At 70.9% G+C, this 56,444-nt stretch carries 53 protein-coding genes and 1 pseudogene (1 of these 54 running past the window's edge); 27 read left to right on the forward strand and 27 right to left on the reverse strand.

Going from position 1 to position 56,444, the window contains the following annotated elements:
• A partial coding sequence (locus AB0C20_RS00005; RefSeq protein WP_357566881.1) for a transglycosylase domain-containing protein occupies positions 1-2,641 on the forward strand: 2,641 nt, incomplete at its 5' end.
• 126 nt (positions 2,642-2,767) lie between these two features.
• A complete protein-coding gene (locus tag AB0C20_RS00010; RefSeq protein WP_357178651.1) occupies positions 2,768-4,276 on the forward strand; it encodes a glycosyltransferase 87 family protein in 1,509 nt (502 codons plus the stop codon).
• 108 nt (positions 4,277-4,384) lie between these two features.
• Here AB0C20_RS00010 and AB0C20_RS00015 read toward each other — a convergent pair whose 3' ends face one another.
• Positions 4,385-6,499: a hypothetical protein gene (locus AB0C20_RS00015; RefSeq protein WP_357566882.1), complete on the reverse strand. Its 2,115-nt coding sequence runs from the start codon at positions 6,497-6,499 to the stop codon at positions 4,385-4,387.
• Complete coding sequence (locus AB0C20_RS00020; RefSeq protein ID WP_357178645.1) at positions 6,496-7,287, reverse strand: deoxyribonuclease IV; 792 nt, start codon at positions 7,285-7,287, stop codon at positions 6,496-6,498. The genes AB0C20_RS00015 and AB0C20_RS00020 overlap by 4 nt, the downstream gene beginning before the upstream one ends.
• 629 nt (positions 7,288-7,916) lie before the next feature.
• Here AB0C20_RS00020 and rpsF point away from each other — a divergent pair.
• From rpsF to rplI, 4 genes are all read left to right on the forward strand, one after another.
• Positions 7,917-8,207 carry a 30S ribosomal protein S6 gene (gene rpsF, locus AB0C20_RS00025; protein WP_036391391.1) on the forward strand — a complete coding sequence of 97 codons (291 nt, stop codon included), beginning with the start codon at positions 7,917-7,919 and terminating at the stop codon, positions 8,205-8,207.
• Positions 8,208-8,287: 80 nt separating this feature from the next.
• The gene (locus AB0C20_RS00030) at positions 8,288-8,824 is read left to right on the forward strand and encodes a single-stranded DNA-binding protein (protein WP_181518404.1); all 537 of its coding nucleotides are present in this window, start codon (positions 8,288-8,290) and stop codon (positions 8,822-8,824) included.
• The gene (rpsR, locus tag AB0C20_RS00035) at positions 8,824-9,105 is read left to right on the forward strand and encodes a 30S ribosomal protein S18 (RefSeq protein WP_051723758.1); all 282 of its coding nucleotides are present in this window, start codon (positions 8,824-8,826) and stop codon (positions 9,103-9,105) included. The genes AB0C20_RS00030 and rpsR overlap by 1 nt, the downstream gene beginning before the upstream one ends.
• Before the next feature lie 14 nt (positions 9,106-9,119).
• The gene (gene rplI, locus AB0C20_RS00040; protein ID WP_030487689.1) at positions 9,120-9,566 is read left to right on the forward strand and encodes a 50S ribosomal protein L9; all 447 of its coding nucleotides are present in this window, start codon (positions 9,120-9,122) and stop codon (positions 9,564-9,566) included.
• A 115-nt stretch (positions 9,567-9,681) separates the two neighbouring features.
• Here the strand turns inward: rplI and AB0C20_RS00045 are convergent, their stop codons facing one another.
• Entirely contained in the window at positions 9,682-11,235 is a 1,554-nt protein-coding gene (locus AB0C20_RS00045) for a hypothetical protein (RefSeq protein WP_357566883.1), read from the reverse strand.
• Between the two features lie 395 nt (positions 11,236-11,630).
• On the opposite strand from AB0C20_RS00045, the gene dnaB reads away from it, so the two are divergent.
• Positions 11,631-13,037, forward strand: coding sequence for a replicative DNA helicase (dnaB, locus tag AB0C20_RS00050; protein ID WP_357178637.1), 1,407 nt, complete (start codon positions 11,631-11,633; stop codon positions 13,035-13,037).
• Positions 13,038-13,057: 20 nt separating this feature from the next.
• Here the strand turns inward: dnaB and AB0C20_RS00055 are convergent, their stop codons facing one another.
• The 5 genes from AB0C20_RS00055 to AB0C20_RS00075 form a co-directional block, all read right to left on the reverse strand.
• A complete protein-coding gene (locus AB0C20_RS00055; RefSeq protein WP_357566884.1) occupies positions 13,058-13,735 on the reverse strand; it encodes a maleylpyruvate isomerase N-terminal domain-containing protein in 678 nt (225 codons plus the stop codon).
• Between the two features lie 105 nt (positions 13,736-13,840).
• A complete protein-coding gene (locus AB0C20_RS00060) occupies positions 13,841-14,224 on the reverse strand; it encodes a zf-TFIIB domain-containing protein (RefSeq protein WP_210782052.1) in 384 nt (127 codons plus the stop codon).
• Between the two features lie 22 nt (positions 14,225-14,246).
• On the reverse strand, positions 14,247-14,879 hold the full coding sequence (locus tag AB0C20_RS00065; RefSeq protein ID WP_238687608.1) for a phosphoribosyltransferase: 633 nt from the start codon (positions 14,877-14,879) through the stop codon (positions 14,247-14,249).
• Between the two features lie 41 nt (positions 14,880-14,920).
• Positions 14,921-16,300 (reverse strand): glycosyltransferase family 87 protein, encoded by a 1,380-nt coding sequence (locus AB0C20_RS00070; RefSeq protein WP_357566885.1) that lies wholly within the window; start codon positions 16,298-16,300, stop codon positions 14,921-14,923.
• Between the two features lie 50 nt (positions 16,301-16,350).
• Positions 16,351-18,882 carry a bifunctional diguanylate cyclase/phosphodiesterase gene (locus tag AB0C20_RS00075; RefSeq protein ID WP_357178622.1) on the reverse strand — a complete coding sequence of 844 codons (2,532 nt, stop codon included), beginning with the start codon at positions 18,880-18,882 and terminating at the stop codon, positions 16,351-16,353.
• Positions 18,883-19,590: 708 nt separating this feature from the next.
• On the opposite strand from AB0C20_RS00075, the gene AB0C20_RS00080 reads away from it, so the two are divergent.
• The 5 genes from AB0C20_RS00080 (at position 19,591) to AB0C20_RS00100 (ending at position 25,674) form a co-directional block, all read left to right on the forward strand.
• On the forward strand, positions 19,591-22,695 hold the full coding sequence (locus tag AB0C20_RS00080; protein ID WP_357178619.1) for a BTAD domain-containing putative transcriptional regulator: 3,105 nt from the start codon (positions 19,591-19,593) through the stop codon (positions 22,693-22,695).
• Positions 22,696-22,956: 261 nt separating this feature from the next.
• Complete coding sequence (gene moaC, locus AB0C20_RS00085) at positions 22,957-23,448, forward strand: cyclic pyranopterin monophosphate synthase MoaC (protein ID WP_357178616.1); 492 nt, start codon at positions 22,957-22,959, stop codon at positions 23,446-23,448.
• Positions 23,445-23,915, forward strand: coding sequence for a MogA/MoaB family molybdenum cofactor biosynthesis protein (locus AB0C20_RS00090; RefSeq protein WP_357178612.1), 471 nt, complete (start codon positions 23,445-23,447; stop codon positions 23,913-23,915). Before moaC ends, AB0C20_RS00090 begins: the two co-directional genes overlap by 4 nt.
• 77 nt (positions 23,916-23,992) lie before the next feature.
• The gene (locus AB0C20_RS00095; protein WP_357178607.1) at positions 23,993-25,249 is read left to right on the forward strand and encodes a molybdopterin molybdotransferase MoeA; all 1,257 of its coding nucleotides are present in this window, start codon (positions 23,993-23,995) and stop codon (positions 25,247-25,249) included.
• Positions 25,246-25,674: a molybdenum cofactor biosynthesis protein MoaE gene (locus AB0C20_RS00100; RefSeq protein ID WP_357178604.1), complete on the forward strand. Its 429-nt coding sequence runs from the start codon at positions 25,246-25,248 to the stop codon at positions 25,672-25,674. The genes AB0C20_RS00095 and AB0C20_RS00100 overlap by 4 nt, the downstream gene beginning before the upstream one ends.
• 4 nt (positions 25,675-25,678) lie before the next feature.
• Here AB0C20_RS00100 and AB0C20_RS00105 read toward each other — a convergent pair whose 3' ends face one another.
• The gene (locus tag AB0C20_RS00105) at positions 25,679-27,145 is read right to left on the reverse strand and encodes a glycosyltransferase 87 family protein (protein ID WP_357178601.1); all 1,467 of its coding nucleotides are present in this window, start codon (positions 27,143-27,145) and stop codon (positions 25,679-25,681) included.
• A 214-nt stretch (positions 27,146-27,359) separates the two neighbouring features.
• On the reverse strand, positions 27,360-27,905 hold the full coding sequence (locus tag AB0C20_RS00110) for a DoxX family protein (RefSeq protein WP_357178597.1): 546 nt from the start codon (positions 27,903-27,905) through the stop codon (positions 27,360-27,362).
• 133 nt (positions 27,906-28,038) lie between these two features.
• On the opposite strand from AB0C20_RS00110, the gene AB0C20_RS00115 reads away from it, so the two are divergent.
• Positions 28,039-28,587, forward strand: coding sequence for an N-acetyltransferase (locus AB0C20_RS00115; RefSeq protein ID WP_357178594.1), 549 nt, complete (start codon positions 28,039-28,041; stop codon positions 28,585-28,587).
• 25 nt (positions 28,588-28,612) lie between these two features.
• Here AB0C20_RS00115 and AB0C20_RS00120 read toward each other — a convergent pair whose 3' ends face one another.
• The 3 genes and pseudogenes from AB0C20_RS00120 to AB0C20_RS00130 form a co-directional block, all read right to left on the reverse strand.
• Positions 28,613-29,854 carry an ATP-binding protein gene (locus tag AB0C20_RS00120; protein WP_357178591.1) on the reverse strand — a complete coding sequence of 414 codons (1,242 nt, stop codon included), beginning with the start codon at positions 29,852-29,854 and terminating at the stop codon, positions 28,613-28,615.
• Between the two features lie 156 nt (positions 29,855-30,010).
• Positions 30,011-30,460, reverse strand: coding sequence for a hypothetical protein (locus AB0C20_RS00125; protein WP_357179477.1), 450 nt, complete (start codon positions 30,458-30,460; stop codon positions 30,011-30,013).
• A 422-nt stretch (positions 30,461-30,882) separates the two neighbouring features.
• Positions 30,883-31,350: pseudogene (locus AB0C20_RS00130) on the reverse strand (hypothetical protein); the annotation flags it as partial.
• A gap of 435 nt (positions 31,351-31,785) precedes the next feature.
• On the opposite strand from AB0C20_RS00130, the gene AB0C20_RS00135 reads away from it, so the two are divergent.
• Positions 31,786-32,790: an EamA family transporter gene (locus AB0C20_RS00135; RefSeq protein WP_357178588.1), complete on the forward strand. Its 1,005-nt coding sequence runs from the start codon at positions 31,786-31,788 to the stop codon at positions 32,788-32,790.
• Positions 32,791-32,800: 10 nt separating this feature from the next.
• On the forward strand, positions 32,801-33,445 hold the full coding sequence (locus AB0C20_RS00140) for a prepilin peptidase (protein ID WP_357566886.1): 645 nt from the start codon (positions 32,801-32,803) through the stop codon (positions 33,443-33,445).
• 182 nt (positions 33,446-33,627) lie between these two features.
• Here the strand turns inward: AB0C20_RS00140 and AB0C20_RS00145 are convergent, their stop codons facing one another.
• The 5 genes from AB0C20_RS00145 to AB0C20_RS00165 all read right to left on the reverse strand — a co-directional run bounded on the left by AB0C20_RS00145 (position 33,628) and on the right by AB0C20_RS00165 (position 40,308).
• Positions 33,628-36,807, reverse strand: coding sequence for a UvrD-helicase domain-containing protein (locus AB0C20_RS00145; RefSeq protein ID WP_357178582.1), 3,180 nt, complete (start codon positions 36,805-36,807; stop codon positions 33,628-33,630).
• A 61-nt stretch (positions 36,808-36,868) separates the two neighbouring features.
• The gene (locus tag AB0C20_RS00150; protein WP_357178579.1) at positions 36,869-38,113 is read right to left on the reverse strand and encodes a metallophosphoesterase; all 1,245 of its coding nucleotides are present in this window, start codon (positions 38,111-38,113) and stop codon (positions 36,869-36,871) included.
• 13 nt (positions 38,114-38,126) lie between these two features.
• Positions 38,127-38,381, reverse strand: a complete 255-nt coding sequence (locus AB0C20_RS00155; RefSeq protein ID WP_357178576.1) for a MoaD/ThiS family protein — start codon at positions 38,379-38,381, stop codon at positions 38,127-38,129.
• Positions 38,382-38,383: 2 nt separating this feature from the next.
• On the reverse strand, positions 38,384-39,397 hold the full coding sequence (gene moaA, locus AB0C20_RS00160) for a GTP 3',8-cyclase MoaA (protein ID WP_357566887.1): 1,014 nt from the start codon (positions 39,395-39,397) through the stop codon (positions 38,384-38,386).
• On the reverse strand, positions 39,394-40,308 hold the full coding sequence (locus tag AB0C20_RS00165) for a fructosamine kinase family protein (protein WP_357566888.1): 915 nt from the start codon (positions 40,306-40,308) through the stop codon (positions 39,394-39,396). Before AB0C20_RS00165 ends, moaA begins: the two co-directional genes overlap by 4 nt.
• A 173-nt stretch (positions 40,309-40,481) precedes the next feature.
• On the opposite strand from AB0C20_RS00165, the gene AB0C20_RS00170 reads away from it, so the two are divergent.
• The 4 genes from AB0C20_RS00170 to AB0C20_RS00185 all read left to right on the forward strand — a co-directional run bounded on the left by AB0C20_RS00170 (position 40,482) and on the right by AB0C20_RS00185 (position 43,066).
• Positions 40,482-41,525 carry a DUF4192 domain-containing protein gene (locus AB0C20_RS00170; RefSeq protein ID WP_357178567.1) on the forward strand — a complete coding sequence of 348 codons (1,044 nt, stop codon included), beginning with the start codon at positions 40,482-40,484 and terminating at the stop codon, positions 41,523-41,525.
• Positions 41,526-41,586: 61 nt separating this feature from the next.
• Positions 41,587-41,838 (forward strand): hypothetical protein, encoded by a 252-nt coding sequence (locus AB0C20_RS00175; protein ID WP_357178564.1) that lies wholly within the window; start codon positions 41,587-41,589, stop codon positions 41,836-41,838.
• Positions 41,835-42,233 (forward strand): hypothetical protein, encoded by a 399-nt coding sequence (locus AB0C20_RS00180; RefSeq protein WP_357178561.1) that lies wholly within the window; start codon positions 41,835-41,837, stop codon positions 42,231-42,233. The genes AB0C20_RS00175 and AB0C20_RS00180 overlap by 4 nt, the downstream gene beginning before the upstream one ends.
• Positions 42,234-42,349: 116 nt before the next feature.
• Positions 42,350-43,066, forward strand: a complete 717-nt coding sequence (locus tag AB0C20_RS00185; protein ID WP_357178558.1) for a GAP family protein — start codon at positions 42,350-42,352, stop codon at positions 43,064-43,066.
• A 13-nt stretch (positions 43,067-43,079) separates the two neighbouring features.
• On the opposite strand, the gene fdhD is transcribed toward AB0C20_RS00185, so the two are convergent.
• Entirely contained in the window at positions 43,080-43,946 is an 867-nt protein-coding gene (fdhD, locus tag AB0C20_RS00190) for a formate dehydrogenase accessory sulfurtransferase FdhD (RefSeq protein WP_357178555.1), read from the reverse strand.
• 291 nt (positions 43,947-44,237) lie between these two features.
• Between fdhD and AB0C20_RS00195 the strand changes: the two genes are divergently transcribed.
• From AB0C20_RS00195 to AB0C20_RS00205, 3 genes are all read left to right on the forward strand, one after another.
• Entirely contained in the window at positions 44,238-44,999 is a 762-nt protein-coding gene (locus AB0C20_RS00195; RefSeq protein WP_357566889.1) for an NTP transferase domain-containing protein, read from the forward strand.
• Positions 44,996-45,262, forward strand: coding sequence for a DUF6457 domain-containing protein (locus AB0C20_RS00200; RefSeq protein ID WP_357178549.1), 267 nt, complete (start codon positions 44,996-44,998; stop codon positions 45,260-45,262). The genes AB0C20_RS00195 and AB0C20_RS00200 overlap by 4 nt, the downstream gene beginning before the upstream one ends.
• Before the next feature lie 81 nt (positions 45,263-45,343).
• Positions 45,344-46,450, forward strand: coding sequence for a hypothetical protein (locus AB0C20_RS00205; RefSeq protein ID WP_357178546.1), 1,107 nt, complete (start codon positions 45,344-45,346; stop codon positions 46,448-46,450).
• Positions 46,451-46,456: 6 nt separating this feature from the next.
• On the opposite strand, the gene AB0C20_RS00210 is transcribed toward AB0C20_RS00205, so the two are convergent.
• Together AB0C20_RS00210 and AB0C20_RS00215 are read right to left on the reverse strand one after the other, a co-directional pair.
• Positions 46,457-47,413: a zinc-binding dehydrogenase gene (locus tag AB0C20_RS00210; RefSeq protein ID WP_357566890.1), complete on the reverse strand. Its 957-nt coding sequence runs from the start codon at positions 47,411-47,413 to the stop codon at positions 46,457-46,459.
• Between the two features lie 72 nt (positions 47,414-47,485).
• Positions 47,486-47,950: an Lrp/AsnC family transcriptional regulator gene (locus AB0C20_RS00215; protein ID WP_030331732.1), complete on the reverse strand. Its 465-nt coding sequence runs from the start codon at positions 47,948-47,950 to the stop codon at positions 47,486-47,488.
• A 59-nt stretch (positions 47,951-48,009) separates the two neighbouring features.
• Between AB0C20_RS00215 and ddaH the strand changes: the two genes are divergently transcribed.
• Positions 48,010-48,843, forward strand: a complete 834-nt coding sequence (gene ddaH, locus AB0C20_RS00220; RefSeq protein WP_357566891.1) for a dimethylargininase — start codon at positions 48,010-48,012, stop codon at positions 48,841-48,843.
• Positions 48,844-48,910: 67 nt separating this feature from the next.
• Here the strand turns inward: ddaH and AB0C20_RS00225 are convergent, their stop codons facing one another.
• A complete protein-coding gene (locus tag AB0C20_RS00225; RefSeq protein WP_357178536.1) occupies positions 48,911-50,098 on the reverse strand; it encodes an ABC transporter substrate-binding protein in 1,188 nt (395 codons plus the stop codon).
• Between the two features lie 81 nt (positions 50,099-50,179).
• The gene (locus AB0C20_RS00230) at positions 50,180-50,977 is read right to left on the reverse strand and encodes an alpha/beta fold hydrolase (RefSeq protein ID WP_357566892.1); all 798 of its coding nucleotides are present in this window, start codon (positions 50,975-50,977) and stop codon (positions 50,180-50,182) included.
• Positions 50,978-51,061: 84 nt separating this feature from the next.
• Here AB0C20_RS00230 and AB0C20_RS00235 point away from each other — a divergent pair, with 84 nt between their 5' ends.
• Positions 51,062-51,664, forward strand: coding sequence for a bacterial proteasome activator family protein (locus tag AB0C20_RS00235; protein WP_091396749.1), 603 nt, complete (start codon positions 51,062-51,064; stop codon positions 51,662-51,664).
• A gap of 2 nt (positions 51,665-51,666) precedes the next feature.
• Here AB0C20_RS00235 and AB0C20_RS00240 read toward each other — a convergent pair whose 3' ends face one another.
• The 3 genes from AB0C20_RS00240 to AB0C20_RS00250 form a co-directional block, all read right to left on the reverse strand.
• Positions 51,667-52,479, reverse strand: a complete 813-nt coding sequence (locus tag AB0C20_RS00240) for an HAD family hydrolase (protein WP_238687580.1) — start codon at positions 52,477-52,479, stop codon at positions 51,667-51,669.
• The gene (locus tag AB0C20_RS00245; protein WP_357178528.1) at positions 52,479-53,300 is read right to left on the reverse strand and encodes an HAD hydrolase family protein; all 822 of its coding nucleotides are present in this window, start codon (positions 53,298-53,300) and stop codon (positions 52,479-52,481) included. Before AB0C20_RS00245 ends, AB0C20_RS00240 begins: the two co-directional genes overlap by 1 nt.
• Positions 53,301-53,567: 267 nt before the next feature.
• Positions 53,568-54,305, reverse strand: a complete 738-nt coding sequence (locus AB0C20_RS00250) for a hypothetical protein (RefSeq protein ID WP_357178525.1) — start codon at positions 54,303-54,305, stop codon at positions 53,568-53,570.
• 131 nt (positions 54,306-54,436) lie between these two features.
• Between AB0C20_RS00250 and AB0C20_RS00255 the strand changes: the two genes are divergently transcribed.
• The 3 genes from AB0C20_RS00255 to AB0C20_RS00265 all read left to right on the forward strand — a co-directional run bounded on the left by AB0C20_RS00255 (position 54,437) and on the right by AB0C20_RS00265 (position 56,217).
• Entirely contained in the window at positions 54,437-54,868 is a 432-nt protein-coding gene (locus AB0C20_RS00255) for an OsmC family protein (RefSeq protein WP_091396762.1), read from the forward strand.
• 149 nt (positions 54,869-55,017) lie between these two features.
• Positions 55,018-55,365 (forward strand): metallopeptidase family protein, encoded by a 348-nt coding sequence (locus AB0C20_RS00260; RefSeq protein WP_030487733.1) that lies wholly within the window; start codon positions 55,018-55,020, stop codon positions 55,363-55,365.
• 129 nt (positions 55,366-55,494) lie between these two features.
• Positions 55,495-56,217 carry an AIM24 family protein gene (locus AB0C20_RS00265; protein WP_357178519.1) on the forward strand — a complete coding sequence of 241 codons (723 nt, stop codon included), beginning with the start codon at positions 55,495-55,497 and terminating at the stop codon, positions 56,215-56,217.
• An 85-nt stretch (positions 56,218-56,302) separates the two neighbouring features.
• Here the strand turns inward: AB0C20_RS00265 and pheA are convergent, their stop codons facing one another.
• Positions 56,303-56,444 carry the end of a prephenate dehydratase gene (gene pheA, locus AB0C20_RS00270; RefSeq protein WP_357178516.1) on the reverse strand. 812 nt of this gene lie beyond the right edge of the window, so 142 of the gene's 954 nt are visible here — the last part of the coding sequence; its start codon lies off the right edge, out of view; it ends in the stop codon at positions 56,303-56,305.

A 56,444-nucleotide genomic window follows, 5' to 3' on the forward strand; every position in this document is an offset into this window, starting at 1 on the left:
CCTGGCCGCCGGGATCGGCGTACTGCGTTTCCCGGACGCGCTGTCCCGGATGCACGCGGCCACCAAACCGCAGGTGCTCGGGGTGCTCCTGTTGCCTGTCGGTGCCGCCGCCGTCGGTGCGGCCTCGGTCGGCAGCGCCTCAGCAGGCCGGGCCAGCGTCGGCTCCGCGTCGGTCGGTGGTCGTGCGGCGGTCGCCCGAGCGAGCGTCTCACCGGTCTCCGGTGGACCGGGCGGCCCCGGGGGTCCCGGTGGGCCGGGCGGTCCGGGTGGTCCCGGTCGGGGCGGCCGTGGTCCGGGTGACTCGGGCGCGGCGCGGGCGAAGAAGCGCAAGCGAATGAACCTGCTGATCGCCGGGTTCGCCGTCTTCATCATGCTCGCCGGAATCGGCGTGGTCGGGTTCACCTACTACTCGACGAGCGTCGTGCTCCCGGACGAGATCACTCCGCCGCAGGCGACCACCCTGTACGCCTTCGACAACAAGACGATCATCGCCAAGGTGGGCGATCAGAACCGAACCCTGGTCACCATCGACGACATTCCGGAGTACGTGCAGAACGCGGTGGCCGCGGCCGAGGACCGGAACTTCTACCGCCACTCCGGTGTGGACTACAAGGGCATTGCCCGCGCCGGCTGGAACAACCTCTCCGGCGGCGACAAGCAGGGCGCCTCCACCATCACCCAGCAGTACGCGCGCAACGCCTACGACAACCTGAAGGACGACACGTACGCCCGGAAGGTGAAGGAGGCGATCTTCGCCTCGAAGCTCAACGACGAGTACACGAAGCCGCAGATCATGCAGCACTACCTCAACGTGATCTACTTCGGCCGGGGTGCCTACGGCATCGAGGCCGCGGCGCAGACCTACTTCGGCAAGTCGGTGGGCAAGCTCAATCCGGCCGAGGGTGCCGTCCTCGCCGCTCTGATCAAGCAACCAGAGCCCAGCTCCACTCACCAGGGGTACGACCCGGCGATCAACCCGACCGCGGCCCAGGATCGCTGGACCTACGTGATCGAGGGCATGGTCAAGGAGGGCTGGCTCGGCGTGCCCGGCAAGGAGCCGCGGCCGGCCGCGTACCCGACGAAGACCCTCAAGGCCCCGAAGAAGGGCGGCATCGGCGTCGACTTCGGCGTCAACACCCCGTACGGCAATGTCATCAACTACGTCCGGCAAGAGATGCGGGACAGGGGCATCTGCGTCGAGAAGGACGCAGAGGTGACAGATACCAAGCCGCTGTGTTCCCAGGCGTTGATGGCCGGCGGTTACCGGATCCGCACCACCGTCGACACCAAGATGCAGGCGGCGGCGGTCGCGACGGCCCAGCGCAAGTCCAAGGGCTCCGAGTTGGCCGGTCAGCCGTCCAACCTCATGGCCGCGGTGGTGTCGATCGACCCCACAAACGGTCGGGTCGTCGCCTACTACGGCGGTGACAACGGCACCGGCACCGACTACGCCGGCAAGAACACCGACTCCAGCGGGGCGATCAGCGGCGGCCACTCGCCCGGATCAAGCTTCAAGATCTACACCCTGGCGGCCGCGCTCAAGGAGAAGAAGTCGCTCGAGTCTCGGTGGAAGGGCAAGGCATTCAAGCCGGAAGGCACGTTCAAGGTCAGCAACGCGGGCGACGACAACCCCGACTGCGGCAACTCATGCACGCTGCGGGTGTCCACGCTCAAGTCCCTGAACGTGCCGTTCTACTACGTCACCGAGGCGATCGGCGCGGACAAGGTCATCGACATGGCCAAGCAGGCCGGCGTCACCACCATGTGGCGCACCGACACCAACCCGGCGAAGTCCTACGACCTGACCAAGACCGACCCGAAGGACATCACGCCGGAGCCGTTCTTCAACGTGGTCGGCTATGGCCAGTACCCGATCACCGTGCTGGACCACGCCAACGGCGTCGCCACGTTCGCCAACGGGGGCGTCTACAACAAGGCGCACTTCCTCTACTCGGTGGAGAAGCAGAACCCGACCACCGGTAAGTGGGACAAGATCTACAGCGAGAAGCTCGACTCGAAGCGGAGAATCGACAAGGGCGTTGTGGACGACGTGACGTCGGTGCTGAAGGACTACCCGGCCGCTGTCAACCACCGGCTCGACGACGGTCGCAAGGCGGCCTCCAAGACCGGTACCTGGGAACTCAAGGACGACAGCAGGGACAACGGCGACGCCTGGATGATCGGTTACACGCCACAGTTGGCCACCGCGGTGTGGGTGGGCAACGTGAAGGACCGGAAGCCACTCATCCTCAAGGACAAGCGGAAGGTCAGCGGTGGCAACCTCCCGGGCGACATCTGGGAGCGGTTCATGGACGAGGCGCTGAAGGGCAAGCCCAAGGTCGACTTCCCGCCGGCCCAGAACATCGGCGATCCGGATTCCGGAAACGGTGAAGCCCCGCCGCCCCCGCCGCCGCCACCCAGCCCGGGGGGTCAGCCCGGCCAGGGCACCCCCTGTAACCCGCTGATCGACATCCTCTGCAATCCCGGGGGCAACAACCCTGGTGGTGGTAACCCTGGCGGTAACCCCGGGGGCAATCCCGGCGGTAACCCGGGAGGTAACCCAGGAGGCAATCCCGGCGGTGGCGGCACCGGTGGTGGCGGTGGAGGGCTGTTGCCCGGCCTGCCACCCAACCGGGACTGACAGGCACCAGCACACGACGCCGCCGCCGGCCGGACGACCTGTCCCGGCCGGCGGCGGCGTTTTCGTACCCGGAACTCGGCGCCGGGACAGGACGGGTACCCCTGTCGTACGGCAGGATGCCTCTTCATGAGCACCCAGTCGACGCCCGGCATCGACGACGCCGGAACCACCGATCACCCGTCCCGCTCCGACGGGTTCGTCCGCGGCATCTCCAGCGTCATCGGCGGGCCGCTGGGCGACCACGCGACAGCGGTGGACCGGCCGGCCGGTCGGGAGCGTCGCTTCTGGACCGCCGTGCGGATCGTCCTGGCGATGGTGTGCCTCACGCTCGCCCTGCACTGGGTGCAGAAATCGCCCTGCCAGGACGGCGCCTGGCAGAACAACGTCCAGTACACCCGGTTCTGCTACACCGACGTCCTCGCCCTCTACTACGCCGAAGGGCTCAATGAGGGCAAGGTGCCCTACCGCGACCACCCGGTCGAGTACCCGGTCCTGACCGGCTACTTCATGGGGGCGCTGGGCCTGCCGGTGCACGCCATCGGTGACGGCGATCCGAGCATCAACCAGGGCCAGTGGTTCTACAACCTCAACGCGCTGGTGCTGGGCGCGCTCGCTGTGGCCACGGTGGCGGTGATCCTGGCGCTGCGCCGCCGGCGACCCTGGGACGCGGCGATGTTCGCACTCGCCCCGGCGTTGGTGCTCACCGCCACAGTCAACTGGGATCTGCTCGCCATCGGGCTGGCCGCCTTCGGCCTGCTGGCCTGGGCCCGAAAACGACCGGCGGTGGCCGGAGTGCTGCTCGGATTGGCCGGCGCGGCGAAGCTCTGGCCGCTCTTCCTGCTCGGGCCGATCCTCATCCTGGCGTTACGGGCCGACCGGGTTCGTGCCGCGCTCACCGCCATCGGGACGGCCATCGCGGCAGTCGTGCTGGTCAACCTGCCGGCCGCCCGCGCGTACCCGGAGAACTGGGACCGGTTCTTCGAACTGAACACCACCCGACCGATCGACTGGGGCACGCTCTGGTACATCGGGCGCTACCTGGACGGCAAGGTCGGCAACGACCCCGCCAATCTCGGCCCGTTCGAGTGGCTCAACGCCAACATCCCGACCCTCAACACCGTCTCGTACGCGCTGTTCGGGCTGGCCTGCCTCGGCGTCGCCGTGCTGGCGCTGCGGGCGCCGCGCCGACCGCGGCTGGGTCAGCTCGCCTTCCTGGTGGTCGCCGCGTTCCTCATCTTCAGCAAGGTCTGGTCGCAGCAGTTCGTGCTCTGGCTGCTCCCGCTCGTGGTGCTGGCCCGACCGAAGTGGGGCGCATTCCTGGCCTGGCAGATCGCCGAGGTCTGCTACTTCGTCGCCTTCTACGGGGAACTGCTCGGCGCGGCAACCAGCCGTCCGGTCTTCCCGGAAGGGGTGTTCGTGCTGGCCTCGACACTGCGACTGGTGACCGTGGTGGTGCTCTGCGTCTTCGTCGTCAAGGAGATCCTGCACCCCGAGCAGGACGCGGTGCGGGCCACCTACCCGGACGACCCGGACGGTGGCGTTCTCGACGGCGCCCCGGACGCACCCTGGATAGACCGCTGGCGCCGCCCCACGACGGCCAGCGAACAAGCACCCGTGCCGGTGCCCACGACCTGACCCTAAGGCCGACCGCGGCCCGGACCAGGTCGGGGTTTTCGGGGGAGCCCACCCGGCGCAGGGATCAAGCCTGACCGCCCGGAGCCGGGTGGGCCCCGCCCTAAAGCTTCACAGGCGATAGACGACAGCGTCGCCGACGTCCTGCCGGCTGATGCCCAGCGAGTCGACCGGCGCGTCGATGTTGATTTCCCATGGTGTGCCGGCCACCTGGCCGCGCAGCAGCACCACAGTGCGGACGCCGAGCGTGCGCAGGTAGTCGACGCTCGTCTGGTCCGGGAACGACTGGCTCACCCGACGGACGTCGTCGAGCTGGCGCGGCGTGAAGCCGCTACCGCCGTTGACCACGTCGGGGAACCCGCTGGTCGACCAGAGCATCACGTGCTGGTCCAGGCTCTGATTGCTGGGCAGCACCAGCAGCGGGCCCTCCGCCGAACGCATTGCCGCCGGTTGGGTCGGCACCACCGGGTGTGGGGTGGTGTTCAGGCCCTCGACGGTGACCAGCAGCAACGGCAGCAGGGTGGCCATCCGCAGCCACGGGCCCGGCCACGACGGGATCCGTTGCGCTGTCAACTCGCGGACCCGGTCGGTGAGGGCGGTGACCGCGCCCGCCGCGAGTAGGCCGAGCAACAACGTGGTCCAGAGCATCAACCGTCCGGGGGTACGCAGCCCGCTCCAGCCCGGCAGATGCTCGAAGAGAGGCACGTAGGTGAAGGTGCCGTCGAAGAAACGGGTGCCCATGGCAAAGGCCATCGTCAGCAGCACCCCGGCGAGCAGCAGCAGTCGGTGCCGCAGCCGCCACACCGAGAAGAGCAACCCGCCCGCTGCGAGCGCGTAGAGCACGAAGCCCGGCAGCAGGGTCATCTCCGGGTGCCACGGCAGCGCTGCCCGGGCACCCTCGTGCAGCCCACCCCAGATCCGCGACTCCCCGGGCGCCGTCACGAAGCCCGACGCCGGTGGCGAGAAGAGGCTGATGTCGCCGATGGTGCGCTCGGCGTACGGGTGCAGCTCGGTCACCTTGAAGAACGGGAACGCCATCAGCAGACCGACACCGGCGAACAACACCCCGCCGAGCACGTCGGCGACGAACAACCGGCGACCGAACGGAACGGCCTGCCTGGTGCGCAGCCTCCGTGCGAAAAACAGGACGGCGGCAACCAGCACCGCGCCGGCCAGGAAATACGCGAAGGGCAGCCCGATGCCGAAGCCGAGGCTGAGTTGCCAGGCCGCCACCAGCCACCCGGCGTAGACCCAACCGTCATGCCGGCGCTCCGGCCGGTAGCCGTGTCGGAGGGACCACCCGTGCCCGCGCGCCAACATCGCCAGCGCCAGCGGAATGCCACCGTTGGAGAGCACGTGCAGGTGCCCGGCCTGGGCCAGCAGCCACGGCGCGTAGGTGTAGCTCACCCCCGCGACGGCCGCACCGATCCGGCCGGCCCCGAGCTGTCGGGCCAGCGCATACGCCCCGAGCGTGGCGAGCGCGTGCGCCAGCACGAACATGATGTTGTAGCGCAGCACGGCGTCCTCGGGACCGCTGCCGAGCATTCCGGCCGGGGCGTACCCGAGCAGAGTGTCGGAGAACGCGAAGCTCCACAGCTCGGGGAAGAACGTGTTGGACTGCCACAGCCGCGCCGGCTCGGCCAGCAGGATGTGCCCGGACCAGGCCATCTGCCAGGCTTGCAGGCTCGGGTCCCAATAGTCCTGCGGAAGGGTGTAGCGCGGATAGCGCAGCGTCGGCCAGGTCATCAACACGGCCAGTGCCAACGAGCCGAGGGCGGCCAGGGTCCACTCATGGATCAGGAACCGACCGACCGCCCGGCCCGCGCGACTGAAGATGGAGGGCTTCGGCTCAGGGGCGGAGGCGAACGCCTCCCAACGCTCCGGGCCGACCGGCTTGGCCCCGCTGTCGGCCTTATCCGTACCGTCGGTTTCGTCCGCCTTCGCGTCCTTGGCCGCGTCGCCGTCCTTGACCGCGTCGCCGTCCTTGGCCGCGTCGCCGTCCTTGGCCGCGTCGCTGCCCTTGGCCGCGTCGCCGTCCTTGGCTGCGTCGGTGCCCTCGGCGGTGCTGTCGCCGGCCGCGGTGCCGCCCTCGGCGGCATCCTGCTTGGCTGCTGCGTTCTGCTGGGTGGGGGTGCCGGCCGCGGCGGTGGTGGCCTGTTGGCTCTCGGCGGTCACACCGGTGGGAGTGGGCCGGGCGTTGCCGGTCCCGGGCTGTCCGCTCGTCATGCCGCCGGGCTCTCCGCTCCGAGCTGCTCACGCAGGAAGTCGATGTCGGCGGCCTGACCTGTCACACCGCCCGGTGTCTCGACGACCACCGGCGCTCCGGCCGCCCGGATCACCGCCACCACGAGCTCCGGGTCGATCGTCCCGCCGCCCAGGTTGTCGTGACGGTCCTGGCCGGAGTTGAACGCGCCCTTGGAGTTGTTCGCGTGCACCAGGTCGATCCGCCCGGTGATCGCCTTGACCCGGTCGACCAGGCCGAGCAGCTCCTCGCCGCCCGCGAACGCGTGGCAGGTGTCCAGGCAGAAGCCGACCTCGTAGTCACCGATGGCGTCCCAGAGTCGGGCGAGCGCGTCCAGCCGCCGGGCGCAGGCGTTGTCGCCGCCGGCGGTGTTCTCGATCAGGACCGGTACGCCGAAGCCGCCGGAGTCCGCCGCGTACGCGAAGGTCTTGCGCCAGTTGTCGAAGCCGACGGCCAGGTCGTCGCCGGCGTTGACGTGCCCACCGTGGACGATCAGGCCCTTGGCGCCGATGGCGGTGGCCGCGTTGGCGTGCCCGAGTAGCAGCTTGCGGCTCGGGATCCGGATGCGGTTGTTGAGCGTTGCCACGTTGATGACGTATGGCGCGTGCACGTAGAGGTCGACTTCGGCGGCGCGTAGCCGCTCGGCATCTTCGCGAGGCTTGGGCGCCTTCCAACCCTGTGGGTCGGCGAGGAAGAACTGCACGGTCTCGGCGGACCGGGCGGCCGCCTCCGCCAGCGGGTCGGTCGAGTCGACGTGGGCTCCGATACGCATGCGAGCGAGCCTACGTCGCGCCCCCGACCGGCGGGGCGACGGCCGGCGCGGTGTCGCGTCACCGGAGGGACCGACGATCGTTGATGGGTTTGAACCGGCGACCAGCATCCCGGTGCCGCCAGCGGCGCGAGCGTCGCACACGGCGACCGGCGGTCGACGGCCGACAGCGAGGTCACCCCCGCGGCGCGGCCCGGCGCAGCGGGGGCGACCCCATCGCACAGCGGATACCGAGCGACGACGAATCTCGGAAAATTGTGCTTTTCCCCCCGACAAGGTACGAGTGCTGTTGTATCGTCAGATAACAACACGATAAAGCTCCGCGGGGCGTCTTCGGTCCAACCTCATCGGTGTGGTCGTTCCTCCCCAGGTCCCACCCAAGGAATGCGGACCGGACGCCCCGCGGCCTCGTAGACAGGGGCCCACCACCGACCAATTGACGGTCGGACGGTGGGCCCCTGTCGGCTCGTCCGGGCCCGGGCCCGACCACCCCGGGCATGATCGTTGGGACCGGGTATCCTGGTCAGGTTGTCCGCGTCCGGCCGGGTTCCCTCGGCGCGTGCGGGCAGCGACACAAGACCTCCTGCCACGGAAGGACCGTGGCCGCTTAGCCCACAGGAGGTGAGCACGTCTTGCGTCACTACGAACTAATGGTCATCCTCGACTCCAGCCTCGAGGAGCGCACCGTCGCACCGTCGCTCGACACGTACCTGAACGTGATTCGGACCGCGGGTGGCTCGGTTGAGAAGACCGACGTGTGGGGCCGTCGGCGCCTCGCGTACGAGATCAACAAAAAGGCCGAAGGCATCTACGCCGTCATCGACCTGCAGGCCACGCCTGCTGCGGTGGCCGAGCTGGACCGTCAGCTCCGGCTCAACGAGTCCGTGCTGCGCACCAAGGTCATCCGACCGGAAATGCGCTAGAGCATCCAACCCCGGTTCGTCCGGATCAGCCTCCGCGACTCTGTCGTACGGCTCTGCGAGCCTGTACGACGAGACGCTGAGTGCGCGAGGAGATGGTCATGGCAGGAGACACCACCATCACGGTCATCGGCAATCTGACCGATGACCCCGAGTTGCGGTTCACCCCCTCCGGGGCTGCGGTCGCCAAGTTCCGAGTCGCTTCGACGCCCCGTTTCATGGACAAGGCGTCGAACGAATGGAAGGACGGCGAGCCGCTGTTCCTCGCATGCACCGTGTGGCGCCAGGCCGCCGAGCACGTCGCCGAGTCGCTGCAGCGTGGCGCTCGGGTGATCGTGTCGGGCCGGCTGCGTCAGCGGTCGTACGAGACCCGCGAGGGTGAGAAGCGCACTGTCATCGAGCTTGAGGTCGACGAGATCGGCCCGTCGCTGCGCTACGCCACGGCGAAGGTGCAGAAGATGTCCCGCTCCGGCGGTGGCGGCGGCGGCTTCGGTGGCGGCGGTGGCGGTGGCAACCAGGGTGGCGGCGGAGGCAACTTCGACGACCCCTGGGCTTCGGCTGCTCCTTCTCCCGCGCGTGCCGGTTCGGGCGCCAATTTTGACGAGGAGCCACCGTTCTAATGGCGCCTAGCGCTCGCGATCGCAAACCAGGAGCACGTGCAACGGCCAAGGCTGCGGCACTGCGCAAGCCCAAGAAGAAGGTGAACCCGCTCGACAAGGACGGGATCGCCTACATCGATTACAAGGACACCGCGCTGCTGCGCAAGTTCATCTCCGACCGCGGCAAGATCCGCGCTCGGCGGGTGACCGGCGTCACCTCGCAGCAGCAGCGGCAGATCGCCCGTGCGGTCAAGAACGCCCGTGAGATGGCACTCCTGCCGTACACGGCCACCACCCGCTGAGAGGAGGCACCGATATGAAGATCATCCTGACTCAGGAAGTGTCCGGCCTCGGTGCCCCGGGCGACATCGTCGAGGTCAAGAACGGCTACGGCCGTAACTACCTGCTGCCGCAGGGCTTCGCGATCGTCTGGACCAAGGGCGCGGAAAAGCAGGTCACGGTCATCAAGCGGGCCCGTGGGGCCCGCGAGATCCGCGACCTCGACCACGCCAACGAGGTCAAGGCTCAGCTCGAGGGTCTCAAGGTCAACCTGAAGGTCCGCGCCGGCGACGGTGGACGGCTCTTCGGCTCGGTCACCCCGGCCGAGATCGTCGACGCCGTCAAGGCCGCCAGCGGCCCGGTTCTCGATCGTCGCCGGCTGGAGGTGCCCGGTCACATCAAGTCGATCGGCGCCTACCCGGTGAAGATCAAGCTGCACCCTGAGGTGACCGCGTCGTTCAACCTGAACGTCGTTCAGGGCTGACGTCCGCAACACCACCACGAGGGCCCGCACCGAGCGATCGGTGCGGGCCCTCGTGCGTAGGTCGTCCGATCCGGCACACTGCCCGGGCCAAGGTGGTCGGCGGCTCGCCGGCGGCTCACCCGATGGGCTGGCCCGTCACCGCGCTGATCAGCACCGTGGACAGGCCGCCGCCCACCACCGCGGCGGCAACCGCGATTGTCGCCGAGCGCCACGTCGTACCCACCCGCCGCAGCAGCGCCGCCACCACCAGACTGCTCACCAGCGCCAGACCGAAGCGCGGCGAACCGGCCAGTAGTGACTCCAGCGCGCGGGACCGGGCGGACTCACACCCGCCCCCGCTGATGTCGGTCACACAACCAGCCGGCGCCTGGCTGTCCAACGTCAACAGCCAAACGAAGATCAGCATCGCGGGCACCAGGTAACAGGCCGCCGTGTACAGCAGAGGCCGGACGGACCCACCCGGATCCGGGTCCAGTAGGTCGTCCTCCAGACGCCGCGCCCAGGCACCAGTGGCGGCCGACTCGACCCGCCGACGTACCGACGCCGTTCCCACCGCCGGCCGGTCCGCCCGACGCCGGGGCGTACCCGCACGCGGCGCAGCCGTACGCGGTGCAGGCGCGCTGCGCGGCCGCGGAGCGGTGTATCCCACCACCGGAGACCGAGGTGCCGACGTCGTCGGATCCATCCAACGCGGATCGTCATCGGCCAACCGAGTGCCGGACCAGAACCCGTCTTCCCGGCTCGGCCACCCCTCGGCCGCCACCGAGCGATCGGAGCGCGGCGCCAGCGTACGGTCCCACTGGTCGTCCTCGATCGCGGACCGCTCCCACTGGCCGGTGCGGTCCGACCGCTCCCAGCCACCGACGCTCTCCACCGCCGACCACTGCCCGCTCAGGTCCCCGCCGTCCGCGCCGGCCGCCGGCGGCCACGCGTGCACGCCCGAGGCGTCCCACGGGTCCACCGCAGGCGGGTACGACGGTTCGGGCTCCGCCGCCCGGTCCGATCCGCGGGCCCACGGGTCGGCCGCCGGACGGGTCCAGGACTCCTCCGCCGCACGGCGACTTCGCCGGCTGGGACGGCTCGGCTCCTGGTCCGGCACCTGCTCGCTCGGGGCGGACTCCGGCTCCCCGCCCGACCAGATCACCTGCGGACGGCCAACTGGCGCGCGGCGGGGGCGTCGGTCCGAGACAGCGCCGGAGACCGGCTCGTCCTCCCCGGCGTCGGCCCGTCGGCGGCCGGAGTACCCCTGGTCCTGGGGACGGTCGAGCGTCCACTCTCGGGTGTGGTCCGAGTCTGGCGCCGGGCCGATCGCTGCCTGCTCCCGCCGACGCGGCTCGCTGCCCCGCCGCCGACCACCCGACGACTCGGCGGACCGTCGGCCTGCCCCGGAGATCGGCCGCTCGGGCTCGTCCTCGTCGTCGTCCGGTGCCGCGTGGCGACCACCGCCGTCCGCGTGCCGAACCCCTGACTCCAGCGCCCACCGGGGCAGGTAGGCGTCGACAGGCTCGTCCTGGCCCCGGTCCAACGCACGCCGCCGACTGGAGGTGCGGTAGCGCCCGTCCTCGTCGTACGGATCAACCGGAACGGACGCCGCGCGCTCACCCCACGAGGCGGTTGGCTGGCGCTCGCGCGGGCTGCCATCGCCGCGTCCCCAGTCCCGGTAATTCACGGCCGGAGTGTGACCCTTCTGAACCGAAAGCGGAATCCGCTGTCCAGGTGTAGCCGTTCGCTGGAGATAGTACGGGACGATCGTGTCACAGGCCCGACCGAAATATTCTCCTCCACAGGCTGGGGAGTATGTATTCGCAGGTCAGCGACATTTGGCCGAGAATTCCCCAATGGTTATCCACAGGCTGTGCACACGCTGCGCACATGCTGTCCACCGGGATCCACAGGTTGTCCCGAGGCTCGTCCACCGGCGTTGTTGAGTCTCTGACCTCGGGGTCCGTATGGTTGGCCCTCGACCGCCGGCGATGGCCCCCGATCGACCGGCCCGGTCGGACGGAAGTGTCGTACCCCAGCGGTAGAGCTGGGGTTGGATCCGGCGCAGTGGAGGGGGGACCCGTGTCGATCACCGACGACATGCGGGCAGAACCACGCTCCGGCGGAGGTCAGCCACCTGCGCAGCAGCGGGATGGCCAGTTCGACAAGACCCCGCCCCAGGACGTCGCAGCCGAGCAGTGCGTCATCGGCGGCATGCTGCTCTCCAAGGACGCCATCGCCGACGTCGTCGAGATCCTCAAGACCAACGACTTCTACCGGCCGGTGCACGCCACCATCTTCGACATCATCCTCGACATATACGGCCGGGGTGAGCCGGCCGACTCCATCACGGTCGCGGCGGCGCTCGCCGACTCCGGGGATCTGGTACGCATCGGTGGCGCGCCGTACCTGCACACACTCATCGCCAGCGTGCCCACCGCCGCCAACGCCGCGTACTACGCCCGCATCGTCAGCGAGCGGGCAGTGCTACGCCGACTGGTCGAGGCCGGCACGAAGATCGTGCAGTTGGGCTACGGCACCGCCAGCGGCGGCAGCCGCGACGTGGACGACGTCGTGGACCTCGCCCAGCAAGCCGTGTACGACGTCACCGAACGGCGGGTCAGCGAGGACTTCGCGGTTCTGGCCGACATGTTGCAGCCGACGCTGGACGAGATCGAGGCGGTGGGCGCGACCGGCGGCATGATGACCGGCGTGCCGACCGGGTTCAGCGACCTGGACCGACTGCTCAACGGCCTGCACGCCGGCCAACTTATTATCGTGGCCGGAAGGCCGGGCTTGGGCAAATCGACCGCTAGCATGGACTTTGCCCGAAATGCTGCTATTCGCGCCAACCAGGCGGCAGCCATTTTCTCGCTGGAAATGAGCAAGGTCGAGATCGTCATGCGGCTGCTCTCCGCTGAGGCGCGGGTGCCGCTGCACGTGCTGCGCAGCGGTCAGCTCTCCGACGACGACTGGACCAAACTGGCCCGGTGCATGGGTGAGATCAGCGAGGCGCCGCTCTTCGTCGACGACACGCCGAGCATGAACCTGATGGAGATCCGGGCCAAGGCTCGGCGGCTGAAGCAGCGGCACGATCTCAAGATGATCGTGGTCGACTATCTCCAGCTGATGACCTCACCGAAGCGCACCGAGAGTCGCCAGCAGGAGGTCGCCGACCTGTCCCGTGGCCTGAAGCTGTTGGCCAAGGAGGTCGAGTGTCCGGTGATCGCGGTCAGTCAGCTGAACCGTGGCCCCGAGCAGCGCACCGACAAGCGACCCCAGCTGTCCGACCTGCGTGAATCGGGATCAATTGAGCAAGATGCGGACGTTGTCATCCTTCTGCACCGCGACGACTACTACGACAAGGAGTCGCCGCGGGCCGGGGAGGCGGACTTTATTATTGCCAAGCATCGGAATGGGCCCACCGACACGGTGACCGTCGCAGCCCAGCTGCACCTGTCCCGCTTCGTCGACATGGCCATCGGCTGACCGACACGGCAGCCCGTCAGTCAGCCGAGCAGTGGGAACCAGCCCGCCGACTCACCCAGTTCCAGCCGGTCCCGGTCGGTCAGCGGTACCCGCCCGGTGGCCTTCAACAGGAAGTCGTGGTCGTCCCACGCGCTGGGTCGAACGGTGTCGTCACTGAGCAGGCCGTCCATTGTCGCTACCGCGACGCGTACCGCCAGTGGGCCGGGCGGCGGCGCGTCGGGCAGTTCCAGCGTCAGGTCCAGGTGGTGGACGGCGGCCTCGGTGGTCAGGGTGGCGAGGAAATCCGGTACGCGCAGCACGTGTCCCTGGGTGGTCACGTACCCCTCGGGGTCGGCTGACGTGGCGGCGCGGACCGCCGCCGGCGCGGTGTCCCGCCAGAGTTGGACGATCCCGGTCGGACGGTCGAAGGCGGCAGCCGATCGGCGGACCCACCAGGCGTGCCGGGCGGCCTCATCGTCGCTGGCGGGAAAGTCACGCCAGTAGCTCACGTCGTCGACGTCGGCGGGACCGTCGACGGGGCTGGCCAGGGTGACGAGTGCCCGCTGGGCGTCGCCGAGCACGTGCAGGAGCAGGTCGGCGATGAGCCAGCCACGGCAGCGGGTTGCTCGTTGCAGGCCGGCGTCGTCCAGGCGGCCGACCACCGCGGTGATCCCGTCGTAAGCCTGGGCCAGCGCCTCGTCCGGTCGGATCGCGGTCATGCGAATCAGCCTCGCATGAAGGATCGCCCCCGCCAACGATCAATGGCCCGGGTGGTGTGCCCGGGCCGACGCGTGGATCGACCCGGGCGGAACGTCGGCTCCGGCTCAGCCGAACATGTCGTCGAGGAAGCCCTTGCGCTTCTTCTGCCGGTAGTGGCCGTGGTAGCCGTGGTGCTGTTGCTGCTGGTGGCCGTACGCCGGCTGCGGCGGGTAGCCGTGGGCGGGCGGGGGCGGCGGCGGGACGGCGCCGTAACCGGGCTGGTGCGCCGGGGGCGGCGGGGGCGGGTAGCCGGCCGGCTGCTGCGCGGGCTGCCCTGGCGCGCCGCCGGCCTGTTGGCGGCTCCAGTTGGCCTCCGCCTCGAACAGCTTCTCCAGCTCGCCGCGGTCCAGGAAGATGCCTCGGCACTCCCCGCACTGGTCGATGACGACGCCGCTGCGCTCGTACTGGCGCATTTCTCCGTGACACTTGGGACAGGTGAGGCTACTCATCGCCCGACGGTACCCGTTGTTCCTATGCAGTTGCTGTGAGCGCCTCGGTGACTTCTTCGTCGGACACCTCGTGGAAATCGTCGTAGTAGACGCTGACCGCGCCGAAGTCCGCCGGGCGTTGCGCGCAGATGACCTGGTCGGCCTCGGCGGCGAGCAGTTCGTACGCCTCCTGCGCGCCGACCGGGACCGCGACTACGACGCGGTGTGCCCCGAGTTGGCGGACGACCTCGACGGCGACGCGGGCGGTTGCGCCGGTGGCGAGGCCGTCGTCGACGATCACGGCCGTCCGCCCGGTGAGGTCCACCTGTGGGCGGTCGCCCCGGTAGAGCCGTTCCCGGCGCTCCAGTTCGGCCTGCTCCCGATGGCGGACCTCAGCGATGTCGTCGCTGCTGAGTCGGCTGGCCACCGCGTCGTTGAGCACCTGGACACCGCCGGGCCCGAGTGCGCCGAAGGCGACCTCCCGAGCCCACGGCATGCCGAGCTTGCGGACGACGAGCACGTCCAGTGGTGCGCCGAGGCGTTCGGCGACGACCCGGGCGACCGGCACGCCACCACGGACGAGGCCCAGGACGACGATGTCCGGTTCGCCGATGAGCGCGGTGAGCCGTTCGGAGAGCACCCGGCCGGCGTCGGCCCGGTCGCGGTACGTGGTCATGCCTTCAGGTCTACGCCCTGACGCGCCGTTCCGCTCGGAAGTTACGCCGAAGTGGTCCGACCGGACCGCTCATCGGCAACCGCGGCGGTCGGTGTGTCGCCAGCGCGGTGCAGGGCGGGAGCCCAGGTCAGCAGGGCCAGTGGGTACAGCAGGTAGCCGAAGCGGGTCGAGGGCATCAGGGCGATGGCGGCGAGCAGCCCGTACCCGCAGATGAGCGCGGTGGCGACGGCGGTGCGGGGCGGGCGGCGGGCGAGCCGGACGGCGATGGCCACTCCGGCGGCGACCAGCAGCCCGGCGGCGATCAGCCGGCCGGCGGGTAGCGCGTTGGCGATCAGGTAGCCGGGGAACGGGGACTGCGCTGGGCTGGTGACCAGCCCGTGGCCGAGGGGGAAGCGCAGCACGTTCTCGGTGAGGGCATCGCGGTCCACCAGCAGCGCCGGTAGTAGTGCGGCGATGGGCAGTCCGATCGCGCCGATGGCGACTCGGGTGCCGGCGCGTCGGGTCAGGCCCCAGACGATCAGGACCAGGGCGACCGGCCAGGCGAACAGCTTCAGCGCGCCAGCGAGTCCGACCGCGAGGCCGGCCCGGCCGGGGCGGTCGGCGGCGGCGAACGCGAGGGCCAGCAGGCAGAGCGCGAGTACGGGTAGGTCGTCGCCGCCGGTGGCGAGGGTGAGGGCACAGATCGGCAGTACGGTGGCGGCCTGCACGCCGCGCAGCAGGGCGGAGTCCCGCCGGTGGGTCGCGGTGGTGGTGGCCTGGCCGGCAGTGGCCTCGTCGGTGGTGGCCTCGTCGGTGGTGGCCGGTGTTCTGCGCAGGGCGGCCACGGCCAGGGCGAGCGCCAGCGCGGTGCCCACCGCGAACCAGACCCGGGAGTCGGTCCACCAGGTGTCGAGCAGTGCTCTGGGCAGGCCGAACATCGCCATGCCGGGCTGGTAAGGGGTGTAGCCCATCAGTTGCTCGCCCGGTGGCAGGGCGGCGATGGCGTCGGGTCCGAGGTATGGCGTGCCGTGTTCCAGGAGGCGACTGCCGGCCTGCTCGACGACCAGCACCTCCTCCTGGGCCCGGTCGGTGCGTCCACCGGCGCGGTCGACGCTCTGCCAGGCCAGGGGCAGCAGTGTGGTGGTGGCCCAGGCGAGACCGGTGACCGCCCAGCGGGCTGGCAGACCGCTCAGCCGGGAGGACGGAGAACGTCGACGCAGCAGAAGTTGGGCGATCACCGTCACCGTTGCGAGCAGGTAGCCGACGGCGGCGACAGCGCCCCAGGCGCGGTGCGGCAGCAGTGTCGACGTGACAGCGGTGATCGCGGCGAAGGTGGCCGACACGGCGTAGAGGCCCAGGTCGAGGGCGAGTCCGCCGGCGGCGTCGTCGAGCGTGCGCCAGTGCCAGCGACTGCGGTGGGCGGTCGGGTCGTCGACGATCACGCGCGACAGTCTGGCAGACCGGGCTGCCCGCGCAACGGGGCGATGCCTGCTCAGGCGGGCAGGTGTGGCAGGCGGTCGGGCCTGGAACGGCCGGCCTGGCGGCGGTTCTGGCTCAACCGGATCACCGCCCCGGTGTCGTGCAGCGGCGCGGCGAGGGTGCCCGGTCGGCCGCCCGAGCCGCGCTGCATCGCCGCGAGCAGGGTGCCGGACGGCATCGGCCGGGCGAACAGATGCCCCTGGCCGGCGACGCAGCCCAACTCCCAGAGGGCCCGCCGTTGCGGCTCGCTCTCGACGCCCTCGGCCACCACGTCCAGGTCGAGGCTGCGACCCAGGTCGAGGGTGGAGCGGATGACGGCGGCGGCCTCCGCCGAGCTCTCCATCGTCGTCACGAAGCTCCGGTCGATCTTCAGCTCGTGGACCGGGATTCGGGAGAGCAGCGAGAGCGAGGAGTAGCCGGTGCCGAAGTCGTCCAACGCCAACCGGACTCCCTCGTCGCGGAGCCGGCTGAGCACCCGGTCGACCACGTCGAGTTGGCTGAGGGTCAGCGTCTCGGTCAACTCCAGGACCAGCCGGTCCGGTGGTAGGTCGTGGGCTCTGAGGCGGGCCAGCACCGAGCCGGGGAACCGCGCGTCGAGCAGGCTGCGCGGGGACACGTTGACCGCGACCGGTACGTCGAAGCCGGCGTCGCGCCAACTCACCGCCGCGATCAGCGCCTGGTCGAGGATCGCTTCGGCGAAGGCCGGTAGCAGGCCGGACCGTTCCACCGCCTCCAGGAACCGCAGCGGGTCGATCAGGCCGTGGGTGGGGTGGTGCCAGCGGGCCAGTGCCTCGGCGCTGGTCACCTCACCGGAGCGCAGGTCGACGATCGGTTGGAAGTTGACGACGAACTCGTGGTCGGCGACCGCGCGCGGTAGGTCACCGCCGAGGGTGAGGCGACCGAGGTCGGCGGTGTCGCGGGTCGGGGCGTACGTGGAGATCCGCTGCCCGGCCCGCTTCGCCTGGTACATCGCCACGTCGGCGCGGCGCAGCAACTCGGCCATGCCGCCGTTGGACGGGGCGCCGGAGATCCCGCCGCTGGCTTCGACGCTGATTCGCATGCCATCCAGCTCGAACGGCTCGTGCAGGGCGGCGAGCAACGTCTCGGCCCGGTGCGCGGCGACCGCCGGGGCCGGCAGACCGCGCATGAGTACGGCGAACTCGTCGCCGCCGAGGCGGGCCACCAGGTCGCTCGGCTGGGCAGCACCCCGCAACCGGTCGGCGACCTGCACCAGTACCTGGTCGCCGGCGGCATGCCCGAGCGTGTCGTTGACCTCCTTGAAGTGGTTGAGGTCGATCAGCACCAGCGCTGTCACCCCGTCGGCATGGCGAGTGCTCAACTGCTCGGTGCCCTCGTCGAGGAGGTGCCGACGGTTGGCCAGGTCGGTCAGCGCGTCGTGCGAGGCCGCGTACGCGTGCTCGTCGGCGACCCGGGCCAGTTCGGCGTACGCCTGGGCGTTGCGGACGGCGGTGCACAGCGCGGAGGCGAAGGTCCGCAGGGTGTACTGCTCCCGCTCGGAGAGCTGCACCGGGCCGCGGAAGCGCAGTCGAAGCATGCCGATGTCGACAGTCCGGTCGTGGCCCTCCAGCGGCGCGGGGACGATAGTGCCGCCCACGTCGGTGGGCGTGCCGGTCGGGCCGTCGAAGGTGATGCCGGCGGTGCCGCCGCGTACGGCGCGGCCGCCGTCGCGCAGCTCGATCTCGACCTCGTCGGCGGAGAACAACTCGGCGGCCTGGGTGACGGCGGTGGTGAGGACGTTGTCCAGGTCGACCACGTTGAGCGCGTCGGTGGTGCGGGCGAGCCGTTGCCACGCCTGCTGCTCGGTGCGGCCTCGAATCCGCGCGGAGTAGGCCAGGTGCAGGCTCAGCACCAGGGGTGGGACGGCGAGCAGGAGCCGGGGGTCCATCCGGATGATCAGCAGCGTGCAGGCCGCGACGGCGAACCGCACGGCGAAGCCGGCGAGCCGAAGGTCGAGGTTGCTGCGGAAGTGCTTCGCGATCCTGGTCTGGGAGGCGAGCGCGATGACTGGGATGGCGAGTAGGTCGTCCAGGAGCGCCGCGACCAGGTAGGCGAGTGCCAACGGCCCCAGCAGCATCAGGGGGGCTGTTCCCGTGGGCGGCCAGGTCCAGGTCGTCATCGCGAGTGCCGTGCCGGCGCCCCAGGCCACTATGACGTTCTTGCCGATACCGAAGGCCAGCTTTATCGGTGTGAGGCGAATCGAGGCGAGGGCGATCCCGACTGCGGTGCAGAGCACGACTACTGACGTTGGAGCGATGGCTGCACCGACGATGATCGCTGTCTCGTTCCAGCTGATCGACTGGGTCGTCGACCGGATCCGTACGCGGGCCTTGACCAGCGTGCCCAACGCGATCATGAGCGTGAGCATGACAAGGACCGCAGCGTCGTTCACCGTCTCTGGCTTCGCCGAACGCAACGCGGCCGGAAGTGACGTGGCGACGATGACCGTGGCAACAACGACGACGAGACCGACGAGCAGCAACAGCCGCCGATCGGTCTCAATCTCTCGTCGCTGAGGAAGGGTCATGCCGCTCCCGGAGGACTGCCTGCGCGTTCTCGCAGCCTACTGCTCGGGCCCTCAGAAGTCCTGTGTCGAACTTGTCAGTTCCAGTCGGTGCCACGCATCGCGTTGCCCCCTTCTCTCGCTGCGTCAATTGGAGTACCTGTCCCCGGATGGGGAGGTCTTCCTCCGAAAGGCAGCTTAAGAGCCGGAAGGGCAGGCTAGAAGAAATAAATGTCGGTATGCGCAACATTAGCCAAGTTGAAGCCTGTTTATCACGTTCTGTCCATCGTTACTGAACGCAGTGCGGTCGAGCGTGCCGGCGCTGGATTCAAGTGGCACCTTGCAACTGCGGACGGTATCTGACCAGGTTATGGGACGCGCTATTCCTTGAGTCTGAGGGCTCGTGAGGAGTTGCCTCATCCGGAGTTTGGTCAGGCGTACGGGCGGCATGGGCAGAGTTGGCACGGTCGTAGGTGCCCAACGGGGCAGGTAATAGTGCCGCCCTTCTCCGGGATCGTTGGCGACGACGGGTGGATAATCGCGTTTCAGTAGGCCGCGATGCAACTTGCGGCAGGCAGTGTGCGGTCCCGGACTCGCATTGGCACAGCTCCTCGCGTCACTCCTGGACACTCAGCGGTCGTTCGTATCGCCCCGTAAGCGGTACGCCACGGCGCGGGGTCGTACACTCCGTTGCGTGATCGGCTGAATACCTGATACGGCTGGCGGGGGCGGGTGGAGATTCAGGTTCTGGGCGGCCTTTCGGTGCATCTCTCTGCCCACACCCTGCGCCTTGGCACACCCAAACAGCAGACAATCTTCGCGATGCTCGCCGTTCAGCCCGAGCGACTTGTGACAGTGGACGACCTTGTCGATGAGCTATGGGCCGATCGCCCACCGCGATCGGCCGTAGCTAATGTGCGTACCTACGCCGCTAATCTGCGCCGGGCTTTCGAGGCTTTCCCGGCTGGCGGCGGTGCCATCGAACGCCAGCGCAGCGGCTATCGGCTCGTAGTCGAGCCGGAACGGGTCGACGTCTTTCGCTTCGAGCTGGAACGGAACGCGGCCAGGGAAGCCCTGACGGGTGGCCACTTGGACCGTGCCCGTGAGCTGCTGGGGCGCGCCCTGGCTCGGTGGCGGGGACCGATGCTCGCCGGCGTACCGCTCGGGCCCGTCCTCACCTCCCGAACTGTCGCGGCCGAGGAGGAGCGGCTGTTGACAGTGGAACTTCTCGCCGACGTCCAACTGAGATCGCGCCGGGACGACCTGGCGATTGCGCTGTTGCGGGAGGTGGTTGCCCGCCATCCTCTGCGCGAGCCGGCCTACGTCCTGCTCATGCGTGCCCTGCACGAGCGCGGGGACAACGCGGAGGCGCTGGCGGTGTACGACGAGGTTCGAACAACGCTGACCACGGAGTTGGGTGTCGGCCCCGGGGGCAATCTTGAGGAGCTGCGCCGCTCCATCGTCACGGCGATGTCGCGCCCTGGTTCGGCGCGTGCCGCCGTACGGGTTGGCGGACTTGATCGGGCGCGACTGCTAGCGGGCGGGGCCAGCGTGGCGGTCAGCGCGGCACTGGAGCCGGCCGCTCAGATCAGCCCGGTAGATCACCTTCCCCGAGCTGTCACCGACTTCGTCGGCAGGGCGGACGTGGTGGTGCGGCTGCTGGCGGAGACGCGGCGGATCGAGGAGCGGGTGCCGGCCGTACACATCATCGACGGCATGGCGGGCAGCGGGAAGACGGCCCTCGCCGTGCACCTGGCCCGCCGGCTGTCCGATCGATACCCGGACGGCGCGCTCTTCATCGACCTGTGCGGGCACGGTGAAAAGAACCGGGTCGAGCCATCGAGCGCGCTGGTCACCCTGCTTCGACAGTTGGGCGTTCCGGCTGGCCGTGTACCGGTGGAGTTCGACGACAGGGTGGAGTTGTGGCGACAGGAACTGGCCCGTCGGAGGTCAGTGGTGGTGCTCGACAACGCGGCGAGCAGCGAGCAGATCATGCCCCTGCTTCCGGCCGAGCCGACCACCGTCGTGCTGGTCACCTCGCGGCGGCGTCTGTCCCACCCGGATGTCGGGCCCTCGCAGACGCTGCCGCTCCTGAACCCACAGGAGAGCGTGGACCTCCTCAGCCTGAGCATCGGTCGGGACAGGGTTGAGGCCGAGTCGGAGGCGGCCGCCGACGTGGTGCGTCGGTGCGGGTATCTCCCACTGGCAATCCGGCTGGCCGGTGCGCGGCTGGCGCACCGGCGCGGCTGGCGGTTGGCGGACCTTGCCGAGCAGATGGCTGGCGACGCTCCGGTGCTGCACCACCTGGCCCAGGAAGAGAGCACCGTCACCGGAGCTTTCGCCGCTTCCTATGAGCCGCTTGCCAGTTCGACCAAGCGTGTCTTCCGATTCCTGGGCCTGTATCCCGGTAGTCGCTTCAGTACGCCGGCAGTCGCCGCGCTGACCGGGCTGACGACCACGGAGGCTCGCGCGGCGCTCGACGACCTCGTCGACAGGAACTTGGTGGAGGACGTGGACTCGACGCGATACCGACTGCACGACCTCATGCGGCAGTACTCCATCGAGCTGTGTTCGCACACCGACTCCGCGAGCGACCGAAAGGCCGGGTTGGCTCACCTGTTCGACTTCACTCTGGCGGCGGCGTTGAGGGTCGCCAAGACGCTGGAACTCAACGACCTGGAATCTCGCGTCACACATCTCCCGTTCGGGCGACCTGAGTTGGTCGACGCGATCGGAGAGCCCACCGCTGACTGGTTGGAAGCGGAGCGGACGGACTTGGTGACGATGGTGAGGGCAGCGCTCGATGAGGGCTTCCACGAGCACTCGTGGCGGCTGGCCCGCGCCCTCTGGCGATTCTGTTACATCCGCGGATACTTCGAGGACATCATCACGACCCACCGGCACGCGCTGATCGCAGCGGACGCATCCGGGGACGTTGGTGCGGCGGCATTGATGAACAACTACCTCGCTTCCGGATATATCCGGACTGGCGACAACCGGGAAGCACTGCACCATCTGACCCGCGCTGTCGCCCTCTCCAAAGACTCGCGGGACGTGCTCAGAACCGCGCGGTACCGCGCCAATCTCGCTGCTGTCTACTACTGGAGCGGCAACCTGACCGAAGCGGTGAGGGTCGGTTTTGAGCGCTTGCGTGACTACAAGGGGTACGGCAGAGTCAAGGTGCCGATGGCGCTGCCGAACCTCGGCATGGCACTTACCTCACTCGGTCGCTACGAGGAGGCGCTGCGCCTGCATCGCCTGCACCTGGCGTGGGCCCGGACAAACTCCGACGTCTTCCACACACTCAACGCTCTCAGCCACATCGGCGCCGTGCGGGTCCGAATGGGCGATCTGCCGCAGGCGATCCGAATTCTCCTGGCCTCGTTAGCGCTACGCGATCGCACCGGACACCGGTACGCCGAGGCCGAGGTGCGCAACGACCTCGGGATCGCCTACCGCGGTCTGGGTCGTCTGGTGGAGGCCCAGCAGGAGCACGAGTTGGCCCGGAAGCTGTCGATCGGTTCGGGGGAGCGACACGTCGAGGCGGCTGCGCTCAACGAACTCGGGCGCACCCTGCTGGCGCAGGGGCGAGGTGGCGAGGCGTCCGAGGTGCACCAGGAGGCGTTGCGGTTGGCCACTCGGATCTCACACCCGTACGAGCAGGGACGTGCCTTGGCCGGTCTCGCCGAACACTTCACCCGTGTCGACCCGGCGGAGGCCCGACGGCACTGGGAGCGGGCGTTGGCGATCTTCCGACGGATGGGCGTGCCGGAGCGCTTCGAGGCCGAACGTCGCCTCGCCGAGTTGACCGGCGCCACAGTGGTCGCAGGGCGCTGACCAGCCTGAACGGCGTTTATCGATTTCTTATCGGCAGGCCCGGTAACTTACCGGCCGTATCGGCGAACGGGGGAGGTTCTGCCTGTGGGCAGAACCGGGTCGTCGACACGCCCCGCTGCCGGGTCCCCCCAGCGACCTCGGCGGCGGGCTGGTGAGGGAGGAGCGGCGTCGGGGCCGTTGCGCCGGCAGCACCCGGTGCGGTCGCCAGCGTGACGCCGCTCCTCCCGACCGCCGTCGTACCGCACCGATAGGCTCACGACCGTGACCGAACCCGCGCAACTCAGCCACGTCGATCGCGCCGGCGCGGCCCGCATGGTCGACGTCTCAGCCAAGGCGGTGACGGGTCGGTTGGCCGTCGCTGCCGGCCGGTTGCGGACCACGCCCGAGGTCATCGACCTGCTGCATCGCGACGGGCTGCCCAAGGGCGACGCGTTGGCCGTCGGGCGGCTGGCCGGGATCATGGGGGCCAAGCGCACCCCTGATCTGATCCCGCTCTGCCACCCGATCGCCCTGCACGGCGTCACCGTCGACCTGCTGCTGACCGCCGACACCGTGGAGATCACGGCCACCGCCCGCACGGCGGACCGGACGGGGGTGGAGATGGAGGCGCTGACGGCGGTTGCCGTCGCCGGTCTCGCCCTTGTCGACATGGTCAAGGCGGTCGACCCGGCGGCGTCGGTGGAAGCGGTCCGGGTGCTGCGCAAGGAAGGCGGCAAGACCGGCGAGTGGGTCCGTCCGGAGGGCCGGCCGTGATCCGCGCTCGGGTGATCGTCGCTTCCAATCGGGCCGCCGCCGGCGTCTACGCCGACACCAGCGGGCCGCTGCTCGTCACCGGCCTGCGCGAGCTGGGCTGCCAGGTCGACGACCCGGTGGTGGTGCCCGACGGTGAGCCGGTCGGCGACGCCTTGCGGGCCGCCCGCGCCGACGGTGTCGACGTGGTGCTGACCAGCGGTGGCACCGGAGTGACCCCGACGGATCGGACCCCGGACGTGACCCGGGGCCTGCTGGATTACGAGATCCCCGGCATCGCCGAGGCGATCCGCGCGCACAGTCGTGACCGCGTGCCGACGTCGGTGCTGTCCCGGGGCGTTGCCGGGGTCGCCGGTCGGATGCTGGTGGTCAATCTGCCCGGCTCGACCGGCGGTGCCCGGGATGGCCTGGCCGTTCTCGGGCCGATCCTCGGCCACACCGTCGACCAGCTCCGCGGCGGGGACCACTGACCGCTTCGCGGCGGCGGCCACTGACCGGTGCGCGCCAGGCCCGGGCGGGTGTCGGTCCGTGCCGATAGGCTCGGTCGGTGAGCACGGAAACCGCACCCACAGCGGATCGGGTCGCCGCGCCCCCACCAGCCGGGTGGGAAGAAGCCCGTTCGCGGGTCTACGCGGTCGGTCTGGCCGCCGCGCTGCCCGCCGCCGCCCGACCACTTGTCGACACCGACGGGTCGACCCTGGCCGAGCCGTTGACCACCCGCACCGACCTGCCGGCGTTCCCGACCTCCAGCGTGGATGGCTGGGCGGTGCGCGGCAGTGGGCCGTGGCGCGTCGTCGGCCGGGTCCTGGCCGGCAGCACCCCCGCGCCGCTCACCGAGGACGACACCACCGTCGAGATCGCGACCGGTGCGATGGTGCCCGAGGGCGCCACCGCCGTGCTGCGGGTGGAAGAGTCGACGAGCGCTGACGGCCTGGTCACCGGCGTTCCCCGGGAGTCGCCCGAGTGGCGGAACCCCGGCGAGGAGGCGTACGCCGATGAGGAGTTGTTGCCGGCCGGCACGCCGGTCGACCCGGCGGTGATCGGCCTGGCAGCCGCCTGCGGGCACGACACGCTGCGGGTCCGGCGGGTGCCGCGCGCCGCGCTGCTGGTCTTCGGCGACGAGCTGCTGACGGCGGGCCCGCCCGCGGCCGGTCGCATCCGCGACGCGCTGGGCCCCGCGGTGCCGGCCTGGCTGCGGCGATACGGCTGCCAGGTCCGCCCATCCGACGTTGTCGGCCCGGTGGCTGACACGTTGCCCGCGCACGTGGCGGCCCTACGCTCGGCGCTGGGCCACGCCGATCTGGTCTGCACCACCGGCGGCACGATGAACGGCCCGGTCGACCACCTGCACCCGACCCTGGAGGCGCTCGGCGCCGACTACGTGGTCAACACTGTGGCGGTCCGCCCCGGCTTTCCGATGCTGCTGGCCCGACTGACCGGCCCCGACGGGCGAGCCCGGTTCGTGGCCGGGTTGCCGGGCAACCCGCAGTCCGCCATCGTCGCGCTGGTGTCGCTCGTCGCCCCGCTGCTCGCCGGCCTCCAGGGCCGGTCGATGCCGGTGCTGCCGCAGGTCACGTTGGCCGAGGCGGTGCCCGGTCGCGGCGACCACACCCACCTGGCGTTGGTCCGACTGGACCGGTCCGCCGGCGTCGCGCTCCCGGTCCGCCACGTCGGCTCGGCGATGCTGCGGGGCCTGGCCGGCGCGGACGGGTTCGCTGTCATCCGTCCCGGCACCAGCGGCGAGCCCGGCGACCGGGTGCCGCTCGTGCCACTGCCGTTGTTTCCCGGGGAGCGTGCGTCGTGACGGCACCAGCGATCACCTTCGGCGAGGTCACCGACCAGCCGCTCGACCTCGCCACGCACGAGGCGGCGGTCGCCGACCGCCGGGCCGGCGCCGTGGTGTCCTTTCAGGGCGTGGTCCGCGACCACGACCACGGTCGCCAGGTCACCAGCCTGGAGTACGAGGGGCACCCGAGCGCCGCGCAGGTGCTGCGCGAGGTGGCCGCCGAGATCGCCGCGGCGCCCGACGTCTACGCGGTGGCGGTCTCGCACCGGGTCGGCCCCCTGGTCATCGGTGACGTGGCGCTGGTCGCCGCGGTGAGCACCGCACACCGGGCGGCGGCCTTCGCGGCCTGCGCCCGACTGGTCGACGAGGTCAAGGCGCGGCTGCCGATCTGGAAGCGGCAGGTCTTCACCGACGGCACCGAGGAATGGGTCAACTGCCCCTGACCGCTCAGCGGCGGCCGTTGACCACCACGGCCCGCGCGAGCCGGTCGCCGTAGAACGCCGGCTCCGCGCCTGGACGCCAGGGCAGCGCGGCAACCAGGATGATCAGCGCGAGCGCGAGCGAGTTCTCCATCAGTGCCCCGAACAGGCCGTCCTGGTAGTGCGACATCTCCGGCAGTTGGTGTTCGTACGGCCAGATCGGAGAGATCAGGAAGAGCAGGTAGAGCCCGATCGCGGCGAAGCCGTGGCGGAGCCCGGTCAGCGTCGGGTACCAGATCGGTGGGCGGAGCCCGTTGACCCCGGGTAGTCCGCCGAAGACCGGCCCCTGGCCGGTGCGCTGCGGCATCCCCCGGCTCGCCTCGCGGCGACGCACTGCGGCGTCGGCCAGCACGATGATCGCCGGGATCACCCAGACCAGGTGGTGCGTCCAGGAGATCGGGCTGATCACGTTCGCGGTGAGACCGACCAACGTGAAGGCGGTCAGCTCGTCACCGTCGGCGCGGGAACTGGCCGCCCGGGACAGGCCCAGCGCCAGGATCAGCACCGAGAAGGCGAGCCACAGCAGCCCAGGGGTCTCGATCGAGTCGTACAGCCGGGCGAGCAGGCCGGCGAGGGACTGGTTGGGCGTCATGTCCGCCGCGCCGACCCGTTCGGTCTGCCACAGCACGCTGCCGAAGTAGGTCCGCGACTCGTCACCGACGATCACGAAGGTCCCCACCGTCACGCCGATCGTCGTGCCGATGGCGGTGGCCGCCACCCGCCACTGACGGGTGATGAGCAGGTAGGCGATGAACAGCGCCGGGGTGAGCTTGACCGCTGTGGCGAGGCCGATACCGGCCCCCGCCCAGGCCCCGCCGTAGATGAAGCGCAGCAGCGGGCCGTCGGTGGCGGCGTAGTGGGTGCCCCGGCGGGACCGCCAGCGCAGGCCGATCAGGTCAGCCATGATCAAGGCGAACAGCAGGATGTTGACCTGGCCGTAGCCGAGGGTCTCCCGAGCTGGCTCGATGGCGACCGCGAGCGGCACCGCCAGTGCCACTGTGAACCACAGTGGCCAACCCAGTCGGTCCACGATGGGTCGGAGTAGCCCGGCCAGCACCAGCGCCAACGCGGCGATGCTGGCGGCGGCGTTGACCAGACCGGCCGCGCCGATCGGCAGCTGCGCCATCGGCAGCATGACCAGCCCGGCGAAGGGCGGGTAGGTGAACCCGAGTGTGGTTTCGGGCGCGATGAACTCGTAGAGCTCGTGACCGCTCGCCCACCACACCACGGCACCGTGGTAGATCTTCATGTCGAAGAAGTTGTACGGCCGCCCGAAGGTGCCGATGGCAAGCCATGCGGCATAGGCGACGGCGGCCACGATGGCGCCCCGTACGACGTTCCTGCGATCGATCCCGCGCGTCACACGGTCGAGCCCGCGTGACACACGTTGGATTGGGGCGAGGCGGTCCGCCCGTCTACCGACATCCGTCGGCATGGCGTGGCCACCCCCGTACCAAGGTCGTCCTACCCGTCCAGGTCCTGCACGGAGCCTAGAACGGCGCCTCACGTCAGTGCCTCCCGCGTTATGCGACCGTGTCCGATCCCACACATGTTTTTGACATTTCCACCGCGTTAACGCCTACCGGGTGGTTCAGGTAATTCGTGGCCTTAGCGAGGGGTGGGGTGAGACGGAGACGGATCGACGCAGGTCAGCCGGGGAGTCGACGTGCGGTGGACGCGGAGCGGACGGCGATTCGGGCCTCGCGTCGGGCGGTGCGGACGGCGCGCTGCATGGAACGTCGAGAGTGGCCGATGCGATGGCCCGTCCGCCACCGCAGACCCGGCTTGCCGCCGGTGTCCGCCGCGGCGAGCAGCAGACCGCCGAGGAGCCCGAGGTTCTTCAGGACATGAATCTGGTTGTTGTTCTTGGCGATCGGGTCGTCGTTGTTCCAGAAGGGATGCCCGGCGATGGTCACCGGCACCAGCGTGCCGGCCAGAACCAGCGCCGCGGGTCGGCTGAACCGGCCGGTGGCCAGCATCAGACCGGCGCTGACCTGCACGGCCGCGTTGAGCCGGATCAACGTCTCGGTCTCGGTGGGGAAGCTCGGGTGTGCCTTCTTCAGCATCGGTGCGACCTTGTCGGTCACCGGTTTGGCGGCCACCGTAAGCCGGTCGGGGTTGCGTAAGTTGCGATACCCGCTGACCACGAAGATGCCGCTCAGCATGGCGCGGGCGAGGGAGCGTACGGGCGTCATGGATCAGTCATACCCCGTCGCGACGTTTGCTACCCCGTCAACCGCAGGATCGGATTGGTGTTCGTACACGTGCGCCACGCCGAATCGAGCGACAGTCACGGATGGACGGGCGCTGGCGGGTAACGTCGCGCGGGTGACCACGCTGCGGCTACGCCCCGAGGACCCGGCCGACGCCGGCCCGGTCCGCCGCGTACTGGCCGCGGCCTTCGCCCGTCCGGACGTGACGACGCCGCCGGAGGTCAGCCTGGTCGACGAGCTACGCGACACCACCGCCTGGTTGCCCGAGTTGGCAATGGTCGCCGAGTACGGCGGTGAGGTGGTCGGCTACGCGCTGCTCACCCGGGCGCGGCTGCGGCCGGAGCGAGGCTCGGACGTGCCCGTCCTGGCCCTGGGCCCGGTGGCGGTCGCGCCGCACCGACAGCGTGTCGGGCACGGCACGGCTGTCGTGCAGGCCGCCCTGGACGCCTCCACCGAGTTGGGTGAGCGGCTCGTGATCGTCCTCGGCGCCCCGGCCTTCTACCGCCGGTTCGGGTTCGGCCCGGCGAGTGAACTCGGCCTGACCGGCCCATGGGCCGGCCTCGGTGAACCCTGGCAGGCGCTGGTGCTGCCGCCGTCCACCAGCGAGGAGGGGCCCCCGCCTCGCGGTGAGGTGCTCTTCCCGGCACCCTGGTCGAAGGTCTGACCGGGGTCGACGCGATTGTTGGGGGTCAGGCCGGCTGGGTCCGCAGGTACCGGCCGAAGTGCGGGACGGTGAAGGCGACAGTGCCCCGCTCACCGGAGTAGATCAGCCCCTTCTTGATCAGCGCGTCCCGGGCCGGAGACAGACTGGCCGGCTTGCGGCCGAGGGCACGGGCGATCTCCGCGGTGGGCACCGCGGCGTCCATGTCGTCGCGGACGACGGTGCCGGGCTCGCCCTCGACCGCTGACATCATCGCCATCGCCCGCATGTACTCGCGTTCGGCGGGAGTGGCCCGTTCGAACCGGGAACCGAAGAACCCGACCGCCAGCTCGGCCTCCGCCTCGGGTGCGGCGACCCGCACGTCAGCGGCGGTGATCGGCGAGCGTGGCGCGTGGTCCCAGGTGGCCTTGCCGTACGCCTGGACGAAGTAGGGATAGCCGCCGGACTTTTCGTAGAGCAGGTCGAGTGCCTTCTGCTCGTACTCGACCTCCTCGCGCTCGGCGGGCGCGCAGAGCGCCCGGTCGGCGGCGATCCGATCGAGCCGGTCGATGCGTTGATAGCGGAACAACCGTTCGGAGTACGACTTGGCGGCGCTGAGCACTGCCGGCAGGTGCGGAAGGCCGGCGCCGACGACGATCAGCGGCGCGCCGAGCTGGGACAGCTCGTGGCAGGCGGCGCAGAGCGCCGACACGTCCTCCGGGCCGAGATCTTGCATCTCGTCGATGAAGATGGCGATGCCGGTGCCGACGTCACTGGCCACGGCGGCGGCGTCACTGAACAGCTCGACCAGGTCGATCTCGATGTCGCCGGAGTCGGCCCGGCCGCTGGCGGCTGGCACGTCGATGCCGGGCTGCCACCGGTCGCGCAGCTTGGTGGCGGCACCGGCCCGGCCGGTCGGGTTGGACCGCTGGGCGAACGCCTTGAGGACGCCGAGGAACGCGTCGATCCGGTCGGGTGCGCGGTGGCGGGGGGCGAGCTCCCGGACTGCCATGTGCAGCGCGGCGGCGACCGGTCTGCGCAACGACTGGTCCGGACGCGCCTCGATCTTGCCGCTGCCCCAGAGCCTGTTGATCGCCTGCGATCGGAGCGTGTTGAGCAGAACCGTCTTGCCGACGCCCCGCAGCCCGGTGAGCATCAGGCTGCGCTCGGGTCGGCCCCGGGCGATGCGTTCGAGCACGATGTCGAAGACGTCCAGCTCTCGCCCCCGCCCGGCAAGTTCGGGCGGACGCTGACCGGCGCCCGGCGCGTACGGGTTGCGGACCGGATCCACGCATCGCAGATTATCGGGCCATCTAGCTGCGAGGCTAGACATGGATAGATGGGGCTACCGGCGTGTCGAGACCGTCGACCACAAACTAGGGCTGTCTAGCGTCCATGCTAGACAGCCCTAGTTTTGGCAATCGGACCAGCGATCGGCCAGATCGGGCTAGCGCTTCTTCAGACAGAGCACGTAGTCGAACAGGTCGACCGAGTTGTCGTGCACGTAGTTCGCGGTCGCCTGCGGCGCGAGCGTCTCGCACCGGTCGCCGTCAGTGGTCGCCGGAATTCGCAGCAGCACCTGATAGGTGTTCGGGCCGCAGGGCACCTTGCGGAGGTCCGCGTCGTTCTCACTGCCGTCGTTCACCACGCAGTCACCCCTGGCGAATTCCTCGCCCGGAGTCGGGGCGGCCGACGTCGGGGCGTCGCTGGGCAGCGCGGGTGGAACGCCCGGGGCGCTCGTCGACGGGGCACGCGCCGCGTCACCGCCGGCGTCGGCCACCTTCCAGATCGCCCATCCGGCCAGGCCGAGGCACGGACAGAGCACGAGCAGCACCACCGCAGTGATGATGAGAGCGACGTTGCGGCCGGTCTTCTTCACCGGCGCGACGGGCGGCATCCCGTAGCCACCGGGAGGCTGCTGACCCCACGGCGCGGGTGGCTGGCCCGGTGTCGGCCCGGCCGGCTGACCGGGCATCGGGCCCGCCGGTGGGAACGGCCCGGCCGGTGGGAACGGCCCGGGCGGTGGGTAACCCGGGCCCGAGGTGGGCGGCGGCGCCCACATCGGCGTGGTCGGCGGCTCCGGGTTGGTGGGCGGCGGCGCCCACAGGGGTGCCGTCGGTGGCTCCGCGTCGGTCGGGGGAGCACTCCACTGCTGCCGGGTCGGATCGTCCGCGGAAGGCGGGGCGCTCCACTGGGGCACTGTCGGGTCGTCCGGCGGTGAGCTGTCAGGCCCACTGGCTGGGCGCTGGTACGGATCGTCCGGCTGATCGGAACCCGCAGGTCCGTAGGTCGTCATGTCATCCCCTGGGGTGGAGGGTCTCAGCGTTGCTTGAGGCAGAGGACGAAGTCGAGAGTGTCCAGCTCACTGTCGAAGAAATACCAGTTGGTGTAGCCCTCGACCTTGCCGCACTTGGCCTCGGCGTCCCGCTCGCCGCTGGTCGGGCCGTCGATCCGGCTCAGCACCTCGTACGACTTCGCGGTGCAGCCGCTGATCAGCAGCTTCGGCTTGCCGCCGGCGGTGCCGTCGTTGCGGACGCACTGGCCGACCTTCGCGAACCGGGGATCGGCCGACGACTCCGGTGCTGCCGCGCTCGGCGCGGGCTCGACCGCGTCCGCGCTGGGTTCACCGGCAACGGCCGAGTTGCTCGGCGCGGCTGCCGGCACCGGGTCGCTCTGCCCACGGCGCAACCAGAACGCGCCAGCGACGGCCACCACCAGCAGTACGACGGCCAGTACCGCGATCAACGGCCCCCGACCGCGCCGGCTCGGTGCCGGATCCTCGCCGTACGGGTCGTCGGGCCGGTACGGCTGCCCGCCGTACGGCTGGGTCGGCTGGGCCGGCTGGTACGAGCCGCCGTAGGGCGTGCGGGGCTCGTGGCCGTAGGGCGTATCCGTTCCGCCGCCGTAGGGCGGAGTTGCACCGTAGGGCGCGCCGGGCGCCGCACCGTAGGGCGGGTTGGGTGGGCCGCCGTACGGCCCGGGTCGTCCCTGCGGTGCGGGCGGGTACGACGGGACCGCCGGCGGGTAGGGCTCCGCCGCGGGCGGGTAGGGCTGCTGCGCCGGTCGACCGGGCGTCTCGTCGGGTCTCTGCCCACGCCACGGCCCCGGGTGGCCGCTCCCCGGTTGTCCGTAGTTCGTCATGCCGCCCTCCTGCACGAGTGGTGAGAGGCCGGCCACCAAAGCGCGACGCGGACTCCGGGGTCACCGTAGCGTGGTCCACTGATGAGCTCACCTTTACCAAGCGCCACGGCCCTCGCCGGCCGTCGTGCCAGCAGCACCCCGACACTGATCTGGACCGCGTTGATCGTGGTCTACGTGCTCTGGGGGTCGACCTATCTGGCCATCCGGATCACTGTGGAGACGATGCCTCCGCTGTTGTCGGCAGCGCTCCGGTTCGCCGTGGCCGGCCTGGTCCTGGCGGTGGTGCTGCGACTGCGTCGAGGCCCCGGCGCGCTGCGGGTGGACCGACGGCAACTCGGCTCGGCCGCGTTGGTCGGGGTGCTCCTGCTCGCCGCTGGCAACGGCCTGGTGGTGCTCGCCGAATCGGGGCCGCCGGGAGTGGCGGTGCCGTCGGGGATCGCCGCGCTGCTGGTGGCCACGGTGCCGCTGCTGGTGGTGCTGTTGCGCTCGGCCACCGGGGATCGACCGCCGATCTGGACGTTCGCCGGGGTCACGGTGGGCTTCGTCGGCCTCATCCTGCTGGTGCTGCCGGGCGGTAGTTCGGCAGCGGTGCCGCTGATCGGGGCGTTGACAGTGGTGGCGGCGGCCACCTCCTGGTCGGTCGGGTCGTTCCTGTCCGGACGGATCCGGATGCCCGCTGACCCGTTCGTGGCTACGGTGTACGAGATGATGGCCGGCGCGCTGTTTCTGGTGGCCGTCGCCGCCGGTCGTGGCGAACTGGCCGACTTCCACCCGGCGGCGGTGAGCACCCGGTCCTGGTTGGCGCTGGGCTACCTCATGGTGGCCGGCTCGCTGGTGGCCTTCACCGCGTACGTCTGGCTGCTGCACAACGCGCCGATCTCGCTGGTGTCGACGTACGCCTACGTGAACCCGGCGGTCGCGGTGGCGCTCGGCGCGCTGCTCGTGGCCGAGCCGATCACTCCGCAGGTGCTGCTCGGCGGTGCTGTCATCGTCGCCGGGGTCGCCCTGGTGGTGACCACCGAACGGCCGCGTCGGGCGGGCACGGGATCACGATCGGGGGACACGCCGGTGCGCGACCGCCAGTAACGTCCGGCTCATGTCGGCCGCCGTGCTGGTGTCTATCGCGCTGCTCGGCGCGCTGGTCGGCCTCGTCGTACCACTGGTGTCGCGGCGTTTCGCCACAGCGGACGCCCGGCCACCGGCGTTTCCACTGCCGCAGCGGCCCTGGGTGGACCCGATGGTGGCGGCCAGCGTCTTCGTCGGCCTTGCCGTCGCCGTGGGTGGCGACCCGGCGCTGCCGGTCTTCCTCGCGGTCGCGGCGGTCGGTCTGGTGCTGGCGCGGGTCGACCTGGCCTGCCTGCGGCTGCCCGACCCGCTGGTGCTCGTCGCCGGCTTGCTGGCCCTCGGAGGGCTGACCATCGCGGCGCTGCTGTCCGACACCCCCGGCCGGCTGCTCGGCGCGCTGGGAGGTGCGGCGGTGGCGGGCGCGGCACACGTGCTGCTGGCCCTGCTGCCCGGCTCACGGCTGGGTTTCGGGGACGTGAAACTCGCCGCCGTCCTCGGCCTGCCGCTCGGCTGGTTGGGGTGGGACGTCCTACTGGCCGGGCTGCTCCTGCCGCACGTGCTGCACGGCGGTGTGGTGCTCGGCCTGCTCGCCACCCGAAAGGTGCACCGGAACACCCTGCTACCCCTCGGCCCGGCCCTGCTCACCGGCGCCTGGCTAGCCCCCCTCCTCACCTAAAACGCCCCGCCCCGCCCTGCCCCGCCCCGGCCCCGCCCCCCGGCTTCGTCGATCTTGCAGTTTCTGCGCCGACATAAGGTGCATTCCACGCACAACGACGACCGAAAGTGCAAGATCGACGGGGTGGAGGGGCGCGGGGTGGAGGGGCGCGGGGTGGAGGGGCGCGGGGCGTGGGGACCGGGTTAGATCAGGCGGAGTTGGCGGTCTTTGGGGCGGCGGGGCTCGGCTTCGCCGAAGCGTTCGAAGAGGCCGGGGTCGATGGTGTTGAGGAACGGTGAGGGGGCGCAGTCGCGCTCGGCGCCGTGCCGGGTGCGGCGGGCGGCGTGACTGACGTACAGCCGGTCCTGGGCCCGGGTCAGGCCGACGAAGAAGAGCCGGCGCTCCTCGGCGACGGCGTCCTCGTCCGGCGTCGAGCCCGGCCAGCGCAACGGCAACAGCCCGTCCTCGACACCGACAAGGAAGACCACCGGGAACTCCAGGCCCTTCGCGGCGTGCAGGGTGAGCAGCGTGACCGCCTCGGCACGCGGGTCGAGCGCGTCCACCTCCGCGCCGGTGGCCAACTGCGACAGGAAAGCCTCCAGGTCGTCACCGCAGCGTCGGGCCAGCGGGGTCAGCAGGTCCACGGCCGAGCGGACGTCCTCGGGCCGGACCGCGTTGCTGGCGCCGTCCAGTGTGGGCACGGCGAACCGCTCGGCGACCACCTGACCGGCCAGCCGCACCCGGGCGGCAAGTGAGCCGGCCAGACCGTCGGCGTGCCGTAGCTCGCGGGCGATGGCGGCCACCCCGGGCCGATCCCGCAGCCGGTCGTGGGAACGCTTCTGCACGGGGATGTTGGCCCGGGCCAGGGCGTCCACGATCGGGGCGGCCTGCGCGTCGGTGCGGTACAGCACGGCGATGTCGGAGAACGACAGCGAGGTGGACCGGCCGTCGATGCGGCCCGAGTCCAGCGAACGGTGCGACAACCCGCCGACCAGATCGTCGACGGTACGCACCACGAAGTCGGCCTCCTCTGCCACGGACGCCGCCGGGTAGCGCCCGACCAGCGGAGCCTCCGGGTCGAGCCGGGCCGGGTCCAGTCGTCGGCCCCGGACCAGCGAGGACGGCGCGATGGCCTGCACGGCGGCGGCCAGGATCGGGGCCGACGAGCGGTAGTTGCGGTTGAGCCGGACCAGTCGGGCGTCGGTGAAGTCCTCGGAGAAGCGCAGGAAGTAGCCGACGTCGGCACCCCGGAACGAGTAGATGGCCTGGTCCGGGTCGCCGATGGCGCAGAGGTTGCCGTCGGCGGGGCTGAGCAGCCGCAGCAGCTCGTACTGCACCTCGTCGACGTCCTGGTACTCGTCGACGAAGATCCACCGCCAGCGGTCCCGGTACCGTTCGACAAGCTTCCGGTCGGCCCGCAGCAGCTCCACCGGCAGCGTCACCAGTTCGTCCAGGTCGACCAGGTCCTGCTTGCGCAGCAGCGACACGTACGCGGCGCTGTCGTCGCCGGCCTCGGTGCGCGCTGCCGCCCGCTCGGCGTCGTCGGCGATCCGGAAGTCGGCCGGCAGACCCGCCGCGTCGGCGTTCTCCCGCAGGATGGTCAACCCCAACGCGTGGAACGTACCCACTGTGACGTCTTCGGCGACCGGGCCGAGTAGGCCGTCGAGCCGGTGCCGCAGTTCTTCGGCGGCCCGGCGGGTGAACGTGATCGCGAGGCAGTGCTCGGGGAAGACGTTCAGCTCCGCGCAGAGGTACGCGATCCGGTGGGTGAGCGTCCTGGTCTTGCCGGTGCCTGGACCGGCCACGATGAGCAACGGACCGCCGGGTGCGGAGGCGGCCACCCGCTGCATGGCGTCCAGTCGGTCCAGCAGGCCGGTGCCGACCTCCTCCATGCCGGAGAGCATCGGCTCGAACGGCTCGTGCGGAGACGGCGGCGATGCGATCGGCGGCGCGGGTGCCGGGACCGGCTTCCGCTTCGGCTCCGCCTTGGCCGCCGCCGGGCGTTTGGCCGGGACCCGGGGAGCCGGCTCCGCGGGTCGTCGCTGCGCCGGCACCGGTACGTCGAACAGCGTCTCCTGCGCGCCCAGTTCGGCCCTGTCGAAAAGCGTGATCACGCCGTACTCGCCGTCGTAACCGGGCACCCGGCGGACGTCGCCGCGCCGCAGCCGTCCGATGCCCTCGGCGAGCAGCTCACCACCGGCCTGCGCGATCTCGGCCAGCGGGGTGGTGGTCAGGATCTCCAGCTCGGGGCCGAGTGCGGCCAGCAACTCGTTGAGCCGACCCTCGACCTTCTTCGACCGGGCACCCACCTTGTTGATCTCGCCGAGGATCTCGGCCAGCGGCACCAGGTGGGTGACGTCCCGGGCGTGCGCCGGCCGGTGCCCGTCCGGGCGGTCCGCCAACTCCTCGATCCGGCTGAGGACACCCACGGTGAGGGGTTTGCCGCACTCGGGGCAGCGCCCGCCGGCCGCTCGGGTGCGCTCCGGTGACCAGTTGACCCCACACAGCCGGTGCCCGTCCGCGTGGTACTTGCCCTCCTCGGGAAAGAACTCGATGGTGCCGGCCAGACCGTCACCGGTTCGCAGCGCTTCCCGAACGGCGAAGTAGTCCCGTTCGGCGGTCAGCACCGTCGCCTCCCGGCCGAGCGCCGGCGGCGAGTGCGCGTCCGAGTTGGACACCAGTTGGTAGCTGTCCAGGCTGCCGACCCGCCAGTTCATGGCGGGGTCGGAGGAGAGCCCGGTCTCCACGGCGAAGATGTGCTCGGCCAGGTCGGCGTAGCAGTCCGCTATCGCGTCGAAGCCGGACTTCGAGCCCAACGCGGAGAACCAGGGAGTCCAGATGTGTGCCGGCACCAGGTAGCCGTCCGGGCTGGCCTCCAGCGTGATCTCCAGCAGGTCGCGGGAGTCCAGTCCGAGGATCGGCCGGCCGTCGGAGCCGAGGTTGCCGATCCGGCCCAGCGCGGTGTTGAACCGGGCCACCGCGTCCAGATCCGGCAGGTAGATCAGGTGGTGCACCTTGCGGGTCCGGTCGTCCCGCTTGTAGATGGTGGAGATCTCCACGCTCAGCATGAAACGGACCGGGTCCGCCTCCGCCGTGTGCGCGAGCCGCGGTGGCAGCCGACGGGCGATGTCCCGTTCCGCCTCCGGGTCGAGCCGGTAGAGCCCCGGTTCGGCCGGGCGCAGCGTCTCCCGCAGGTGGTCGTACCAGGCGGGGTGGGTGAAGTCTCCGGTGCCGAGCAGGCCGATGCCCTTACGCCGGGCCCACCACGCGAGGTTCGGCAGGGTGAGGTCACGGCTGCACGCGCGCGAGTACTTCGAGTGGATGTGCAGGTCCGCGACGAATGGCGGTAGGCCACCGGGGGGTACGGCGCTGAACGGAGGCACGCCGCATCCTGTCACGCCCGCCGCGCCGGCCACCCGCCGCCACGCGCGTACGTGACCTCCGCTATGCCGAGCGCAGCTCCACCAGGCTGATCTGCGGCTCCGCGCCGACCCGGACCGGCGGCCCCCAGAAACCGGCGCCATTGGTCACGTAGACCTTGGTGCCGTCGACCTCGCCGAGCCCGCTGACCACCGGCTGCTCCAGCTTGACGGCCAGGTTGAACGGCACCATCTGCCCGCCGTGGGTGTGCCCGGACAGTTGCAGGTCGACGCCGTAGCGGGCCGCCTCCTTGGCGGCCAGCGGCTGGTGCGCGAGCAGGACAACGGGTCGGCTCGGGTCGCGGTCACCGAGGGCGGCGGCGAAGTCCGGCCCGGCGGCGAGGCCGGTGCCCACAGCGGTGATGTCGTTCACGCCAGCCAGGTCGAGCACACCGCCCCGGGCCTGGATCTCCTGCCGCCGGTTCTGCAGCACCCGCAGACCGAGCCGGTCGACCTCCTGGACCCACTCCTCCACGCCGGAGTAGTACTCGTGGTTGCCGGTGACGAAGAAGCTGCCGTAGCGGGAGCGCAGGTCGCGCAGCGGCGCGGCGGCCGAGCCGAGCTCGGCCACGGAGCCGTCGACCAGGTCACCGACGACAGCGACGATGTCCGCGTCGAGCCGGTTGATCGCGGCGACGATCCGCTCGGTGTGTGCCCGCCCGCGCAGCGGGCCGAGGTGGATGTCGGAGACGGTGGCGATGCGCAGGCCGTCCATGCTGCGGGGGAGTTTGGCCAGTGGGATCCGCACCCGGTCGAGGTGGGGCGGGCCCAGCGCCGTGCGGATGCCGTACCCGGTGACGCCGGTGGCGGTGAGGCCGGCGAAGATGGCCGCCCCGCGGGCCAGCAGCAACCGACGGGACGGGTCGTGGTCCGGTGCCGCCACGGCGCCGGCTGCCGGTGGTTCGGTCGGCCCGGCGGCACCGACCAGCACCGGCTCGGGGGCGGCGGTGGTGGGCTCCGCGGCGACCACCCGGCGACGCAGCACCAGCCGGGTGACCAGCATCGGGACTTCCAGCACGACCAGGACGACCAGCAGGTAGAACATCAGCGCGAGCCACAGGTAGCCCGGCCAGGCGAGCCAGTAGAGCCCGGCCTGCGTTCCGGCGAGGGTGACCGGCACGAGCAGGGCCAGCACCAGGGCGGCGATCCCGCCGATCCGTCGCCAACGGCCCGGCGTTGTGGTGTCCCGAACGAGCCGCTTCCACAGGTAGAGGTGGATCAGACCGGTGACCAGCGCCAGGACAGCCACGAACCCCAGAACCGCCATCATGTGTGCGCCTCCCTCAGCCGCCCGCGAACGGGGGCAGGACATCGATCGTGGCCCCGGCCGGTAGGGGTGCCTGACGATCATGACAGGTGACGCCGTTCACGAGGAAACTCGCCACCCGCAGCACCCCGGCGAGACGGTCGCCGTGGCGCTGGGTCAGCTCGGCCGTGAGGTCGTCCAGTGACCGCCCGGCGGAGATGGCCTCCTCGGTGCGGCCGGCGGCGGCGCGGGCGCCCGCGAAGTAGCGGACGGTCAGCGGGGTCCCCTCCACGCTCAGCCTCCGATGGCCGACATCGGGCGGGTCGGTTGGAGGAAGGTGGGGTCGTCGATGCCGTGCCCGGCGCGCTTGCCCCACATTGCGGTACGCCAGCGCCGGGCCAACTCGTCGTCGTCCGCGCCGGTGCGCAACGCGGCGCGCAGATCCGACTCCTCGGTGGCGAACAGGCAGGCACGGACCTGGCCGTCGGCGGTCAACCGGGTGCGGTCGCAGTCCCCGCAGAAGGGACGGGTGACGCTGGCGATCACACCGACCCGGGCGGGGCCTCCGTCGACCAGCCAGGTCTCCGCCGGTGCCGCGCCGCGCTCGGCCGGATCGGGGCTCAGATCGAAGACGGTACGCAGCGACGCCAGGATCTCCTCGGCGGTCACCATGGTGTCGCGGGCCCAACCGTGCTGGGCGTCCAACGGCATCTGCTCGATGATCCGCAGCTGGTAGTCGTGATCGAGGGCGAAGCGGAGCAGCGCCGGCGCCTCGTCCTCGTTGACACCACGCATCAGCACTGAGTTGATCTTCACGGGGCTGAGCCCGACGGCCGCCGCCCCGGCGAGCCCGGCCAGAACCGCATCGAGGCGGGGGCGGCGGGTGAGCCTGGTGAACCGGTCCGGGTCCAGGGTGTCCAGTGAGACGTTCACCCGGTCCAGGCCGGCCGCCCGCAACGCCGGGGCGAGCCGATCCAGGCCGATGCCGTTGGTGGTCAGCGAGACCCGGGGGCGGGGTTGAAGGGCGGCGACCGCCGTCACGATGTCGACCAGCCCGGGTCGGATCAGAGGCTCACCGCCGGTGAACCGCACCTCGGTCACGCCGAGCAGCTCGACAGCCACCCGGACCAGCCGGACGATCTCCTCGTCGGTCAGCAACTCGGGGCCGGCCAGCCAGGGGAGACCTTCCGCCGGCATGCAGTAGGTGCAGCGCAGGTTGCACTTGTCGGTGAGGGACACACGCAGGTCCCGGGCGACACGGCCGTACCGGTCGACGAGGACGCCGTCGGTCCTCGGGGCGACGCTCACCTGTCGACCGTAGCGCGCTCGGCCCGGCTCAGGACGCCACGGGCGGTCTGGACGACCACATCTCGGAAGCTGACGCCGAAGAGTGCTGTGTGCACGAGCAGCAGATGCAGTTGGTGCACCGGCACGCGGTCACGCCAACCGTCCGGTAGTGGCCAACTTTCCTGGTAGGCGGCCAGCACCCGATCCAGGTGGGGGATGCCGCCGAAGAGGGCGAGCTGGGCGAGATCCGTCTCCCGGTGCCCACCGTGCGCTGCCGGGTCGACGAGCCAGGCCCGGTCGTCGGCACCCCACAGCACGTTGCCCGGCCACAGGTCGCCGTGGATGCGCGCGGGCGGCTCGTCGCCGCCGAGCCCGTCGAGGCGACCGATCACCTGCTCGACCAGAGCGGCATCGGCGCTGGTCAGCGCGCCACCGTCGACCGAGCGTCGCAGGTAGGGGGCGAGGCGTCGCTCGGCGAACCAGGTCGACCAGCGCCCGGCCGTGGGGGTGTTGTCCTGTGGGAGCGAGCCGATGAACCCTGGCCAGGTGGCACCGAAGGCGGTTGCGCCCGCACCGTGCAGCCCGGCCAACTCCCGACCGAAGCGCTCTGCGGCCTCCGGCGTCGGTTCGCCGGGCTCCACCCAGTCGAGCGCCAGCAGCTCCGGCAACACCACGATCACCTCGGGTACGCCGACCGCACCCGCCTCCCGTAGCCAGCGCAGCCCGGCGGCCTCGGCGGCGAAGAAGCCCTCCGGCGCCGGACGGTCGGCACCCTCCGGCCAGGACTTGGCGAAGACGGAGTGGCCGTCGTCGAGGGTGAGCCGGGCGGCCGCGCAGATGTTTCCACCGGCGACCGGCGTCTCCCGGAGCCGCTGATGGGTTCGGAAAGTCGGGAGGTGTGCCGGATGCGCGCGCAGGTACGCCAGGTCCATCAGCGCACGGTAACCGCTCCTTACGACAGCCAGGTGTCGCCCGACGACATCGGCGCTCTTTCCGCACCCGTAGGTGTGGCGTGAGCAGGGAAAACACGTTCAGTAACTGTGGATAAGTCGCGTGTCGTCCACAGGGGTGGCAGGGCCTGGTACACCCGCCGCAGGCTTCCGACATGACCTCGACCGAACGCCCCCAGCTCGCCGTCCGCTCACCCGCCGACCTGATCGCCGCTGTGCCGTACCTGCTCGGCTTTCATCCCACCGACAGCGTGGTCGCCGTGGCGCTGGTCGGCCGACAGATCGTCTTCGCCGCCCGCGCGGACCTGCCCGAGCCGGCCGAGCTGGGCGGATTGGCCGGGCACCTGGCTGGTGTGATCCGCCGGCAGGGCGCGGAGGCCGCCACCGTCGTGGGTTACGGGCAACCGGAGCGGGTCACCCCGGCCGTGGACGCGGTGCGCGACGCGTTGAACGACTTCGGGCTGCACGTGCTCGACGCGCTGCGGGTGACCGACGGCCGCTGGTGGTCCTACCTCTGCACCGAGCCCGACTGCTGCCCGCCCGAGGGGCGCCGCTACGACCCGACAGTCAACCGGGTGACCGCCTCGGCGATCTTCGCGGGTCAGGTCGCACTCCCCGACCGGTCCGCCCTGGTGGCGCAGGTGGCACCGGTGGACGGCCCGGCCCGGGAGGCGGCCCGCGCGGCAACCGCCCGCGCCGAGCTGAGACTGGCCGAGCTGATCGAGCAGGCACCCGAGAGTGACCTGCTCGGAGCGCGGGCGCTGCGCGCCGCCGGGGTGGCGGCGGTCCGCGAGGCCCAGCGCCGGCAGCGGCGTGGTGAGCGGCTCGACGACGACGAGGTGGCCTGGTTGAGCCTGTTGATGACCCACCTGTCGGTCCGCGATCACGCGTGGGAACGCACCGACGGCCGGGACCGGGACATCGCCCTCTGGACCGACGTGCTGCGCCGCGCCGAGCCGGAGATGGCCGCCGCGCCGGGTGCGCTGCTGGCGTTCGCCGCCTGGCGCGCCGGTCAGGGCGCGTTGGCGGCGGTCGCGCTCGAACGCACGCTGAGCCTGCACCCCGACTACCCGCTCGCCCTGGTGCTGGACGACCTGCTCCGGCGGGGTGTGCCCCCGGCCGAGTTGGACGGCTGGCCGTCGGTCGGGATGCCCGGCGTCATCCGGCCCCGCAAACGGAGCCGACGTGGCCGCCGCTGACCGGCCCGGCCATCCGTGCGGTAATACCGCCGGTGCTACCGACGTTGCTAGGCTGGCGAGCGTGACAGTGAAGCGCTCCGTGAGCCTCCCCGACGACGTCGCGGAGTGGCTCGACCAGCAGCCCAACGTCTCGGCCGCCATCACCGCGGCGGTACGGGTCCAGATGGCCCGCGGGCACCTCGACGAGGTGCTGCGGCGAGCCGGCATCGAGGTGACCGAGGCGGGCAGGGCGCGATGGCGGGAGCGCCTGGCGACGCCCATTCCGGCGGACGCTCTCGCCGAGGGGCGCCGGATGTTGGGACGCGCCGGATGAGCGATCAGATCGCTGTCGTGTTCGACGCGTCGGCGTTGACGGCTTACATCGAGGGCAACGTCTCGGTGGGGGAGTTGATGCTGGAGGTCGCCGACGAGGGTCGGCAGGTGGCCATCCCCGCGACCTGCCTGGCTGTCGCATTCGCGAGCGTGGCCGACGAGATCGATGCCGCGCTGCTGGCCCTGATGACGACTGCCCCGATGATCCGACTGCTGCCGCTCGACGCCGAGGACGTGCGCGACACCGGCAAGCTGGCTCGCGCCGCGGCCGGAGACATCTCGTTCGGCCAGGCCGCCCGCGCGGCACTCACCCACGAGGCGCACTACGCGACAGTGCAACCCACTGTGGCGGCGAAGGTGCTCCCCACCAACTGGAGCATCCTCGACCTGGGGTGACGGCTCCGGCGACGCCTCCGTCGAAGGATGTACGCGTTACTCCTGTCCACGGCCGACGCGGCAGGCTCACCGCCGCCGGAGAATGATCTCGTGGCCCTTCTCCGCGTCGGTACGACATGACCCCCGAGTTGCTGCTGTCGCTGGCCGGGCTGGCGTTGATCGACAGCACCAGCATCGGCACCCTCTTCATCCCGGTCTGGTTGCTGCTCGCCCCCGGGCCAGTCAACGTCCGGCGGATCCTGGGCTACCTCGCCACCATCGCGGTGTTCTACCTCGCGGTCGGGTTGCTGCTGGTCTGGGGAGGCAGCAGGCTGGGCGACGCGCTGGGCGGCGCCCTGGACAACCGAGGCGTCCTCTGGGCACAACTCGTCCTGGGCGTGGGAATGCTGGCGCTCAGCTTCCGCTACGACGGCAAGCGGCGTCCCCGTACCGGTGGTGTGTTGCGCTGGCGGGACCGGGCCACCGCCGGAGATTCCTCGGCCCGCTGGTTGGTCGGGCTCGCGCTGCTCGCGGCGCTTGCCGAGGTGGCGACCATGCTTCCGTACCTCGGTGCGGTTGGCTTGTTGGCCACCTCGGAGGTGGGAGCGGCGAGCGTGGTGGTGCTGCTCGCCGGGTACTGCCTGGTCATGGTGCTGCCGGCGGTGTTGTTGCTGGGTGCCAGGGTGGCCCGCCCGCGACTGGTCGAGCCGGTGCTGGCCCGCCTGAACACCTGGATCGTCACGAAGGCGGGCAGCGCGTTGGGTTGGATCCTCGGCATCGCCGGTTTCCTGATCGCCCGTGATGCCGCCGCACGGCTGGCCCTGTTCGACCTGATCGACCGGATCGGTCGCTGACGGGCCACTCCCGTCAGGCTGGCTGCTCCACAGTGATCCGGTGCGGCCCGGCGTAGACGTTCATGGTCCGCCCGCGCAGGAAGCCGACAAGCGTCATCCCTGCCTCGTCGGCCAGTTCCGCGGCGAGGGTGCTCGGGGCGGACACCGCGGCCAGCAGCGGCAACCCCGCCATCCACGCCTTCTGGGTCAGCTCGAAGCTGGCCCGTCCGGAGACCAGCAGCAGGTGCCCGGCGAGCGGCAGTCGGCGTTCCCGCACGGCCCAGCCGATCACCTTGTCCACGGCGTTGTGCCGGCCCACGTCCTCTCGGAGCACCACCAGCTCACCGCCGGGGGTGAACAACCCCGCCGCGTGCAGCCCGCCGGTCCGATCGAAGCCGCGCTGGGCGGCGCGCAACCGGTCGGGCAGTTCGGCGAGCAGCGTGGCCGGCACGCTGAGCGGGTCCGCCGCGACAGGGAAGAGCGACCGGGTGCGTACCGCGTCGATGCTGGCCTTGCCGCAGACCCCGCAGGAGCTTGTCGTGTAGAAGTTCCGGGACGGGTCGGTGGTCGGTTCCGGTACGCCGGGGGCGAGCACCACGTCCACCACGTTGTACGTGTTCGGCGTCTCCGCGCCGGCACAGAGTTGCGCTGTCAACACGTCGTCGGTCGACCGGATCAGCCCCTCCGTCAGCAGGAACCCGATGGCCAGGTCCAGATCGTCGCCGGGAGTACGCATGGTGACGGCGAGCGGCCGGCGTCGGCCGGGGCCGGCCGCGCCGACCCGGATCTCCAGCGGCTCCTCCACGGCGAGCGTGTCCGGCCGGCGGACCGACCCGCGCCCGGCGGTCGCCGCGTCCAGGTCGATCCGGAGTACGCCGCGTCGATCAGTTGCCCGTCCCATCCCGCCATCCTCCACCCCCCGCCGGCACACCCGCACGACCGCCGGCCATCGGGCACCCGCAAGCGCCGACCCGACCGAGCGCCGCCCACCCGCCCGACCCGCCCCCACTCCGACCCGCCCCCACCCCGCCCTCACGCGTTGATCATGAAGTTGTCCGCGCGTGTCGTGGGCGTGTCGAGCGATAACTTCATGATCACCAGGGCGAGGGGCGAGGGGCGAGGGGCGAGGGGCGAGGGGCGAGGCGAAGGGCAGGCCGGCCCGAGCGGGCGTGGGCACGGCTACGGTGGGCGGGTGGGGACGTACGCCGCAGTGGTGCTCGCGGGTGGGGCCGCCCGACGGATGGGCGGGGTCGACAAGCCCGCGCTTCCGGTCGGTGGCCGGCCGATGCGCGACCGGGTGCTGGCAGCCGTCAGCGACGCGACGCCGCGCGTGCTGGTCGGTGCGGCCGACGCCGTGCCGGCGGGTGTGCGGGTCGTCCGGGAGGACCCGCCCGGCGGGGGTCCGGTCGCTGCGGCGGCGGCCGGCCTGGCGCTGCTGGATCCCGACGTCACGGTGGTCGCGCTGCTCGCCGCCGACCTGCCACTGCTCACCCGGACCGCGATCGGCGACCTGCTGAAACACCTCGACCTTGAGGCCCCCGACACCGAACCGGCGGGTGGCGGCTCCGCTCCGGCGCTGCCGGCGCACGGCGGCTCCGCTCCGGCGGCGCCGGCCTACAGCGGCGTTGCGTCGGCGCCGCCGGCCCACAGCGGCGTTGCTCCGCCGGTCTACAGCGGCCTCGGCGGCGCTGAGCGGGGACCGGACGGGGCGTGCTTCGTGGACGGGGACGGGCGGCGGCAGTCGCTCTGCGGCGTCTGGCGGGTCGCCGCGCTGCGGGCGGCCTTGGACCGGCTGAGGGTTGAGCGAGGTGGCAGCCTGTCCGGAGCCCCGGTCCGGGCGTTGCTCGCGGGTCTCGTCGTGCGGGAGATGGCCTGGTCCGGCGAGGGTCCGCCGCCGTGGTTCGACTGCGACACTGACGAGGACGTACGCCGGGCGGAGGAGTGGGCGCGATGACGGTGATGGACGACTGGGTCACGGCGGTGTGCGCCGAGTTGGATCTGGACCCGGCCGCGGTGCCGGTGCCGGCGGTGCTGGATCTGGCCCGGGACGTCGCCCATCAGGTGCTGCGTCCGGGTGCGCCGGTCACCGCGTACCTCTTCGGGTTGGCCGTTGGTCGGGGCGCGGACCCGGCGGACGCCGCGGCCCGGCTCACCGCGCTGGCGGGCGCCTGGCCGGTGGAGCTGGGCGCCGACCCCGCCGACCCGACAGCCCCCTGACCGCCGCTGTCCGATCCCGGTCCGGGCTGATTCGACCAACAGGCGGCGTGGGTAGGGTGATCGTGACGGACGGAGGCGATCATGACGGCTGACCACCCCTCGGCGCCGCACGGTGAGCTGCCCGGCGCTTCGACGGAGCCGGCGGAATCGATCCTGCTCGACGAGCCCAGCACCACCGACCTGCGGGCGAAGGTGACCGAGGCGTGGCGGGAGTTCGCCCGCGCGCTCGCCGTACGGCTGCGGGAACTTCCCGTCGGCGCGCACCTCGACGTGACCCTGGACCCCACCGCCTCCGGCACCGGGGACGCCGTCTATTCGATAAGCGTCGACGTGGACGCGGACCGGGTGTTGTCCGCCCGCGCGGTCGGCAACGCGGCTCTGCCGGCGGGCTACCGACTGGACCGCGGCGCGGTGGCGGACATGGTCGCGCTCGGTTGGTCCCCGCCCGGGGTGGTCGCCGGCTCCGGCGGTTCCTTCGGGCTGAACGCCACGACTGCCGAGTCGACGCAGGTCGCCACGCTGCTCTCCCGCACGCTGCGGGATGTCTACGGTGCTCCGCACCCGGCCTTCCTCGTCTATCTGGTGCATGACGCCGAGGGCGAGCCGTTGGCAGTGGACGCGCTGGGCACCGCCCGTAGCGAGTTCGGTCCGGACGCCGACGTCGAGGCGGATCTGGAGGAGGCGTTGGCCGAGGCGGCCGCCTCGCAGGTCGAGCGGGACGACGTGCTCGACCTGGCCGATCGGGTCCGCACAGTGGTCTCCACCATGTTGAAGTCGGACACCGACCGGTTGCAGATCGACTCGGACGGCGACATCACCATCCGTGCCGGCTCGGCGATGGTCTTCGTGCGGGTGCGGGACAATCCGCCCCTGGTGGACGTCTTCTCGCCGGTGCTCACTGAGGTGGAGCCGACCGAGCGGCTCTACGTCAAGCTCTCCGAGCTGACGAACCGGATGCCGATCGGCCGCCTCTACTGCGCCGACGACACGGTCTGGGCGTCCATCCCGGTGTTCGGCCGTAACTTCCAGGCGACCCATCTGATGCTGGCGGTGCAGGTGATGACCGGTCTCGCCGACGAGTTGGACGACCGTCTGCACGGCGAGTTCGGTGGCAAGCGGTTCTTCGGTGAGGGTGACAAGCCGGTCCGGCGCGACGAGTCGGAGCACCGCACCGGCATGTACCTCTGAGCTCGATCAGGCCACGTCCAGCAGGGTCTTGCCGACCGTCGCGCGCGCCTCGATGGCGGCGTGCGCGTCGGCGGCGCGTTCCAGTGGAAAGCGCTGGCCGATGAGCGGTCGCAGCTGGCCGGCCGCCGCGTCCGCCAGGGCCTGTTCGGTGTACGCCCGCAGCCGGGCCGGCGGCACGTCCGGGCGGACCAGTGTGACCTGCCGAGCCGCAGCGGCCTCCGCCGACACCGGGGACCACTCCCCGCTCGCCAGCCCGAAGCTGACCATCCGGCCGCCCGGGGAGAGCAGGCCGAAGGCCGCCCGGGCCACCGAACCGCCGACCCCGTCGAGCACCACGTCAACAGCGCCCACCGCAGCGCGGACCTGCTCGGCCCACTCGGGCAGCAGGTAGTCGACGGCCAGTTCGGCGCCCAGGCCGGGTAGCAGGTCCACCTTGCGTCGCCCACCGGCCGCGCCGATCACCCGGGCCCCGGCCCGGACCGCGAGCTGCACCAACAGGCTGCCGACGCCGCCGGCCGCGGCCTCCACCAGCACCCGGTCACCTGGGCGGACGCCGACCGCCTCGATCAGCATGGTGGCGGTCCGCCCGTCGGCCAGCAGTGCCACCGCCTCGTCCAGAGCCAACCCGGCCGGCACCGCGATCGTCGCCGACGCGTCCACTGCCGCGCGTTCGGCGTAACCGCCGGAACCTCCGGTGGCGCTGACCACCCGCTGCCCGGTCAGCGCCGGGTCGACGTCCGGCCCGATCGCCGTGATCACTCCGCCGACGCCGTTGCCGGGGATCAGCGGTGGGGTGAGGCGGAACGGGCCGGGGTGTCCGGCGCGCAGTTGCGTCTCGATGAAGGTGATGTTCGCGTGCGCGACGTCGATCAGCACCTGGCCGGGACCGGGAACCGGGTCGGGCGCGGGGCCGGGCACCAGCACCTCGGGCCCACCGAACTCACGTAACCAGATCGCCCGCATGACAGCCCCCTCGGCCCCGATGGGCTGCCTCGCCCACTCGCTGCCAGTCCACCTCCTCAACCTGGGTTGAGGTCAAGAGGTGCCGGCGGACGGGCCGACGCCGGGCGATTCGACCAGCCGGGAGAGCACGATGGTGCTGCGGGTGGAGGTCACGAAGGACTCGGCACGCAGCCGCTCCAGTGCCGCTTCCAGGTGGGCGATGTCGGCGGCGCGTAGGTGCACGAGCGCGTCCGCCTCCCCGGAGACGGTGTACGCGCCGACCACCTCGGGGTGTCGGCGGGCGGCCACGCCGATCTGCGCGGGGGTGGTCCGGCCGGCGCAGAACAGCTCGACGAAGGCCTCCGTGGTCCAGCCGACGGCGGCCGGATCAACGACGGCCGTGAATCCCCTGATCACGCCGGTGGCGCGCAGTCGGTCGACGCGTCGTTTGACCGCCGGGGCGGAGAGTGACACCCGGGCACCGATGTCGGCGTACGACGCGCGGGCGTCCGCGACGAGTAACGCAATGATCCGCTGGTCTACCGCGTCTATCTGCAACGTTCCGCCTCTGGGAAGCAACGCTTGTGGCTGTTTTCAAAGTTCTACGGTACCTACTCTTGGTGACCGTGAACCAGCAGCGTTTCCCGCGAAAGCGGACATATCTCATGTGCTCGCCGGAGTACTTCGCGGTCGAGTACGCGATCAACCCGTGGATGGACGTGACCACCCCGGTCGACCGGGACCTGACCGTCAAGCAGTGGGACCGGCTGCGCGAGACGCTTGTCGGCCTCGGCCACGAGGTGCACCTGCTCACCGCCGAGCAGGGCCTGCCCGACATGGTCTACGCCGCCAACGGCGGCTTCGTGGTGGACGGCAGCGTCTACGGCGCACGGTTCAAGCACGAACAGCGGGCCGCCGAGGCCGCCGCGCACCACGCGTTCTACGAGGCGCAGGGCTGGCGGTTCATCGCACCCGGCGAGACCAACGAGGGTGAGGGCGACTTCGCGTACGTGCCGGAGGCGCACGGCGGGCTCATCCTGGCCGGGCACGGCTTCCGTACCGAGATCCCCGCACACGCGGAGGCGCAGGAGGCGCTGGGTCGTCCGGTGGTGTCGCTGCGCCTGATCGACCCCCGCTTCTACCACCTGGACGTGGCGCTGGCGGCCATCGACGACACGAACGTCGTCTACTTCCCGGGCGCCTTCTCCGCAGCCAGCCAGCGGGTGCTCACCCAGCTCTTCCCGGACGCGGTGATCGCCGACGACGAGGATGCGATGGCCTTCGGGCTCAACCTGGTCAGCGACGGCGCGAACGTGGTGCTCAACAGTGAGGCCACCCGCCTGGCCGGCAAGCTCAAGGCGGCCGGGTACACCCCGGTCCCGGTCGAGCTGGCCGAGCTGAAGAAGGGCGGCGGCAGTGTGAAGTGCTGCATCGCCGAGCTGCGGCACTGACCCGCGAACGTCTCGGGGCCGGCCTCCCACTGGGAGACCGGCCCCGAATCGTGTTCCGGGTGGGCGTTCAGCCCAGCGTGGCCAGCTCGTTGATCAGCACGTTCGACATGACCTGACCGTCGCGCTGCACCTCGCGTAGGTACCACTTCTGCTGCGGGGTACGCGGCTGGTTGAACTGCCAGATGCCGCGCGGGCTGTCGATCTGGCCGATCTTGCCCAGAGCCAGGTTGACCTGCTGCGGCGTGGGCTTCCCACCGGTCAGCTGGATGGCCTGGTCGAGCACCTGCGCCGCGTCGTACGACGCCATCGCGTACGTGGTGGGGGTGACCTGGTACTTCTTGCGGTACGCCGAGGCGAAGACCCGGTTCGACGTGTTGTTCAGGTCGGCCGAGTAGTTCAGCGCGGTCTGGATGCCCAGCGCGTTGTCCTTCAGGTTCTCCAGCACGGCGCCCTCGGTGAGGAAGCCGGGTGCGTAGATCGGCCCGGCGAACTTCTCGCGCAGCTGCTTGATGAACTCCACAGCGGCCGCTCCGGCGAAGAAGCAGAAGACCGCTGTGGGCTTCTTGGCCAGCGCCTTGCTGATGTCCGAGGCGTACGTCGTCTTGCCGGGGTTGGAGGTGGCGCTGGTGTAGGTCACCGGGTCGCCGATCCGCGGATCGGTAGTGCCGAAGTCCTGCCGGAAGCCACGGACCACGTCCGGGCTGCCGACGTTCTCCGGCATGATGATCGCCACGCGGCCGTTCGCCGGCAGCTGGTCGCGGAGGTAGCGGCCCAGCGCCTTGCCGGCTTCGTCGAGCACGTACGAGGTCCGCCAGATGTAGAAGACGCTCTGGAGGCTGCTCGGTGAGGCGTTGGAGCCGATCAGCGGGACCCGGGCCTGCTCCACGGTGTCCCGGATGCCGACCATCACCGCCGAGTTGACCACGCCGGTGAGCGCCAGCACGCCCTGCTTGAGCAGGCCCTCGACGGCAGCCTTGCCAGTCTTCGCGGTGTCGCCCTCGTCGGCGGTCAACAGCTCCACCGGGTGGCCGCCCAGCCGCTGGTCGTGCATATCGAGGAAGAGCTGGAAGCCATTGGTGATGTCGTCGCCGATGCTCTTGAAACCACCAGCCTGCGGCGTGATCAAACCGATCTTGATCGGGCCCCGGTCGGCGGTCGGCTCGGCGTCACCGTCTGAGCCACACGCGGTGACGAACCCGGTGGTACCGAGCGCGGCCAACAGTTGGAGCGCCCGCCTGCGATTCATCTGCGACACCGAGTTCCTTCCAAGGAAGCGTTACAGGGCCGAACACCGCCCCACCGGCGTTCTACCTGGTCCGCGACGCTGCGTCAATGGCTAGTGATCATCGTGCAGGGACCGCAACACGGCGAGGACCTGAGGCCAGGCGTCGGCCTCCGGGTCGATCAGCCCGAAATGCTCGCATCCGGGCAGTTCAACAAGGGAAATATCGGAACCTGTGACACGCGCCTCCGTGACGAAATCCCGGCTCATCTCCACCGGAACCTGGTGATCGTCCGAGCCATGAACAACTACTGTCCGTGTTCGTATCGGTACCAACATTCGTGGATCCGTGCTCGCGTACCGGTCCGGGAACTGCGCCGGGCCGCCGCCGAGCAGCGCGGCGACAGCGCCCGAGTCCAGATCCCGCCGGTACGCCTCGCCAAGGTCGGCCACCGGGGCCAGGGCGAGCACCCCGCCCACCGTTGCCGGGGCGGTGGCCGCCACGTACAGCGCCAGGTGGCCGCCGGCGGAGTGCCCGACCAGGATCGGCGGGGCCAGGCTCACCCGGCCGGGCAGCGCCTCGGCCGCCAGCACCGGCAGCTCGGCCACCCCGGTGAGTACGTCGGTCAGGGTGCCCGGCCAGCCACCCCCGGGCTGCCCGGTGCGGCGGTATTCCAGCTGGGCCACCGGGTAGCCGTCAGCGGCGAGGGCCGCGGCCAGCGGGCCGGTGTGCCGCCGGTCGTACTCGGCCCGCCAGAAGCCGCCGTGCAGGACGACGACCAACGGCCGGGCCGGCCCGGTTCCCGCCGGGAGGCGCAGATCGGCCACCTGATCCGGGTGGTCGCCGTACGCCACTGTCCGGTCGGGCTCCGGTGCGGGCCGGGTCAACACGGCGCGCGGGTCGACAGGCATGGCGCGACGGTAGCGCGCCCCGCCCGGGTGGTTCGGCCCCGGTAGTCGGTCCCGGGCGGCATGGCTCCCGCCCGCTGGGTAAAGATGGACCCCATGACCGAAGCGCGCTCCGCTGGACAGAACGACGAGCCCGGCCCCGACGACTCCGGCCACTCCGGCACCGTGGTGGTGGTTGGTCCGGACGGCCGGCCGATCGGCACGATGCAGACCGACGAGGGCCAGGGCGAGGACCCGACCCGCCTGGTCGAACAGCCGGCCAAGGTGATGCGGATCGGCAGCATGATCAAGCAGTTGCTGGAGGAGGTGAAGGCCGCGCCTCTCGACGACGCCAGCCGCAACCGGATGCGGGAGATCCACGAGCGGTCGATCGTCGAGCTCAAGGAGGGCCTCGCCCCCGAGCTGCGCGACGAGCTGGAGCGCATCTCGCTGCCCTTCGCCGAGGACAAGGCCCCCAGCGAGGGCGAGCTGCGGATCGCGCACGCCCAGCTCGTCGGCTGGCTGGAGGGCCTGTTCCACGGCATCCAGGCGGCCCTGGTGGCCCAGCAGATGGCCGCCCGGGTGCAGCTGGAGCAGATGCGCGGCGGCCGGCAGGCGCTGCCCAGCGGCCCCGGTGGGGTGGTCCCCGGGATGCCGGGCATCGGCCAGCCGGGCGGCGGCGAGGGCCACAACACCGGTCAGTACCTCTGACCTCAGTCCACCCCGAAGATCTTCTCCAGGTACGCCGCCACGCCGTCCTCGGTGTTCGCCGTCGTCACGTCGTCGGCGACCGCCAGGACGGCGCGGTGCGCGTTGGCCACCGCCACACCACGCCCGGCCCAGGTCAACATCGGCACGTCGTTGGGCATGTCGCCGAAGGCCAGCACGTCCGCCGCGGCCACTCCGAGCTGGTCGCAGTACCAGGCCAGTCCCGCCGCCTTGGTCACCCCGGCCGCCGAGATCTCCACCAGCCCTGAGGACGACGAGTGCGTGGCCTCGGCCAACCCCGCCACCGCCGTGCCGATCAGCTCGGCGAAGGCGTCCGGGTCCTGCTCGCCGGCTCGGGCGAGGAGCTTCACCGCCGGGACCGACAGCAACTCCTCCGGCGTCTCGATCGGCCGGATGCCGTTGGCGTCGGCGTCCCAGCGCAGCGGGTAGTGCGCCTCGTGCCGCATCTCCCGGCTGTCCAGGATCTCCACTGCGAAGCTGATCCCGGGCACCTCGGCGCGTAGCCTCCGGGCCACCTCGGCCAGGTGGTGCGGTGCGAGCGGGTCAGCACGCACCACAGCGTCCTCGAACGGGTCGTAGACCACGGCGCCGTTGGCGCAGACCGCCGGCAGCGGCCGGGCGAGCTGGTCGTACACCATCTTGAGCCAGCGGACCGGACGGCCGGTGACCAGGACGACCGGCGTGCCTCGCGCCGCGATCCGGGCGAGCAGGTCGGCGGTGCGTGGGCTGACTGTGTGGTCGTCGCGGATCAGCGTGCCGTCGATGTCGGTGGCGATGAGGCGGGGTGTGTCTCCCATTACCGGGACAGTAGCCGGTCGAGATACACCGCCACCCCGTCGTCGTCGTTGCGCAAGGTCACCTCGTCGGCGGCGGCGCGCAGCGCGGGGTGGGCATTGGCCACTGCCACCCGCGACCAACCGGCCCACTCGAACATCGGCAGGTCGTTGGGCATGTCACCGAAGACCAGCACGTCGGCCGGGTCGACCCCGAGGGTCTGCGCCACCACTGTCAGCCCGGTCGCCTTGTCAACGCCCGGCGGGCAGATCTCGATGAAGCCGAGCCCGGCCTGGGTGAGAGTGGCGACCTGCGGCGAGACGATCCGGCGGGCCACCGCCAGCAGCTCGTCCACGTGGTGGTCGGCGGTCCGGGCGAACGCCTTGATCACGTCGCAGGCGAGGCACTCGTCGCGAGTGCGCGCCTCGAAGCGGTCCTGGTAGGGCCAGCTCTCGTGGTAGTCGCCCCACAGCGGGGCGTCGTGCTCGTCGGACGCCTCGACCATCACGGTCAGCGGGCCGACCTCTGCCTCCAGGTCGGCGAGGAGCCGGGCCAGCACCTCGGCGGGCAGCCGCTCGTCGCGGAGCACCACCGGGCCGCTCGGGTCGCTCTGGTCGACCACTCGTCCGCCGCCGGCCATCACCAGGAAGTCGGCGGCCCGGATGTCGTTGCGGGTCAACTCGGTCAACCGAGGGCCGCGTCCAGTCGCGCCGACCACCGGAATTCCGGCGGCGCGCACCCGGTCGAGCACCCCATGGGTGTACGTGGAGACGGTGTTATCGCTGCGGACCAGCGTCCCGTCGAGGTCGGTCGCGATCAACTTGGGCAGTCCCGGGCGGGTCATCGTTCCTCCTTCGCCCGCCGCCGTCGCACCGCCAGGGTCAGGGAAACCGAGTCCCGGAGTGACGGCGGGCAGCAACCGTACCTCGCGGAACGGGTCGCATCCATGGCTTCCAGGCGAATCGGACGCCAACCCTCAGCGCCGGTGAGGTGTCCCGCGCGCACCACCCACACCTCACCGCGCGATCTTGCACTTTCGGTTGCCGTTTCGCGTACTTATGGGCCCTATGCCGGGACAGAAAATGCAAGATCGGCGCGGGGGTGGGGTGGGTTAGGGCTGGGGGTCGGGGCGGGCGAAGGGGGCGGCGGGGGTGACCGTCAGGTCGGCTGGGGCGGGGAGGCCGTCCTCGATCGGGTCGGGGTCTCGGCGGCGGCGCCAGGGCCGCGGTGCCGGCGGGTCGGCGGGGTGGTCGTCGTGCGGCGGCCCGAACCCGCCGGGGGGTGCGGCGGGAGTCAACCGCAAGGCGGCCGCGAACAGCACACAGGCCACGAACGCCATCACCAACCCACGGCCGTACTCGACCTGGAAGCCGTCCTGGGGCGAGTAGAAGAAGTTTCGCTGACCGGGGTTGTCGAGGCTGGCCGTGGCAGCCACCAGCAGCGCCAGCAGGCCGCCGGCCAGTGTGAGACCGGCCAGCCGGGCGTTCGGCCGCACGGCCGCAGTGCCGCGCAACGTCAGCGCCACGGTGCAGACGAGAGCGAGAAGCCCGACCAGGTAGCCGACCCCGAAGCCACCGACCTCGGACACCCCGGCGGGCACCTTGATCGTCGTGTTTCCCTCGGGCCCGCCGTTCGGCAGGTTCATCACCAGCCACTCACCGACCAGCGAGGCGATCGCGGCCACCGCGCCCAGACCGGCGAGCAGGAGGGGCAGCCGAGGATCCTGCGCGAAGTCGGCCAGGGACCACGTGAAGCGGCGTCGCGGGGCCGGCTCGTCGGCACCCCACTCGATCACCGCCGGGGCCTCGGATCGGTCGCCCTGCCGCGGGATTGGAAGCTCCTCGGACATCGGCCACCCTTCCGCCGGTCACGGACCTGGGTCGCATCATGGCACAGCAAGCTGGTGGTGACAGGGATCGCAGGGCTGGCGAGCGCGCCGGTCTGTCGCTCGGCGGTCGCCTTTCCGCTAGCGTTTGCCCCATGCCTATCCGTACCGCTTCAGCACAATGGCAGGGCAATCTCACCGAGGGCGCGGGCACCATCCGCACCGGTAAGGGCGGCCTGTCCGGCAACTACTCCTTCAAGTCGCGCTTCGAGGAGGGTGAGGGCACCAACCCCGAGGAGCTGATCGCCGCCGCGCACGCCGGCTGCTTCTCGATGGCGTTCTCCAAGGCGCTTGCCGACGCGGGCTCGACGGCCACCTCGGTCGAGACCACCGCCAAGGTGCACCTGGACAAGACCGACGCCGGCATGACCGTGACCCGGATCGACCTGGAGACGGTCGGCCAGGTCCCGGGGATCGACGACGCGGAGTTCCAGAAGCTCGCCGAGGCCGCCAAGGCCAACTGCCCGATCTCCCGCCTGCTCTCGCCGGGTGCCGAGATCACCCTCAACGCCCGCCTGGCTGCCTGAGCCAGCCGGCCCACACCGTACGTCCACGGAAGGAGCCTCCACCCGGTCCCGGGTGGTCGCTTCTTCCGTGCATGTGCGGATGACGGCCACGGCCGTACGGCAGGACCGGGCCGCGTGCCCCCGCGTCGGGCACAATGGGCGAGGTGCCGGTGGAGATGAGCCGTGAGCGCTTCGAGGAGTTGGTCGGCGAAGCCCTCGACGAGGTGCCCGAAGAACTACTCGGCCTGATGAACAACGTGGTGATCCTGGTCGAGGACGACCCGCCACCGGGCGAGGTCGACCTGCTCGGCCTCTACGAGGGGCATGCGCTCACCGAGCGCGGTTGGGACTACTCCGGCGTGCTGCCCGACCGGATCTTCATCTACCGCCATCCGATCCTGCGGATCTGCGACAACGACGAGGACGTCATCGACGAGGTGGCGGTGACAGTGGTGCACGAGATCGCCCACCACTTCGGCATCGACGACGCGCGCCTGCACGCGCTGGGCTGGGGCTGAGCCTCCGCGCTCGACCCGCCCGCGCCGCCGCACGATCCGCCGCGCCGCGCCGCCTGCCCGATGGCCGGTGCTTGCCGAGGTCGCCTACCGTCGGTGCAGCGAACGCGACCCTATTCAGGAGGCCCTTTCATGCGCAGCGAGCTGTTCTCCGCGGAGAATCTGGAGAAGGAGTCCGCGCAGCCCGGCATGCGGTTGCAGAACTCCAAGATGTTGAAGATCGAGCTCAACGGCGAGGCGATGGCCCGGGTCGGGTCGATGGTCGCCTACCAGGGGAATGTGCAGTTCCAGGCGTTGGGTTCAGGCGGCCTTGGCAAGTTCCTCAAGCAGAAGCTCACCGGCGAGGGCGTCCCGCTGATGAAGGTCACCGGGCAGGGTGACGTCTTCCTCGCCGAGTTGGCCAAGGACGTGCACATCATCGACCTGGAGCCGGGCGACGCCCTCTCCATCAACGGCAGCAGCGTGCTCGCCTTCGACTCGACCCTCCAGTACGACATCAGGATGGTCGGCGGCGCCGGGATGGCCTCGTCGTCCGGCCTGTTCAACTGTGTGTTCAGCGGCTACGGGCGGATCGCCATCACCACCAAGGGCACCCCGGTGGTGCTGAACGTGGACGCCCCGACGTACGTCGACCCGCAGGCCGCCGTCTGCTGGTCGGCCAACCTCCAGACCGGCTACCACCGGGCCGAGCAGATGGGCCTCGGCACTTTGCTGGGCCGACGCACCGGTGAGTCGTTCACCATGAGCTTCGCCGGTCAGGGCTTCGTGGTGGTGCAGCCGTCCGAGGAGCCGCCGGTCATGGGCAGTGGCCAGCAGCAGCAGGAGGGCGGTCTGCTCGGCGGTCTGCTGAGCTGACCGGGAGCGGCTGGCCGCACCCGGTCTGTCGTTCCGACCGCAGCGGCGCGGGCGCTCCCCTTCACGTGGGGGCGCTCCGCGCCGGTCAGGTCAACTCGCCGGTACGCAGGCGGGTCAGCCAGGCCGCCGCGTCGGCGTAGTCGACGTCGGAGAGGCCCGCCGGCGCGGGCACCGGGCGTTCGCCCGCCTCGGCCCACCGGTGCCGGGGATAGGAGCCCAGGAAGCGG

This window comes from Micromonospora sp. NPDC048843 (assembly GCF_040649965.1).
GTDB lineage: Bacteria > Actinomycetota > Actinomycetes > Mycobacteriales > Micromonosporaceae > Micromonospora > Micromonospora hortensis.

Coding starts and splice junctions, on each gene's coding strand:
- AB0C20_RS00010 (WP_357178651.1), top strand. CDS start 2,768: ATGAGCACCCAGTCGACGCCCGGCATCGACGACGCCGGAACCACCGAT.
- AB0C20_RS00015 (WP_357566882.1), bottom strand. CDS start 6,499: ATGACGAGCGGACAGCCCGGGACCGGCAACGCCCGGCCCACTCCCACC.
- AB0C20_RS00020 (WP_357178645.1), bottom strand. CDS start 7,287: ATGCGTATCGGAGCCCACGTCGACTCGACCGACCCGCTGGCGGAGGCG.
- rpsR (WP_051723758.1), top strand. CDS start 8,824: ATGGCGCCTAGCGCTCGCGATCGCAAACCAGGAGCACGTGCAACGGCC.
- rplI (WP_030487689.1), top strand. CDS start 9,120: ATGAAGATCATCCTGACTCAGGAAGTGTCCGGCCTCGGTGCCCCGGGC.
- AB0C20_RS00055 (WP_357566884.1), bottom strand. CDS start 13,735: ATGACCGCGATCCGACCGGACGAGGCGCTGGCCCAGGCTTACGACGGG.
- AB0C20_RS00060 (WP_210782052.1), bottom strand. CDS start 14,224: ATGAGTAGCCTCACCTGTCCCAAGTGTCACGGAGAAATGCGCCAGTAC.
- AB0C20_RS00065 (WP_238687608.1), bottom strand. CDS start 14,879: ATGACCACGTACCGCGACCGGGCCGACGCCGGCCGGGTGCTCTCCGAA.
- AB0C20_RS00075 (WP_357178622.1), bottom strand. CDS start 18,882: ATGACCCTTCCTCAGCGACGAGAGATTGAGACCGATCGGCGGCTGTTG.
- AB0C20_RS00105 (WP_357178601.1), bottom strand. CDS start 27,145: ATGCCGACGGATGTCGGTAGACGGGCGGACCGCCTCGCCCCAATCCAA.
- AB0C20_RS00110 (WP_357178597.1), bottom strand. CDS start 27,905: ATGACGCCCGTACGCTCCCTCGCCCGCGCCATGCTGAGCGGCATCTTC.
- AB0C20_RS00125 (WP_357179477.1), bottom strand. CDS start 30,460: ATGCCGCCCGTCGCGCCGGTGAAGAAGACCGGCCGCAACGTCGCTCTC.
- AB0C20_RS00135 (WP_357178588.1), top strand. CDS start 31,786: ATGAGCTCACCTTTACCAAGCGCCACGGCCCTCGCCGGCCGTCGTGCC.
- AB0C20_RS00140 (WP_357566886.1), top strand. CDS start 32,801: ATGTCGGCCGCCGTGCTGGTGTCTATCGCGCTGCTCGGCGCGCTGGTC.
- AB0C20_RS00150 (WP_357178579.1), bottom strand. CDS start 38,113: ATGATGGCGGTTCTGGGGTTCGTGGCTGTCCTGGCGCTGGTCACCGGT.
- AB0C20_RS00165 (WP_357566888.1), bottom strand. CDS start 40,308: ATGGACCTGGCGTACCTGCGCGCGCATCCGGCACACCTCCCGACTTTC.
- AB0C20_RS00170 (WP_357178567.1), top strand. CDS start 40,482: ATGACCTCGACCGAACGCCCCCAGCTCGCCGTCCGCTCACCCGCCGAC.
- AB0C20_RS00180 (WP_357178561.1), top strand. CDS start 41,835: ATGAGCGATCAGATCGCTGTCGTGTTCGACGCGTCGGCGTTGACGGCT.
- AB0C20_RS00185 (WP_357178558.1), top strand. CDS start 42,350: ATGACCCCCGAGTTGCTGCTGTCGCTGGCCGGGCTGGCGTTGATCGAC.
- fdhD (WP_357178555.1), bottom strand. CDS start 43,946: ATGGGACGGGCAACTGATCGACGCGGCGTACTCCGGATCGACCTGGAC.
- AB0C20_RS00200 (WP_357178549.1), top strand. CDS start 44,996: ATGACGGTGATGGACGACTGGGTCACGGCGGTGTGCGCCGAGTTGGAT.
- AB0C20_RS00205 (WP_357178546.1), top strand. CDS start 45,344: ATGACGGCTGACCACCCCTCGGCGCCGCACGGTGAGCTGCCCGGCGCT.
- AB0C20_RS00210 (WP_357566890.1), bottom strand. CDS start 47,413: ATGCGGGCGATCTGGTTACGTGAGTTCGGTGGGCCCGAGGTGCTGGTG.
- AB0C20_RS00230 (WP_357566892.1), bottom strand. CDS start 50,977: ATGCCTGTCGACCCGCGCGCCGTGTTGACCCGGCCCGCACCGGAGCCC.
- AB0C20_RS00235 (WP_091396749.1), top strand. CDS start 51,062: ATGGACCCCATGACCGAAGCGCGCTCCGCTGGACAGAACGACGAGCCC.
- AB0C20_RS00240 (WP_238687580.1), bottom strand. CDS start 52,479: ATGGGAGACACACCCCGCCTCATCGCCACCGACATCGACGGCACGCTG.
- AB0C20_RS00245 (WP_357178528.1), bottom strand. CDS start 53,300: ATGACCCGCCCGGGACTGCCCAAGTTGATCGCGACCGACCTCGACGGG.
- AB0C20_RS00250 (WP_357178525.1), bottom strand. CDS start 54,305: ATGTCCGAGGAGCTTCCAATCCCGCGGCAGGGCGACCGATCCGAGGCC.
- AB0C20_RS00255 (WP_091396762.1), top strand. CDS start 54,437: ATGCCTATCCGTACCGCTTCAGCACAATGGCAGGGCAATCTCACCGAG.
- AB0C20_RS00265 (WP_357178519.1), top strand. CDS start 55,495: ATGCGCAGCGAGCTGTTCTCCGCGGAGAATCTGGAGAAGGAGTCCGCG.